Source organism: Rhizobium sp. BK619 (genome assembly GCF_014195245.1).
GTDB classification, from domain to species: domain Bacteria; phylum Pseudomonadota; class Alphaproteobacteria; order Rhizobiales; family Rhizobiaceae; genus Rhizobium; species Rhizobium acidisoli.
Window position 1 is genome coordinate 286,713 of sequence record NZ_JACIBH010000006.1, and the last position, 56,275, is coordinate 342,987.

Consider the following 56,275-nt stretch of genomic DNA (forward strand, 5'->3'; position numbering starts at 1 on the left):
TCGAGCTTCTGTTTTTCGCCGGCGGCAAGCTGGCTCACCGGCCTGTCCAGCGGGATCTTGAACGGCATGCGCTCCATGAACGCCGCCAGACCCTTGCGTTCCCCGGCCCAGTTGATCACCGCGGGTACGTCGGCACGGCTGATGACCAGGTTTTCCGCGCCGGTCAGAGAGGGAACCAGTGTGAAATGCTGGTAGACCATACCGAGCCCGTAGGTCGCGGCATCCTTGGGTGACCTGATCGCCACCTCGCGGCCGTCGACCGATAGCGAGCCCGACGTGGCGTGATAGAAGCCCATGATGCATTTGACAAGCGTCGACTTGCCGGCGCCGTTTTCGCCGAGCAGCGCGTGAAAAGAGCCGGCCGGAACGGCGATCGAGACGTCGTCGAGCGCGGTAAAGCTGCCGAAGCGCATGGTCATGCCGAGCGTATCGATACCGATCGCCTTACCGGCCTTGGGAAGGGGCGTGTCGCGAACCGTGCTCATGGCAGCTGGCTCACAAAGGTTTCGGAATTGGAGACCGAGCCAAAGACGCCACCCTGCATCTTCACCATCTTGATGGCGGCGAGGTGGTTTCCATAGTCGGTCGCCCCGCAGCAGTCCTCGAGCAGCAGGCATTCGTAGCCACGGTCGTTGGCCTCGCGCATTGTCGTCGATACGCAGACATCGGTGGTGATTCCCGTGAGGATGATGTTCTCGATGCGCTTCTGGTTGAGGATGAGCTCAAGATCGGTCGCGCAGAACGAACCCTTGCCTGGTTTGTCGATGATCGCCTCGCCTTCGATCGGGTAGAGTTCGGGGATGATGTCCCAACCGGGTTCGCCACGCGTCAGGATGCGGCCGCAGGGGCCGGGATCGCCGATGCCGGCGCCGATCCGCTGCGAGCGCCAGCGTTTGTTGGCCGGCAGATCGGCGAGGTCGGGGCGATGGCCCTCGCGCGTATGGATGATGTGGTAGCCCTCGGCCCGCATGGCGGCAAGCACGCGCTTAATCGGTTCGATCGGCGCCTGCACCAGCGACAGGTCGTAGCCCATATGGTCGACATAACCACCCTTGCCGCAGAAATCCGTCTGCATGTCGATGATGATGAGGGCGGTGTTATCAGGCCTGAGAGCGCCGTTATAGGGCCACGGATACGGATCGGCGCCGATAAAATGCCCTTTGGTTTCGACCATCGCGTCCATCATTCTCTTCTCCTATTCCGCGGCAGATTTGTTGAAACCGCCAAGTCCGTTCATCACAAGGCTCCGTTATTTCGTCAGCGACAGCGCCCCCGGCGCACCGGCGAGCGAGCGGGTGGGCGAGGAGGTGGCAATCAGGATGATCAGGGTGAGCACATAAGGGGCAGCGTAGAAGAGGTAATAGCCTTGTGTGACGCCGACTGATTGCAGCGCCGGCCCGAGCGCGCCGGCACCGCCGAACAGCAGGGCGGCGAGGAAGCAGCCAATCGGGTTCCAGCGTGCGAAGATCACGAGGGCCACGGCCATCAGGCCCTGGCCCGACGAGATGCCTTCGTTCCATGAGCCCGGATAATAGAGCGAGAGATAGGCGCCGCCGATCGCCGCCAGCGAGCCGCCCGCGGCCGTCGCCAGCAGGCGAACCCGATCCGGGTCGATGCCCATGGCCCGGGCCGCGTCGGTGCTGTCGCCGACGACACGCAGGATCAGGCCGATGCGGGTGTTCCTGAAGGCCCAGAACAGGAAGAGAGCAAGTGCTGCGCCGATGAAGAACAGCACGTTGATATTGAGGGCCGCCTGTACCTGCGGCCTGCTCGACCAGCCTCCTAGCGCGATCGAGGGCAGTTTCGGCGCCACCGGCTGGATGAAGGATTTGCCGAGGAAGAACGCCATGCCGAGACCGAACTGCATCATGGCGATGCCGATGGCGATGTCATTGACCTTGGGGAATTTACAGATCCAGCCGTGAATGACGCCGAAGATCGCGCCTGCCATCATGGCGGCCAGCACGCCGAGGGTCGGCGAGCCGGTTATGACGGCCACCGCATAGGCCGTCATGGCGCCGAAGACCAGCGTGCCTTCCAGGCCGAGATTGATGCGGCCGGAGCGTTCAGTGATCGTCTCGCCGAGGCTGACGAAGATGAACGGGGTGGAAACGCGGATGGCGCCTGCGAAGATCGCCAGCGGCACGCCCCAGATGCCGATACCTGTCTCTTCCATCAGAGGCTCCTTTTCCAGAGATCGGGATTGAAGATCTTGAAGCGGCCGTAAAAGGTTTCGCAGAAAAGAATGACGATGAAGAGCGTTCCCTGCAGCACCAGAACGGTCGCATCCGGCAGGCCCATGCGCCGCTGGATAAGGCCGCCCGAGGCATCGATGCCGCCGAGCAGGATCGCGACTGGGATGATCGCCAGCGGATTGTGCCTGGCGAGGAAGGCGACGAGGATGCCGGTATAACCATAGCCTGCTGCAAGCGAAGCATTGGCACTTCCCTGCACCGCCGCCACTTCGATCATGCCCGCCAGACCGGCAAAGCTGCCGGCAAGTGCGGTAAATCCCGCGATCAGCTTGCCAACCGGCAGCCCCTGGATCTGAGCGGCGCGCACGTTGCCGCCGGCGATGCGGGCGGCAAAACCGTAGCTCGTCGCCTCGATCACGATCCAGGAGACCATGCAGGCGAGGATGCCGATGACGAGACCCCAATGCACGTCCATGCCGGGAATATTGCCGAGCATGTATTCCGCCGGCAGCGGCCTGGTCGATGGCTTGTTGAGGCTTGCCGGATCGCGGAGCAGCCCTTCGACGAACTGGTTCATCAGGGCAATGGCGATATAGGAGAGCAGCAGCGACGATATGGTTTCGTTGACGCCGCGGTAGTGGCGCAGGAAACCGGCAAGGCCGATCCAGATGCCGCCGACCACCATGGCCGCCATCGCCATCAGAACGAGGGTGAGGAAGACCGGCACGGTGCCGGCGAGCGGCATAGCCATGGCTGCTGCGCCAACGCCGCCCAGCACGACCGCTCCTTCCCCGCCGATGATGACGAGGCCGAGACGGGCGGGCAGGGCGACGCAAAGTGCCGTCAGGAGAAGGGGTGCGGCACGGCTGAGGCTGTTTTGCACCGAAAACCAGCTGCCGAAGCCGCCGGTGTACATCAGTTGGAAGAGGGTGGCCGGCGACTTGCCGACAGCCAGGATGAAGAGGGAGAAGATCGCAAGACCGATCAGGATGGCCGTAAGCCCGATGACGATCGGCTCGGCCCGTCGCGCGGTCCATTCGAGGACCGGGCGCAGCGAAGCCGGTTTTCCGACGATCGATATCGCGGGATCATTGGCCTCGATGGTCATGGCGCTTCTCCCTTCGCGGTTTACGCTGTGGACCCGACAACGCCCTCGACCAGATAATTCATACTTTCGAGCTCGATCGCGTCTTCAGCGTAGCTCTTGTCGGCAGTCACGACGGTGTCACCCTTGTTGTCCTTCAACGGTCCCTTGAAAACCGAGAAGCCGCCCTTCATCATGCCCGCCTGCGTGGCTTCGAAGGCCTTGCGGCCCTCCGCCGACACGCCGGGGCCGAGCGCGCTCATCTTGACGAAGCCGTCCTTCAGGCCGCCGCGCACGAAATTGCCGAGCTTTTCGCCGGCCTGCGCCTTTTTGACGAAGTCGCTGTAGACGTTGCCCCAGGCCCATTCGGCGCCGGTGAGGTATTTTTCGGGAGCAAGCGGGCTCTGGTTGGCATGATAGCCGCAGACGAAGGCGCCGCGGCCCGCGGCCGTCTCGACGACCACTTTCGGGCTGTCGACGTGGCAGGTGATGACGTCGGCGCCTTGGTCGACCAAGGCGTTGGTGGCTTCGGCCTCCTTGACGGCGAGCGACCACTCGCCGGTGAAGATCACCTGGCAGGTGATCGTAGGATCGACTGTGCGCGCGCCGAGCAGGAAGGCGTTGATATTCTGCAGAACCTGCGGGATCGGCTTGGCGGCGACGAAGCCGATCTTCTTGCTCTTCGTCGCATGGCCGGCGGCGATGCCGTTCAGATACTGGCCCTGGAATATATAGCCGAAATAGGAGCCGGTATTGGCCGGATACTTGCCTTCCTGCCAAAGGCCGCCGCAATGGCGGAACTGAACGTCGGGATGCTTGGCGGCCATGGCCAGCATATGCGGGTCGAAATAGCCGAAGGAGGTCGGAAAGAGCAGGGTCGCACCGTCGAGATTGATCATCGACTCCATGGTCTTCTGGACATCGACGGTTTCCGGCACATTCTCTTCTTCGACCAGCGTCACGCCCGGCAGGGCCTTGACCACGGCCGCGCCTTCCGCATGTGCCTGGTTGTAGCCGTAGTCGTCCTTGGGGCCGACATAGATGAAGCCGATCGTCAGCGCGGTTTGGGCCGCTGCAGAGGAGCCGATCAGGCCCGGCATGACGCCGGCGAGCGCTCCGGCAGCGGAAGCCTGCAGGAAATTGCGGCGGTTCATGGAAAGGAGTTTGGTCATTGGAATGCTCCTTGCGGCGCTTGGCCGGTTGCGAAACAGGACAGTAAAGTGCATGCAATGTACATGCCAAAAGGCAAATTATTGTTTTCTATATATAATTCTTGAAACGAAAATCTATTGCGTTTAAAGCGCATGCAGATCCATCGCAGTAACGCATAAAAAGTAATCATGATGATTTTTATGCCTAATTTAACTGCAGAGTCAGCGTGTCGCCAGCTGCGGTAGACTGCGCCTTACATCAGAAAGTGAAAAGCCAACAATATCTTCCCCACGCAGTTTGACTTATCGAGTGCCGAGCGGCATCTGTATGCAGAGTGTTGACGTGAGCAGATTCGTATCGTGAAGCAGGCCCGACGCAGAGAAGTCATCCGCACCGGAACCACCGTTGAACAGATGGTGAGGGCGATTTCCGACATGATCGTTACAGGCGAAATCCTGCCGGGTGGAAAGCTGGACGAGGTGTCGCTTGCTGTTCGTTTCGACGTTTCGCGCACGCCGGTCAGAGAAGCCCTGCGCGAACTCAGCGCCATGGGATTGGTCGCGCGCGAACCAAACCGCAGCGCCGTCGTCACCAATGTCACCGAGGCCTATCTGCATTCGATGTTCGAGGCGATGGCGGAACTCGAAGCAATCTGTGCCAGGCTCTCAGCCGAGCGTATGACGGTCGATGAGCGGCGGGCACTGGAACTGGATCATCGGGGATCGGTGAAGCTCGTGCATGCCGGCGCGGAAGAGGAATATTCGGCTCACAACACCGAATTTCACACCCGGCTTTATCGCGGCGCGCATAACGATCATATCCTCGAGATGGTGACTCAGACGCGGGCGCGGCTCGCGGCTTTTCGGCGGGCGCAGTTCCGTCTGCCTGGGCGTCTGGCGAAATCCTACGAAGAGCACGGCCGGATCGTGACCGCAATCATGCGCGCGGACTCAGCCGCCGCGGGGCAGGCGGCATATTCCCACGTGGAAATTGTCAGCGATGCCAGCGCGGTATTTGCAACGGCCGAGGAATAAGCAGACCGCGACCGGTCAATCACCCCGGTTGTTTCCCGGTCTACTCCGCGGCTTCAATGAAGCGGTGGCGTTCGTAGAGGAACTTCAGCACGGCCTCCCGGCATTTGAGATATGTCCTGCTGGAGGCGAGTTCGATGCGATTGCGGGGACGGGACATGGTCACATCGAGCACTTCGCCGATGCCGGCCGCCGGGCCGTTGGTCATCATCACGATGCGGTCGGAGAGCAGCACCGCCTCATCGACGTCATGAGTGATCATCACCATCGTGTTGCCGAGCCGGGCGTGGATTTCCATCACGGCGTCCTGAAGATGGGCACGGGTCAGCGCATCCAGCGCGCCGAAAGGCTCGTCGAGCAGCAGGATTTTCGGCTCCATTGAAAGCGCGCGGGCAATGCCGACGCGCTGTTTCATGCCGCCGGAAATTTCCGAAGGCCGCTTATCCCTGGCATGCGCCATTTGCACAAGGTCGAGGTTGGCCATGACCCAGTCATGCCGCTCGGCCTTGGTCTTTGTTCGGTTGAAGAGTTTGGAAACGGCGAGATTGACGTTCTCGTAAACGGTCAGCCAAGGCAGCAGCGAGTGGTTTTGGAAAACGACGGCGCGTTCGGGACCGGGTCCGTTGACCTCACGGTTTTCGAGGAGCACGGCGCCTGCGGAAACCGGGGTCAGGCCGGCAATCAGGTTGAGCAGGGTGGATTTGCCACAGCCCGAATGGCCGATGATCGAGACGAATTCGCCCTCTGATATCGTCAGGTTGATGTCCTTCAGGACTTCGGCGCGCACGCCGCCGCGATCGAAATGTTTGTCGATATGATCGAGCTTCAAATAGGCATTCATCGGGACGTTCCTTCAGTTGGCGGTGGCGCCGCGAGTGATAAGTTTGCCGAGCGCAGCCACCAGCTTGTCGAGGACGAAGCCGACGATGCCAATATAGGCGAGCGCGACGATGATATCAGGCAGGCGCGACGAGTTCCATGCGTCCCAGATGAAGAAGCCGATGCCGACGCCGCCCGTCAGCATTTCGGCTGCGACGATGGCGAGCCAGGAGAGGCCGACGCCGATCCTGAGGCCGGTGAAGATGTAGGGGGCCGCCGAAGGCAGCATGATCTTCCAGAAAAACTCGAACTGGTTGAGGCGCAGCACCTCGGCGACGTTGCGGTAGTCCTGGGGAATGTTGCGGACGCCGACGGCGGTGTTGATAATCACCGGCCAGATCGAGGTAATGAAGATAACGAAGATCGCCGAAGGGTTGGAATCCTGGAAGGCTGCGAGCGACAGCGGCAGCCAGGCGAGCGGCGGAACCGTTCGCAGCACCTGGAAGATCGGATCGAGGCCGCGCATTGCCCAGACCGATTGGCCGATGATCGCCCCGATGATAACCCCGGTGACGGCGGCAAGGCCAAAGCCGTACAGCACGCGCTGCAGCGAAACGAGCACGCGCCAGCCAAGCCCGATATCCTGGGAGCCGTTGTTGAAGAACGGATAGGCGATCAGGTCGTAGCTCTCCTGCCAGACCCGATGCGGCGAGGGCAGAGAGGCATCAGGCGATGAACAGAGCACCTGCCAGACGAGCAGGATGAGTACCAGCACGACGGCTGGCGGAACGACGTTGCGAAACGCGGTGCTTGCCGCACGACCAAAATCGATCCGTGATCCGTGCTTGCCGGAAAATGGCAGAACCTTTGCCGCCGGCTTGGCAGCGGCGGCAGCGGAGGGATTTTCTTTACTTGCCAGGGCGGGCATCGACGCGCTCCTCACGGGAATGAAAGGCCGGCGCGCCCGCGGCGCGCCGGAGGCGGGATCAGGAGACGGCCTTGATCGAAAGGCTGTCGAGATAGGCGGAGGGATTTTCGGGATCGAAAACCTTTCCGTCGAAGAAGGTCTCCTTGCCGCGGGAGGACGAGGCGGGAATATCCGCCGCCGCAACGCCGAGATCCTTGGCGGCCTCGCGCCAGACGTCCTCGCGGTTCACCTGGTTGACCAGCGCCTTGATGTCGGTTGTACCAGGCAGATTTCCCCAGCGGATGTTTTCCGTCATGAACCAGGTGTCGTGGCTCTTAAACGGATAGGAGGCGCCGTCTTTCCAGAATTTCATATAGAGGTCGGTGGCTTTGGCCTCACGGCCGTTGCCATAATTGATGTCGCCCTTGAGGCGGCCGAGCACGTCCTTGGTCGGAACGTTGAACCATTGGCGCTTGCCGAGGATATCGGCCATCTCCGCCTTGTTATCCATGCTCTCGCACCATTGCTGAGCCTCCATGACAGCCATCAGCAGGGCCTTGGCAGCATTGGGATTCTTTTCGATCCACTCGGCGCGCAGCCCCAGCGCCTTTTCGGGATGACCCCTCCAGAGCTCGCCCGTGGTCGCCGCGGTGAAGCCGATGCCCTGGTTGACGAGCTGCTCGTTCCACGGCTCGCCCACACAGAAGACGTCCATGTTGCCCACCTTCATATTGGCAACCATCTGCGGCGGCGGCACGACGATGGTTGAAACGTCCTTGTTCGGGTCGATGCCGCCGGCGGCGAGCCAATAACGGATCCAGAGATCGTGGGTGCCGCCCGGGAAAGTCATGGCGGCCTTAACCTCCTTGCCTTCCGCCTTCTTTTTCTCGAAGGCGGCCTTGAGCTTGGAGGCATCGAGCTGCACGCCGGTTTCGGCATATTCCTTGGCGACGGAAATGCCCTGGCTGTCGAGGTTGAGCCTGGCGAGGATCGCCATCGGCACTGGCTTGTTGTTCTGCGTCACCTTGCCGGTATGCATGAGATAGGGCAGCGGCGAGAGGATATGGGCACCGTCGATGCCGTTTGCTGCGCCGCCCAGCACCAGATTGTCGCGGGTCGCGCCCCAGGAGGCCTGTTTGGCCACATCCGTTTCCGGAAGGCCGTGCTTATCGAAAAAGCCCTTTTCTTTAGCGATGATCAGCGGCGCGGAATCCGTGAGAGCGATAAAGCCGAGCTTGACGCCTTTCACTTCGGGGCCTGTCCCGGCGGCAAAAGCGCCGGACGGAAAGGCAGTCTTGACGGCGCCGATGAGGGCAGCCGTCGCGGTCGTCTTGAGCATGCTGCGGCGGGTGATGCCGCTTGTCGAAATCCCAGTCGTCGAAATCTTTTTCATCTGCAGGTTCCCCTCTGCTGGCTGAATTCGAACGCAAAAAAACGCCGCCGGAATTTACGTCCAGGGATGGGAGTATCCTGGAGTGCAAAGACCTTGCGACGTCGGTGTCTGTGAAGGCGCTTATGCCGCGCCTATCCGCGCCGGTCGCCGTTGACCGATGCGCCTTAGAACCTGCAATCAGCGTGCCAATCCTGAAAGCGGCCGATAACCGCCTGAATCAACAGGAGATATTTCGCAAATCCGCGCTTGATTATATTTTGGGCATTAATGCTATGTGATGATGATTTGGGCTTTTGCTGCTGTGCTCGCAGTCGTGAATGCGCCTATTTGTGCAGTGCACACGCACCGTTTCGGTCGCCTGGCTGGTATCATCCAGCCGAAATCATCGCTCCAATCATAGGTTTTGCAGAAAAAGGCCGAGAGACTTTGGCAAAAAATGCCGATGGCCACGCCGGCAGCCAGATGGTTCGTGAGGACGATCCGCGCCGGCGAGAGATCACGGCTTGTCTCGTCAAGCCGAAACGAGGTGGCCGCGTGAAATTTGCTCGATCGTCGTCACGCCGAGCAGGGCCATATTGCTATGGAGCTCAGATTTTAGGATGTCTGCCGCCCTCAATACGCCAGGCAGACCGGCAACGGCCGCCGCATAAAGGAACGGCCGCCCGACAAACACGAAACGTGCTCCCAGCGCCAAGGCCTTGATAATATCGGTTCCGCGGCGAAAGCCGCCGTCGATCATGATTGGGATCCTGTCGCCCAGACGTTCCACGATCTCGGGAAGCGCCGCCAGGGGTGAGATGGCGCCATCGAGCTGGCGGCCACCGTGATTGGAGACGATCACCCCGTCAGCCCCTGTCTCGGCGGCACGCGCCGCATCGTCCGGATGAAGAATGCCCTTGACGATCAGCTTGCCGTTCCAGCGGTTACGGATGCGTTCGAGATGGCTCCAGTTCAGATGGTCTCTTCGGCCAAAGTCCCGCGTAACGTTCGAGGCGATGATGGGTGCGCCTCGGGTTGCGTAGGAGTTTTCGAAATGCGGGATGCCGTGGCGGGCGACCGTGCGCAAAAATGTCCCGATGGTCCATTGCGGGTGCGAAACACCCTGCCAGGCCAAAGCGAGGCTGGGCCGCAGAGGCGTCGAGAAGCCCGCTCGGATATTGTTTTCCCGGTTCGGGAGCGTGGCCGTATCGACGGTCAGCAACAAGGTGCCAAAGCCTGCCGCAGCAACGCGGTCCACCAGCGCATCGATGCGTTCGGGCTCTCCGGGCAGGTAGGCTTGGAACCAGGTCGCGGGCGCGGCGGCAACAACCTCTTCGAGCCGAATGAGCGAGGATCCGCTCATGATCATCGGAATCCCGACCTGCGCTGCGCCGGCGGCAAGAACAATGTCGCCGCGATAGGCCATGAGCGCGCTGATTCCCATTGGGGCGATACCGAAGGGCGCGGCATAGGTCTGACCGAATAAGGTGGTTGCCGTGCTTCGCGTTGACACGTCCTGCAGAATACGCGGCCGCAACGCGTAAGTCTGAAAGGCTTCGAGATTATTTCGCAGTGATGCGTTGGTTTCAGTTCCACCGGAAATATAGGCGTAGAGCGGCTTTGGCAGATGCCGTTTTGCCTTTGGCTCGAAGTCATCGAGGCAGAGCATAGCCTTCGCCAGCCGGGTCGAACGGCGGGAGTCGAGGCTGCTTACTTTCATGGCTTGCTCCGTTGGATTACAGACGAATTTGTTTCCCTGGAGAGGGCGGTGGATGCCATTGCATCCACCGCGACCCGACTGTCAGCCTCCCCGCAGCTTCAATCTTCGCTTGCTTCGAATGCTTCCTTGCGACCCCTCCGAATGGACGGAAATATCAAGGTAATCAGCATGCCGGCGGTAATCAACAGACCGCACGATGTCTATCGCTCGAACGGTTCGCCGAGCGACGCAACACCGTTCAGTTTCAGCAGGCGACGGTCGGCGGAGATGATGCCGAGCACGATGATCGTGACGAGATAGGGCAGGCTCGACAGTAGCTGCGAGGGAACGTCCAGTCCGGTTGCCTGGGCCGCAAGACCCATCAGCGAGACTGCGCCGAAAAGACAGGCGCCGAGGAAGATGCGACCGGTAAGCCAAGTCCCGAAGACGACGAGGGCGATGGCGATCCAGCCGCGTCCGGCGATCATTCCGTCAGCCCAGAGCGGTGTGTAGACCACCGACGCATAGGCGCCGGCGAAGCCGGCCATCGCGCCGCCGAAGGCGATGGCGAGGATACGGACCGATATCACCGAATAGCCGATAGCGTGGGCCGCCTTCGGGTTCTCACCGACGGCCCGGACGATGAGACCAAGCTTGGTGTAGGCAAGTATGGCCCAAAGAGCGAGGGTCGCGGCGAGCGAAATCCACACGACGATGTCCTGGACGAAAAGACTGCCGACGACCGGCAGGTCCGACAGCCCTGGAAGAGCGAGCTTTGAAAGACCTTTGACCGTCAGGCTTTCATAGGTCTTGCCGAAAAGTGCCGAGAGGCCCTGGCCAAGAATGCCGATGGCAAGGCCAGCGGCCACCTGGTTTGCCCGGAACCCGAGCGTGACGAAGGCAAAAAGCAGGGAAAGGGCGGCGCTGCCGAGCCCTGCGGCGATGAAGCCGAGAAAATGTCCGCCGCCATGATAAACGACGATGAAGGCGAGCACGGCGCCAAAGGCCATCAATCCCTCGACCCCGAGGTTGAGGACACCGGCGCGCTCGGCCACCAATTCGCCGAGTGCCGCCAGAAGAAACGGTGTCGCGGCCGCAAGCATGCCGGCAAGAATGAACTCGATGGCGTTCATGGCAGGCTCCGCTGGGCGGTGCGGCGCCATTCAAGGCGGTAGCGCACGAAGGCGACGGCGATCAGGTAGGCGAGTAGCAGACTGCCCTGGAAGACACGGACGGCGGCGATCGGCAGGCCGGCCGAGACCATGGCATTGTCGCCGCCGATATAGATGACCGCCATGACCAGCGCCGAGACCACAATGCCGATCGGATGCAGGCCGCCGAGATAGGCAACGATGATGGCCGCATAACCATAGCCGCTCGCGACCGAACGCTGCAGCTGGCCGAGCGGACCGGCCACTTCGGCAGCACCTGCAAGACCGGCGGCAAAACCGCCGATCAGCAGCGAAAGCCAGATCGCCCAACCTTCCCTGAAGCCGGCGTAGCCGGCAGCCCGCGGCGCCAGGCCGCCGACCTGCAGCTTGTAGCCGATGAAGCTCTTCTGCATGAAGACCCAGGCGGCAACCGACAAAACGAGGGTGATGAGGAAAGAGACGTTGACACGAGTCCCGGCAATCAGGGTCGGCACCATCGCATCGTACTGAAACATCACCGACTGCGGGAAGTTAAAGCCGTTCGGATCCTTCCACGGGCCGAGCAGCAGATAATTCAACAATTGCGCGGCAACGAGGCTCAGCATCAGCGAAACGAGGATCTCGTTGGCGTTGAGACGCACGCGCCAGAAGGCGGTGAGAGAAGCCCAAATGGCGCCGCCGATGGCGCCGAGCAGGAGCATCGCCGGCCAGATCCACTGGCCCGTCGCCTGGGGAAACCACACCGGAATGGCGGAGGCGAAGATCGCCCCAAGGATAAACTGGCCTTCGGCGCCGATATTGAAAACCTTGGCGCGAAAGCCGATCGCCAGCCCCTGGGCAATAAGGAGGAGGGGCCCAACCTTTAACAGCACTTCCGAAAATGAAGCCCAGGAGAGGAAGGGCTCTAAAAGCATCGCATAGACGACCGCGACGGGGTCGCGGCCCATCAAGACATAGAGGCCGAGATTGAGTGCGATCGCACCCCCGAGCGCGATGACGGGTGCGCCCAAGGCCGCGGCCAGCGAGGCGCGCTCCCGGCGGACAAGGGTGGGAAGGCAAGCAGGGAACCAGACGCTCATTATTGAACTTTCTCGGGCGAGGCATGAGCCCCGATCATGTATCGTCCGATCTCCTCGGGTTTGGTGTCCCGCGTTGTAAGCGGCGGGCTGAGCCGGCCGTGATGCAGCACCTGGATGGAATCGCAGAGTTCGAACAATTCTTCCAGCTCCTCGGAAATGACGAGGATCGCCATGCCCTCATTGCGCAATGCCACCAGGCGGCTGCGGATGGCAGAGGCTGCACCGACATCAACGCCCCAGGTCGGCTGCGCCACGAAAAGCAATTTCGGAGACAGCATGATTTCGCGGCCGACGATGAACTTCTGCAGGTTGCCGCCGGACAGGGTGCCGGCTTCCGCATCCGGGCCGGATGTGCGGACATCATACTGATGGATACAATCCTTGGTGAACGTCATCGCCCGTGTCCTTTCGATGAGACCACGCTGTAAAAGCTTGAGTGGGTGGGCCGTCAGCAGGCTATTGAGGACGAGCGACATTTCCGGCACGGCACCGCGTCCGAGCCGGTCTTCCGGAACGAAGGCAAATCCAAGCTGCCGCCGCGCGGCGGCATCGAACCTGCCGACATCCATTCCCATCATGTAGATCCGGTCGCGTTGTTCGCGCCCCAGCATGGTCTCGCCCGAAATCAGCGCCGCAAGCTCACTTTGGCCGTTGCCCGAAACACCGGCGATCCCGAGAATTTCGCCGGCACGTACCTCAAGGCTGAGGCCGGAAAGCGGCACCGCAAAGGGATCGTCGGGCTGGTGGTCCAAACCGATGATCTCCAGCCGCTTTTCCCCGCCGGACAGCGGCAGCGCCGAGATGGGTGCGGGCATATCGCGGCCGATCATCATCCGGGCAAGGTCATGGGCATCATGCTCGCGCGGATCGACATCCCCGGTCACGCGCCCGCCGCGCAGGATCGTCGCGCGGTCACAGATCGCCCGAATTTCTTCGAGCTTGTGGGAAATCAGCAGGACAGAAACGCCGCCGTCGCGCAGCCGAAGCAGCGTGTCGAACAGCTTCTCCACCATTTGCGGCGGCAGGACGGAGGTGGGCTCGTCGAGGATCAGCAGCTTCGGATCGGTCATCAGGCTTCGGATGATCTCCACCCGTTGCCGCTCGCCGACCGACAGCGCATGCACATGGGCAAGCGGATCTACTTCGAGGCCGAACTCCCGTCCAAGCGTCCGGATACGTTCCTTGAGATCAGCTTTGCGACCCGGCACCACCAGCCGAATATTCTCGATGACCGTCAAGGTCTCGAACAGCGAAAAATGCTGGAAGACCATGCCGATGCCCTTGCGCCGCGCCTCCGCCGGGGAGGCGAGGCGCAAGGGAGTGCCTTCCCAGACGACGTCTCCGTCATCCGGCTGCTCGACACCGTAGATCAGCTTCATCAGCGTCGATTTTCCCGCGCCGTTTTCTCCGAGGATCGCATGGATCGATTGCGGAGCCACGTCCAGATCGATTGCCTGATTGGCGTGGATCTGGCCGTAGCTCTTCGAAATGCCGCGCAGCGACAGGAGCGGGGTGGTCATGAATTATTTCGGCAGCGGCGTCGAGACGCCCTTGACGTGCCAATTCATGGCGATGATCTCGGGGTCGGCCATGCTTGCGCCCGAGGCTACAGCTTCGCTGCCGTCGGCCTTGGCGATCGGCCCGGTGAAGGGCGAGAAGCTGCCGTCGGCGATCTTTGCCTCGACCTCTTTGATCTTGGTCATCACGTCGGCCGGAATATCCGGATTCCAGTCGACCACTTCGACGACCTTGTCGGCGACGCCGAGGAAGGCATTGGCCCCCTTGAACGTACCGGCGAGATGGGCATCGACCGAAGCCTTGAAGAAGGGCGACCAGTCCGTCGAGATGCAGCCGAGATAGGTTTTCGGCGCATACTTCTTCATCGAGGAGTTGAGATTGAAGGCGTAGACGCCGGCGTCTTCACAGGCCGAGATGACGGATGGTGTGTCCTGGGCATTGGAGAAGATCACGTCGCACTTCTGTGCGATCAGCGCCTTGGCTGCCTCCTGCTCCTTGGCCGGGTCGAACCAGGAATTGACCCAGACGACGGAGACTTCGATATCCGGCTTTACCGCCTGGGCGCCGAGCGTAAAGGCGTTGATCGAGGTAATGAGCTCGGGAATGGCAAAGGCCGAAACGGAGCCGAGCTTGCCGGTCTTGGAAAGTGCTGCCGCGGCCATGCCGAGCAGATAGGTGCCCTGGAAATATTTGGCGGCGAACGGCGAGAAATTGGGAGCAACCTGGAAGCCGGAGGCATGCAGGACCGTCACGCTCGGATCACGGCGGGCGATCTGCAGGGCGCCATTCTGATAGCCGAAGGAGCCGGCGATCAGAAACTTGTTTCCGTCGGCGACGGTCTTGGTCATGATGCGGTCGGCGTCCGGGCCTTCGGCAATATTCTCAAGCACGGTGACCTTCACCTTGTCGCCGTAAGCGGCCTTGATCGGCTCGAGGCCGGCGGCAAGGGCGTGCCCCCAGCCGACGTCGCCGATCGGCGAGGGGACGACGAGCGTTATGCCGAGCGGCTGGTCGGCGGCGAAAGCAAGGCGGCTGCCGAGCACGCCGGCAAGGCCGGTGGCGGCAGCGACCGTCATCAGGTTTCTGCGGGTCAGTTTGGTCATGTTCACGGGTTCCCTTTTTTGGTTTTAGAATTTCACGGCTGCGAGTGCAGCCTCGGCGTCGGCGGAGAGCTTGGCTTCGTCGAGACCGGGGAATTCTCCATTCTGCCAGACGATGCGGCCATTGATCATCGTCATATCGGTTGCCATGCCGATGCCAACGCGGGCAATCAGGCTCAACGGATCGTGCCGCGTACCGACATAATCCATGCGACGCGTGTCAATTGCAAACAGGTCGGCGGCCATGCCGGGCGCCAGCCGGCCGATGTCGCGCCGGCCGAGCAGGCTCGCACCGCCTGTCGTGCCGTAGCCGAGGAAATCGACGGGCGGCGGCACGGGATGGGCGCGGCTGGAGGATACCAGGCACTGCAGCATATAGGCCGAGTGCAGGCAGTGCATCAGGTTGGAATTGTCGTTGGAGGCAGCACCATCGCAGCCAAGGCCGATGCGCAGGCCGAAGGCAGCCATGGCGGGAATGTCGGTGACCTCGGCGCCGACGAGATAGACCGGTTCGGGGCAGTGCGCCACGCCGGTGCCGCTCGCCGCCATCCTCCTGAGTTCGTCGTGGGTCAACTCCCAGCAATGGGCATAGAATGTGTCGGGGCCGGCAAAACCGAGCTCTTCCAGATAATCGACGGTGCGCACGCCATGGCGAGCGTGAATGACCGGGCTTTCGCCCTCGCCGACATGGGTGTGCATCATGACGCCGCGATCACGCGCCAGCGCCACCGATTCCGCAAAGGTCTCGCGATAGCAATTCACCGGCTGGCAGGGCGCCACCACGACCTGGCGCATACTGAACGGGTTGGCATCGTGGTAGGAGTCGATCAGCCGGGCGCAGTCGGCGATGAATTCGTCGGTCGTTTCCAGCATCTCGTCAGGAATGGTCGAGCCCTGCGACTTCGGCAGAGTATTGCCGCCGCGGCCGGCGTGGAAGCGCATGCCGAAGAGCTCGGCGGCTTCGAACTGGCGGTCGATCAGCCGCTTCCCAGCGTGGCGGGGGAAATTATACTGATGGTCGAACGCCGTCGTACAGCCATGTTTGATCATCTCGGCCATCGCCGTGACGGAGGAGTGGTAAAAACACGCCTCATTGAGCTGCGAAAAGATCGGGTAGATGCGGTCGAGCCACTCGATGACCGAAAGCTTCGTCCAGTCGAGGTCGGCGCGGTTGCGCACGAAGCATTGGAAAAAATGATGATGGGTGTTGACGAGGCCGGGATAGACGAACCAGCCGGCGGCATCCTGAACGGTCGTGCCGGCGGGCAGCGCGTCCGCCGCCAGATTTTCACCGATCGCCACAATCGCCGAACCGTCGGTCAGGAGATCGACATTGCGCCGGACGACCGGCCCCTTGCCCTCGTCGACGATCACGGCCGTGCAGTTCTTCAGGAGATATCCAGCCATGTCACGCCTCGCCCGGTTCTTCGATATGAGGTTCAGGCTTCAATTCGTGCAGCCGGTGAATACCCGGCATTTCGATAAACCTATCGAGGGCGCGCAGTGCCCGCGACCAAAGCCGGATGGCGGGATAGGGATCCAGCGACACGCCCCCGTCGGGGGCCAGCGCCACATAGGGAAAGCAGGCGATGTCGGCAATTGTCGGCCGGTCTGCGGCGAGGAAGCGCCTGCCGTAAAGAGCCTGCTCGACAAGTACGGCCTCCAGCTCGCGAAGTGCTGAAATACCCTGGGCCTGTAGCGCGTCGATATCGCCCGGCCGCAGCAGCATTTCATGAAGCCTCGCGCCGCCCAGGCTTGCCGTCAGCCGGCCCGAGAACGACAGCCATTGCTGCACCTTTGCCACTTTCTCGGCCTTGCCGCTGCCAAGCCATTCGGGTGCTGCCTTAGCGGCCAGATAGACGAGGATCGCCGAGGATTCGGTCAGGATCAGATCACCATCCTCCAGGATGGGAATGGATCCCGCCGGATTGAGCGCCAGGAGTTCCGGGCCGCGATGCTCGGCGCCGGGATGGAAATCCACCGGGCGGAGTTCCAGTTTCACGCCGGTCAGCGCCGCCATCAGGCGCACCTTGTAGCAACTGGGGGAGAGAATGTAGTCGTAGAGCTTCATTGCGCCACCAGCTGCGCGCCATAGGTATAATTGTGACGCTTCAGCCAGCGTCGGTAAGCGATCGATGTGAGATCGGCCCGCGTCGGGATTTCCATGCCCGGGTCGAGCGGCAGAAGCGGCGGGATCTGGTTTTCCAGAATCGAACGGTCCTGCAGGAAGATCGTCTGCTGGAAGTGGATGAGATCGGTCATCGCGGTCTCGTCATCGAAAAGCGCCATCCACGGCCAGACGTCGCACAGGTCCTCGGCCAGCGGCTGCACGAAGAGCGTAATGACATCCCATTCGCTCGGGCGCGGCGGGCAGGTCTTGTAGAGCACGGAGCAGGTCGGTGCCGGCACGCGGTACATGTACTCCGTGGTGATCCCGCCGCTTGCCGATTTGGCGGCCTGCGGCTGGTAAAACTTCACCTGCGTTGCCCAGACTTCATCTTCCTCCTCGCGGATCTCAACCTTGTAGTTCTGAACCTCGGTGTGCGGCTCTGCGCCGAGAATGTCGGTGTGGACGAAGGGGAAATGGGCAATGTCGAGGAAATTCTCGACGGCGCGCAGGGGCGAGCAGCGCACGCGCACCACGCCGACGTCGACGAAACGGCGGCCGGGCTGGTCGGCCTCGGGAATCGGGAAAATTTCCTTCTGCGGTTCGCCGAGCGAGGACCAGACATGGCCGTAACGTACGCTCACCGGCAGAACACGGCCGTCGCCGCCCGTTACCCTCGCATTGCCATCGGCGTCGCGCGCCACGTCGATCCGCTCGCCCATCAGCCTCGTCTTACGACCGGCGCTGTCGAGCTGACTGAAAAGCCCAACCGGATACCATTCGTCGATCATCGCCTGCATGCTCACCGCGCGCTCTCCTTTTTCTGAAGATCTTCAGCCCGGCGGCGCAGACTTTCGGCAGCCCGCGAAGCGCCGATGGCCGCAGCAGGACCGAGGTCCTCCTTGAGGAGCACATGGATCAGCGTCTGCCCGTCTTCCTGGACAGATAACAGACAGACAGTGCCGGTGGAGGCGTCGATCTCGATAAGACCGTCAGGGTTCGCCTTCGCGCCGGCCGCCGTTTCAATTGCGGCAACGTCTGCAAACGCCGTCAGCGAGCGCAGGGGAATGAGGCCGTCAAGCCTCGGCGGCTTCGAAGCGGGCGTGCCCACGGCCACCCAGATCATATTGCCCGCTTCCTCGACTTCATGGGTGGCGACACGGATGGTTTCCGGCGGCGCCAGCCCCGGATGGGCGGGAATGCGCAGACAGTTTCCGGCCTGGCCATAGCTCCAGCCGTGGTAGATGCACGAAAGTGCCTCGCCGCGCACGAAGCCATGGGACAAACGCATGCCGCGGTGCGGACAACGATCCGTCGATGCCGATATACGCCCCGAAGCGCTGCGCCAGAGGGCAATCGATCCAGATGCCGTCCGGGCCGGCATGACGGTAGCGGCCGGCAGATCCCGGGAAAGGGCGACTGGCGTCCAATAGCCGGTCGGATCGGATGGCATGACTAAACTTCCTGAACCATACTACGTTTTGTGAAACGATACGCTCAAGGGCTCACGTTTGCATAGTTTTTTCGCATTGGCAACAATGGTTAAATAATATGCATATCGCAAAAACCGCATTTGGTATCAGGCCGTTTCGCCGATCATCACAGTGCGTTCTATGCTCTCGACCCATACGTCGATTGGCCCCAGTGAGCACCCCACCTCCATCATGTCGATCAACTCCTCCGGTCCTGAAAGCTCAAGTTCTATCCGCATTGAACTTGCATGGGATATGCTATGCGAGAGCCCGAGCTTGGCGGCATGACGCCGGATCCAGGGGATAAACGACGCAGCCCTGAGATCACCGATAATCGTCATCCGCTCCTGAAGGTGGCTTGTCACTTGTCCCATGCTCGCCCTTGTATTTCCAACACCATAGCGCCTGAATGAACTTGCGAAAGGGGTATCGTCGAAGCGAGGGTACGCTGTCGGCGTTTGCTCTGCAAAAGACCGGCGACCGTCCACGATGTTCATAGGCTTTGTCGGTCGATCGAGAGGCTGGGCTTGTGGTTGGTCGTTGCTGTGTTAACTAGCTGTCTTGCGATTTTCCGCCGGCTGCTCAAGGCCAGCGGAAGATCCCGCATTCAACAGCTGCGCGATCGGAACCCGCATGAAGAATGGACAGCAGGATAAACGTGACATGCCCTCGTCGCCGGCCAGCCGGTCGCCGCAGGAGCGCCAACGATCCCTGGCGATCGGGCTTTTGCGTGCGCGCGAAGCGGTGATGAGCCATTTCCGGCCGATCCTGGCGGCGCACGATGTCACCGAGCAGCAGTGGCGGGTGATCCGTGTACTATCCGAAGCGGGAACGCTCGATGCAAGCGAAGTGGCGGACAAGGCCTCGATCCTGGCGCCGAGCCTGACGCGCATGATCCGCTCGCTCGAGGAGCGCGGCTTCATCACCAAACATAAGGACAAGGCCGACGGCCGACGGGTGCTGCTGCGGATTACGCCCGCAGGGCGGGCAATGGTCGACGAAGTCATGCCGGAGAGCCTGAAGGTCTATGCCGATATAGGTGCGCGCTTCGGTGGGGAGCGGGTCGAGCAACTCTTGGACATGCTTGACGAACTGACGGCGCTGAGGCTCGAAGGCGCGACCGGCGGTGAAGAGTGACGCCTTGCGGTTCGTGCAAAGCCTCTTGATTAATGTGTTAAATATATGATTGACGACCCGTCCGGTCTGCGGCAGTCTTCAGCGGTATTGACACTGTTGGGAGGCAGAGTTGGACCTGTTGCAGAACCGCAGCCTCGTCGATCGCGCCTGGGCGCCGACACCCTACGATCAATGGTCGGACGATCTTCATAACATCTGCGGGAATTTCAATCCGCACACGATGGAGCGCGGCGACAAGGTGGTCGGCACCGCAAGCCGCATCGACGTCTGCGGCATGGAATTCGCCCATGTCTCCAACGATCTCGATTATGTCCATCGCGGCTGGGAGGATATTCGCCGCGACGCCCACGAGCATCTGTTCCTGATCCTACAGCTCGAGGGGGCTTGCGGGGTGGAGCATTCCGGCCAGCAGAATATCCTCGACGTCGGCGAATGCATTCTGGTCGATTCCACGCGCCCGACCACCCTCTATTTTCACGGACACTTCTCCAATCATCTCTCCCTGCATCTGCCGCGGCAATTGATGTATTCGGGCAGCAAGGTGGATTTCGACGTCGCCCGCAAACTTGTCGCCGGCGATCCGATGGCGGTGATGCTGCGCGCGCTGATCGCCAAGATGATGACGACGCCGGAAAGCGAAGCGGCCTCGCCACATCTGCGCCAGCTGATGTTCGATACGACGCGCCAGGCGTTTCTGTCGACAGACATCCAGACGGCAAGCCTGAATTCCCTGCATGACAGTGCGGGCAGGCGCATGCAGATGGTCGATATCCTGATCGACAAACACCTGACCGAGAGCGATCTCAGCGCCAAATGGCTGGCGACGAGGCTGGGTGTGTCGATCCGCACGCTGCAGCAGGATTTCCAGGGATTGGGCATGACCTGCACCACCGTCATCCGCGACAAGCGCCTGCGCTTCGCGCGGGAAAAGATCGAGCAGCTCAAGGAGCAGCGCAACGTCGGAACGATCGCCGAAGTCGCCTATTCGGCCGGTTTCAACGACATTTCCTATTTCAACCGCAGCTTCAAGGAACTGTTCGATTGTGCGCCGAGCGAGCTGCTTCGCGCCGGCGAAGCGGTGCCAAAGATGGTCTGACGCGCAATTTGCGCTTCCGTCCAAGACGCGGCGCGTTTCTCCCCAAGACGGTTTTTCCGGCGAAAGTCATAATCCTCCCTAATGTCACGGGAGGAGAATATCGTGAAGCAGTCTACCCTGCTCATTGGTGGTGAAACTGTTGCCACCACCCAACATGCGCCGGTCACAAATCCGTCGAACGGCGAAATCGTCGGTTATATGCCGCTTGCCGGGCAAGCCGATCTCGACCAGGCCGTTGCCGCCGCAGCCGCGGCTTTCAAAAACTGGTCGCAGACCTCGAACGAAGAACGCGCCGCCGCTTGCCGGGCCATCGCTGAAAAAATCAACGAACACGCCGAGGAATTGGCGCAGCTCCTGACCCGGGAGCAGGGTAAACCGCTCAACGGCCTCGGGTCGCGTTTTGAAATCGGCGGCGCGTTCGCCTGGACTCGCCATACGGCGGAACTCGATCTGCCGGTCGAGATCCTGCAGGATGACAATGAAGGCCGCGTCGAGTTGCATCGAAAGCCGATCGGCGTCGTCGGTTCGATCACACCCTGGAACTGGCCTGTTATGATCGCTTGCTGGCACATCGTGCCGGCGGTGCGGGCCGGCAATACCGTGGTCATCAAGCCATCGCCCCTGACCCCGCTCTCGACCATCCGCCTGGTCGAGATCATCAATGATGTGCTGCCCCCCGGCGTCGTCAATGTGATCACCGGGGAAAACAGCATCGGTGCTGCGCTTTCCGCCCATCCCGGTATCGCCAAGATGACCTTCACCGGCTCGACCGAGACGGGCAAGAAAATCATGGCCTCGGCCGTCGCCACCTTGAAGCGGCTGACGCTGGAGCTCGGCGGCAATGATGCGGGCATCGTGCTGCCCGACGTCGATCCGAAAGGCGTCGCCGAGGGTCTGTTCTGGGGCGCCTTCATCAATAACGGCCAGACCTGCGCGGCGCTGAAACGCCTCTATGTGCATGACAGCATCTATGAGGAGGTCTGCGCGGCACTTGCCGATTACGCCGGAAAGATCACCGTCGGCGACGGCCTGGATGAGGCCAGCATCCTCGGGCCGATACAGAACGAAATACAGTTCAACAAAGTGCGCGATCTCGTCGACGATGCGCGCGCTCAGGGCGGCCGCATTCTGACCGGCGGCGCGCCGCTGGACCGGCCCGGCTATTTCTATCCGATCACCCTCGTTGCCGATGTCGATCATGGTGTGCGCCTGGTCGATGAGGAGCAGTTCGGCCCGGCCCTGCCGATCATTCGCTACAGCGATCTCGACGAGGTGATCGCCCGCGCCAACCAGAATCCGGCCGGTCTCGGCGGCTCGGTCTGGTCTGCCGACGTCGAGAAGGCCAAGCGTTATGCGAGGCAGCTCGAATGCGGCTCGGTCTGGATCAACAAACACGGCGCGATCCAGCCCAACGCGCCCTTCGGCGGCGTCAAACAATCCGGCATCGGCGTCGAATTCGGCGCCGAAGGCCTGAAGGAATTCACCACGATCCAGACGGTGTTGAGCTGAACCATGACGACTTACGATTACATCATCGTCGGAGGCGGATCCTCGGGTTGCGTGCTGGCGAACCGGCTGTCGGAAAATGCGGCGCACAAGGTGCTGCTGATCGAGTCCGGCCGCCGCGACGCCGATCCGTGGATCCATATACCCGCGACCTTCTTCAAGGTGCTGGGCAAGGGGATCGATATCCATCCCTATGCATCGAACCCCGACAAAGGGCTGAACGGGCGGCCGAGCATCGTGCCGCAGGGCAATGTGCTTGGCGGCGGCAGCTCGGTGAATGCGATGATCTATATTCGCGGCCATCGCAACGACTACGACACCTGGTCGCAGATGGGCTGCCAGGGCTGGTCCTATGATGACGTGCTTCCGGTCTTCCGCTCGCTGGAGCACAACGAGCGGCTGAACGGCCAATTCCACGGTAGGAAGGGCGGCCTGCACGTCTCCGACCCCCGCCATCGGCATCCGCTGAGCGAGGCCTTCGTCAAGGCAGCGACCGAAATCGGCATTCCCCACAATGACGATTTCAACGGCACGGATCAGGCAGGCGTCGGCTTCTACCAGAGCACCACTTATGGCGGCCGGCGCTGGAGCTCGGCCCAGGCCTTCCTACGCGAAGCGGAGAAGCGGCCGAACCTCACCGTGCTGACCGAGCGCAAGGTGGCGCGCGTCCTGTTCGAGGGTCAGAGGGCAGCCGGCGTCGAACTGGTCGACGGCACGACCTTCAAGGCGTCGCGCGAAATCGCGCTCACATCGGGGGCTATTGCCACGCCGAAGATCCTGCAATTGTCGGGCATCGGCGACGGTGCGCATCTTGCCTCGCTCGGCATCCAGGTTGTCGCCGACCTGCCGGGCGTTGGCGCCAATTATCAGGATCACCTCGAAGTGCCGGTGCAGGGCGAAACACGCGAGCCGATCTCGATCCTTGGTCATGACCGCGGGCTGCGTGCCGCCGGCCATATGCTGCGTTATCTGACATCGCGTCGCGGGCTGCTCTCGTCCAACGTCGTCGAATGCGGCGGCTTCGTCGATACCGCAGGCACCGGCCAGCCGGATGTGCAGTTCCATGTGCTGCCGGTGCTGATCGGATTCGTCGACCGCGAACCGGAGCCCGGCCACGGCCTCAGCATCGGGCCGTGTTATCTCCGGCCGCGGTCGCGCGGCTGGATCAGGCTGAAGAGCGCCGATCCGAGGGAGCAGACCGATTTCAACGCCAACCTGCTCTCCGATCCCGCCGATATCGAAACTCTGGTGCGCGGTGTCGAGACAGCGATCCGCATCCTCGATGCGCCAGCCCTTGCCAAACTGGTCAAGCGCCGCGTGCTGCCGAAACCTGGGATCGAAAAGGATCCGGAGGCCCTGCGCGATTACATCCGCCAGTCGGCCAAAACAGTGTTCCATCCGGCGGGAACGGCCCGCATGGGCCGCGCTGATGATCGCATGGCCGTCGTCGGACCGGACCTCAAGGTGCGCGGCGTCGAGGGGCTGCGCGTCTGCGACGCTTCGGTGATGCCGACGCTGGTGTCGGGCAATACCAACGCGCCGACGATGATGATTGCGGCAAAGGCCGCTGCGTTCATGACAGGGAAGGCGATTTCCGGCTGAGCCTGGATATCGCCGATCGCAATATCCCGTGGGGAGCGGGACAACACACTGGAGGAGACAATGCCTATCAATCCAAAAGGGCTGGTAATCGGCCTTTTGCTGACGCTCGTTTCGGCGTTCAGCGCACATGCTGCCGCATCCTGCGGCGACAATAGCGGTAAGCCGGCAACCGGCGAACCAATTGTGATCGGCGCGATCACGGGCAAAACGGGGCCGGACGATTTTTCCAATTCCACCAAGGCGGCCAAGGCCTATTTCGACTGCCTGAACGCCAATGGCGGCATCAAAGGCCGGCCGGTCAAATATCTGGTCGAGGACGACCAGTGGAATCCTGAGATCGCAGCACAGCTCGCCGCCAAGCTCGTCAACGACGAGGAGGCCGTGCTGATGGTCGGCAATTCGAGCTTCGTCGAATGCGGCGCCAATGCCGATTTCTACAAGAAATCCGGCATTCTCGTCGTCGCCGGCGTCGGCGTCCCGCGCGAATGTTTCTTCGCGGCGAACTATGCGCCAACCAATGCCGGTCCGCGCGTCTCGATGCTCGGCGCCATGGGCTATGCGCTCGATCAGCTGAAGGCAAAATCCGTCGTCTGCATCGGGCCGAACATTCCGAATGTCGGCACCTGGTCCTGCGACGGGATCATCCAACTCGCCAAGGAGAAAGGCCTGACGGCCGAGACGATCTTGATGGATCCCGGCACGGCCGATTCCACATCGACCATCCTGCAGGCGGCAGCTTCCAAGCCGGATGTGATCATCCTCGGCCTGCCCAAGGGCGTGACCGTGCCGCTGCTGACCGCTGCGGAAGAACAGGGGCTGAACCAGAGCATCAAGTTCCTGAGCGCCGCCTCGGCCTATGATCTCTCGGTGCCCGGCACGATCGGGGCCGGCTGGGACGGCAATTTCATCGTCAACATGGAGTTCAACGATCTCGAAGCGACGACGCCTGATAATCAGAACTGGCTCGCCGTCATGGATCAATACGGCCAGAAATCCGATCCGCGCGATACCTTCGCCCAGGCCGGCTATCTCTCGGCACGGATCGCCGAGACGGCACTGATGACGCTCGATCCCGCCAATATCAATCGCGAGACGGCATCGGCTGCGGTGCAGGGGATAAAGGGCTTCAAGAGCGATATCTTCTGCGCGCCCTGGTATTTCGGCGACGGCCAGGCCCGCCACAATGCCAATTCGACGACGCGTATGGCCGTCAGTGAAGGCGGCAAGTGGAAAGTTGTCTCCGACTGCGCGCCGTCGCCGGATCCTGAGCTGAAGGACATCCGCGCCTTCGAAAAGTCCGCTGGCATCAATTGAGCCTGCGACTGCCATCGTGCTCCGCGGTATCACCCCGCGGAGCCGGGCAAGGTCTAGAGGATCGGCTTATGAATATTCTTCCCTTCGTCATTTCCGGGCTTGGGATCGGCGCCGTCTATGCCCTGTCGGGCGTCGGCCTCGTCGTGCTGTTTCGGGCGACCGGCGTTCTCAATTTCGCTTTCGGTGCTTTTGGCGCGATGGGCGCGCATTGCGCCTGGCAGCTGCTCGAGTGGAAGGTCCCGCTGATCGTCGCCATCCTTGCGGCGGTCGTGGTCTCGACGGCGATCAGCTTTCTCTACGGGCGGATCTTCGCTCCCATGCTGTCGCATCGCGATACCGTCGTGCGCGCCGTCGGCACACTAGCGCCGGCTCTGGTTCTGATCGCCGTCATGGGTGTCGTCTGGGGCGAGCTGCCGCGCCGCCTGCAGTTTCCGACCGACCAGATGTTCGTCTCGCTCTTTGCCGTGCGCTTGACCTACACGCGCATCATCGCCCTTCTTCTCGCCGTCGCCATGGTCGTCGCGATCACCTTGCTGCTTTCCCGCACGCGGCTCGGCCTCGATATGCGCGCACTGGCCAATGACCGCGATCTCAGCGCAGTGCTCGGCGTGCGCGTCCTCCATACCGAGACCGCCGCCTGGATCATAACCGGCATCTTCTCAGGCCTTGCCGGCCTGCTGCTGGCCGATCTCGTGCGCCTGCAGGGCACCTTCCTGACGCTGCTGGTCATTCCCGCCATTGCCGCGGCGATCCTCGGCCAGTTGCGCTCGCTTTGGGAGACGGCGGCTGCCGGCATTCTGATCGGCATTGCCGAGGCGGCGCTGACGCCGATTGCCTGGATATCGCCCTATCGCGCGGCGGCACCCTTTATCATCGCGCTCGCCGCCGTCACGATCCTCGGAGGCACGGCGAAGGCCGCGTTGAAAGACCGATGAGCGTTCAGCCGCAAACAATCGCCTCCAACGCCGAAGGCCTGTCGATAATGCGCCTGCCGAAACAGCTTCTGCATGTCCCCGTGACGATGGCGCTCTTCGCGGCCGCGGTCGCCTTTCTCGCCAATTCCTTCTGGCTTTCGGCGGCAACCTCGGCCGTCGCCCTCTCGCTGTCCGTGGCCGGCCTTGCCATTCTTTATGGTCAGCTCGGCCTGGTTTCGCTCTGCCAGTTCGCCCTCGTCGGTGTCGGCGGCTGGGTAACGCTGCGCATCGGCCATGCCCTTCATCCGCCCTTCGAGGTGAGCCTGCTTGCCGGCGGCATCGTCGCCTCCGCGGTCGGGCTCGCCTTTGGCGTACCGGCCTTGCGGCTGCGTGGTCTCTACCTCGCGCTCGTCACCCTGATGCTCGCCGGCGGCTTCCAGATCATCATCAGCGCTTGGGGTTTCCCTGATGGCGGTCCTGGTTTTCTCGGTCGGGCGGACGGCTCCGGACGCGAAATGCTGGCGAGGCCTGCCATGGCCGACGGCGAGGTTGCCTATTTCCTCTATGTCTGCACGGCAGCTGCGATCGGTCTTTTGATCGCGCAATGGCATAAGCTTGCGCGTCCCGGCAGGGCCTGGGCGCTGATCCGCAAGGGCGAGACTGTCGCCGTCGCCAGCGGCGTCAACGTTCTCATCTACAAGGCCTGGGCCTTTGCGCTCAGCGGCCTGCTCGCCGGCCTTGCCGGCGGGCTGCTCGCCGGCAATGTCGGCCAGCTCGACGGGCGCGCCTTCGGCGCCTTCGAGAGCCTCAATCTCTTTGCGCTCGCCATCGTCGGCGGTGTCTTCAACTGGTACGGCGCGCTGATCGCCGGCCTTCTACTGCGCGCGGTGCCGGCGCTGCTCACCGATCTCGGCATCGACGGTTATGTCACGATCGGCATTTTCGGCGTCGCCCTGTTCCATGCGCTGGCAACGGCGCCGACCGGCATAGCCGGCCAGATCGCGGCTCTGCTCGCCCGTCTGAACCGCGGCCTATCAAGGGGGAGGGCACGATGATCACCATCGACAATCTCGTCGTCCAGTTCGGTGGTGTGAAGCCGATCAACGAGCTCAGCGCAGTGCTCACCGCACCGGTCGCGGGCCTCATCGGCCCGAATGGCGCCGGCAAGACGACACTGCTCAACGTGCTCTCCGGTTTCATCAGGCCGGTTCAGGGGACTGTGTCGCTCGGCGCCCAGGCGCTGTTGCCGATGACGCCGCTGCAGCGCGTGCGCGCCGGCCTGCGCCGCTCGTTCCAGACCGAACAGGTGGTCGAGGACCTGACCGTCGCCGGCAATATCGCAGCGATCGCCGATCATGTGGTTGGCGCGCCGCATCGCTCCGAAGCCGTGGACGAGGCGCTTTCCTTCGTCGGTCTCAGCACGGCTGCCGACCGGCTGGGGCAATCGCTCAATCTCTTCCAGCGCCGCCTGGTCGAACTGGCGAAATGCGTCGTCGGCAAGCCGAAGCTCATCCTGCTCGACGAACCGGCCGCCGGCCTGACCGAGGAGGAGGGAAAGGCGTTCCGCGAGCTGGTGCTGCGCATCCCCGCGGAATTCCGGGCGCAGGTTCTGGTCATCGATCATGACGTCGACCTTATCCGCTCCATGTGCAGCGAAACCATGGTGCTCGACTACGGAAAGCTGCTGGCCCTCGGCCCGACGCAGACCGTGCTTGCCGATCCGAACGTGCGGCGCGCCTATCTGGGGGAGTTCTGAAATGAGCGGGATTTCCGAGGTCAGCGTCGAAAACCTCGTCGTCGAACGCGGTGGTAAACGCGTCATTCATGACATTTCCTTTTCGGTCGCAGCCGGCAAGGTGACGACCCTGCTCGGCGCCAATGGGGCGGGAAAATCGAGCACAGTCATGGCCATGGCAGGTGTTCTGCCGCGCGGCGGCGCGGTGCGGCTGGGAGACATCGCACTCGAAGGATTTGTGCCCGACCGCATTCGCCGGGCAGGCCTTGCGCTCGTTCCGGAAGGGCACCGCGTGCTGGGGCAATTGTCGGTGGAGGACAATATCCTCGTCGCCGCGCTCGATCCTTCGGCGGCGGCGCGCCGGCAGGGGCTGGAGCGCGCCTATGAGATATTTCCTGAGCTTGCCGAGCGCCGGCATCAGTCGGCTTCCGATCTCTCCGGCGGTCAGAAGCAGATGGTGGCGATGGCGCAGGCTTTCGTCGCAAAGCCGCGTTTCATGATCGTCGACGAGCTTTCGCTCGGCTTGGCGCCTGCCGTGGTCAAGCGCCTGGCCGAAGCGCTGAAGATCGCCGCTGCCGGCGGCATCGGCGTGCTGCTGATCGAGCAATTCGCCAATCTCGCGCTGGATCTCGCCGACAGGGCGCTCGTGCTGGAGCGCGGCCGCCTTGTCTTCGACGGTCCCGCCGCGACGCTGAAAGCCCAGCCGGACATCCTCCATGGCGCCTATCTGGCGAGCTGAGGCAAGGAGGCCGTCATGCGTTTTTCCGCTGATCACCGCCCTATCGAGACGGCTCGGGGCCAAGAATTTGCCGGGCTTGCCCGCGCGCTGTTCGGCAATGTCAGGCTCGACTTCACGGCGGCCGACGAGGAGAAGAGTTCGATGCTCTCGGCCATGCTGGGAGCCTGCCGGCTGACCCGGCTGGAAGCCGACCGGCACGTGGTTTTCGGCGAGCGGGTGACGGCGGAGCCTGACGATCCCGACGCGATCAAGCTGATCCTGCAGACCCAAGGCAGCGCCTCGATCACCCAGGGCGGTTTGCACGCGCCGGTTTCCACCAATGCACTTGTGATCTATGACCCGCGCCGTCCCTATGTGCTGACCAACGGCACGCCGGTCCGCCAATTGCTGCTGCAACTGCCGCGGCAGGCATTGCCGCAGGCCGCGGTGGAGCGGTTGGCAGTACCCTTCACCGCGCATGCCGAGCATGACGGCATGTGCGGCATTCTGCTGTCGCTGATGGAAACGACCATGCACGAGATCAGCCATCTCGACGAAGCGCGGCGTTCGAGCGTCGGCCAGACGATGATCGATCTCGTCCGCACCATGATCGGCGACGGTGCCACGGCGGGACTGGTCGCCAATCCCCTCGATCTGCTGCTGGCGCGCATCAAGCATTTCATCGCCGGGAATATCGCACGGCCGGATCTTACCGTCGCCATGATCGCGCGGCGCATGGGCTGCTCGGTGCGTTACGTCTATCGCGCATTCGAGGCCGAACGGCTGACGCCGTCCGACTATATCTGGGACCTGCGCCTGCAGCAGGCTGCGGCCAAGCTGCGCGAGGCCGGCGGCCATAGCGGCGAAATATCCGAGATCGCCTTTGCGCTCGGCTTTTCCTCCAGCGCGCATTTTTCGCGGGCTTTCCGCGCCCGCTACGCCGTTTCGCCGTCGCAATGGCGCAAGGCTGCGCTTTCCTAGAACAGGATGATTTTAGGCCCGGCTGGCCTAAGTCTAAATCCTGTTCTAAATTAAAGAGTTAGAGCATGATGCCATGAGAAAACCGCTCACACTTTTCGGCATCATGCTCTATGCGGCCCGGTCTGCGCCGAGCCGCCCAGATTCTTATCGCATCGATTCCGCGACGCGCAGCGTATCGGTAAACTGCTCGAAGCGCCGGATCTTGCCGTCCGCCACGCTCCAGGCGTGCACGACGCGGGCCTTGAAGGATTTACCGGTCTTCCTGTGCGTGCCGCTATAGTCGCCGATGGCGATCACATCGTCGCCGGCGTCGAGAAGACGTTCTAGCTTGAAGGTGTAGCCATCGAATGCCTCACCGAGCGCCTGGAAGACGTGTCTGAAAACCTCCTGCGGGCCGACGTAGGTGCCGGCGCAGGGAAAGCCGTCCATCTCGGTCCAGCGGCAGTCGGGCGCAATGTCGGCCAGCATGCCATCTATATCGCGGCGGTCGTTGGCGTCGTAATGCGCCTTCACGATGTCGAAAGCTGTTTTCATGGTTTTGTCCCTCACACCGGTTCCTGGCCCGGCAGGTAATAGGTCTTCGAGGCCTTGCGGATGAAAGCGCCGGCCGGGCTGTTCTGGATGCGTCCGTCGCCGGTGATGCCGAGGAATTTGCCGGTCGAGCGCATGTCGTCGAAATTGTAGAAGAAGGTGGAGGCGACCGCGATTTTGAACTCCCGGAAGGTGAAGACGTACTGGTTCTCGTCGAATTTGTAGGTGGTTGTCAGATCGACGTCGCCATGGCCGCGCTGGACACCGACCAGGCACTGCCAGGCGTAGCGCTGAGAGGAAAGGTAGGTGTGTTCGTAGACATGGTTGGGGCTGTAGGTGAAATGCGCCCTGAGCCCGATGAGATCGCGGCTTTCGGCCGGCGCCGGCCCGCGGGCGGTGCCGCCCTCGATAATACCGGGCCGGAAGATCTGCGCCACCTGCGGTTCGCCGACGGCATCGCTCGCATCGCGGACGATCGAATAGATCGAAAGTGCTCGGCGGGTCTCGACATTGAGGATCAGCGTTTCGGCCTCTCTCGGGCGGCCGGCAAAGACGACCTCGATGAAATAGGTATTCGGCGCGACCTCGATCACCTCAGCCTTGTCGGTTGCGCTTTCCTTGCCGTCGGACCATTTGGCCTCGCCTTTGCCGAAGGCGAGGTCGAGCTGGCGACCGTCGTCGAAGCCGATCTTATACGACGAGCCGGCAAGCGCTTCGCTCGCCGGCAGGCGGTTCGTGTCGATACCATAGGCGAATTCGTCGTAGGTTTTCCAATCCTTCGGATTTTCGTTCATCGTCGTCTCCTCTTATCATTCTGCAAAGGCGAGGGTCGGCAGATCGACTGTGCCGGCTCCGCCGTCGACGGTCAGGATCGCGCCGTTGATCATCGAGGCGTCCGACGAGGCCAGGAAGCAGACGGCGTTGGCGACATCCTCGGCGCTCGCGGGGCGACCGAGCGGCACGTCCTTGGTGACGAGCGCATAGGCCTCTTCGATGCTCTTCAGCTGGAACTTCTCGACGATCATCTGCATCTGCTCGTCGGCCATGTCAGTCGTCACCCATCCCGGGCAGACCGTGTTGGTGCGCACGCCCTTACGGCCGTAGTCGCGCGCCAGCGATTTCGCGAGCCCGATGCAGGCATGCTTCGTGGTGACGTAGCCCGCCGCGTCCGGCCCGGCAAAGAGCCCGGCAATGGAGGCGAGAACAATGATATTGCCCTTGTTCTTGATCAGATGGGGGAGAGATTCGCGGGCGCTGACGAAAGCAGTATTCAAATTGAGCCGAACCGCGAGATCCCAGGTCTCATCGGACATGCTGATCGTCGGCCCGACACCGTGGCCGCCGGCATTGGCAATCAGGATATCGAGCCCGCCGAAAGTCTCGACGACCGTTTCGATTGCTTTCCGCATCGCAATGCCATCGGCCGCGTCGGCGGCGATGACTGTGGCGCCGATCTCATCGGCAACGGCGCGAAGCGGTTCGGGGCGCCGTCCGACGAGCGCGACATTGCCGCCTTCCCTACGGATGCGCCGGGCGACTGCGGCGCCGATGCCCGTGCCGCCGCCGGTGATCAGCGCCGTCTTCTTGCTGAAACGCATATCTCTTCCTCCTGAGCCTTTCGATCATCATGGTCGAAAGGCCGGGAGGCGTCCTGTCCAGCTGTGCAGTCCGTTTTGACTGAGCGTGCAAAACGACGCAGGAAATCAGTAGACCTTCACGTCGCCCACTGGCCTGGCGGGTTCGGTCTTGTGGAAATCCGCAAGCAGCTTGGCCGTGGCATTGGCGAGCAGCATGACGTCGTTGCCGATCGCGACGAAGGTGGCGCCGAGTTCGAGATAGCGCTTGGAGAGGGCGAGATCGCCGATCAGGATGCCGGCGGCCTTGCCGTGCGACTGGATCCTGGCAAGCGCCTTTTCGACTTCGGCCTGCACTTCAGGCGCGCCCGGTCTGCCGAGATAGCCCATGTCGGCGGCAAGATCGGACGGGCCGATGAAAACGCCGTCGACGCCCTCGGTCGTCGCGATCGCGTCGAGCGCTGCGAGTCCCGCCCGGCTTTCGACCTGCAGCAGCAAGCAGATCTCGTCATTGGCGGTCTGGAGATAGTCGGGGATGCGGTTGAAATCGGAAGCGCGGGCAAGGGCGGCACCGACGCCGCGCACACCCTGCGGGGGATAACGCACAGCGCGGACCATGGCTTCCGCCATCTCCTTGCTGTCGACCATCGGAATGAGCAGCGTCTGCGCGCCGATATCGAGCATCTGCTTGATGATCCAGGTCTCGCCGACCGGCGGGCGGATCACCGCATGGCTTGCCGATCCCTTCATCGCCTGCAGCTGCGAGGCGAGAAGCGGCACGTCGTTGGGTGCATGTTCGGCATCGAGCAGCAGCCAGTCATAACCGACGCCGGCGCAGATTTCGACCGTATAAGGACTGGCGAGCGCCTGCCAGAGGCCGATCTGCGCCCGCCCCTCTTTCAGGGCTTGCTTGAAGAGGTTCTTGGGCGCCGGCATGGTTTCACTCCTTCATGCAAAATAGAGGCTGACCGAGCCGTAAGGGCCGAAATCGGCGCTGATGGTATCGCCGTGCCGCGCCTCGATCGGACGGATGAATGAACCAGCCAGCACGATCTGTCCAGCCTCGATGCCATCGCCATATTGCGCCAACCGGTTGGCGAGCCAGGCAACGCCGCGAGCAGGCTGGTTGAGGACGCCGGCCCCAAGCCCCGTTTCCTCGACCTCGGCATTGCGGCTGACGATCGCTCCCATCCAGCGCATGTCGATCTCCCCGGGCCGCACGGCGCGGCCGCCGGTGACGATGCCGGCATTGGCGGCATTGTCGGAAATGGTATCGACGATGGTGCGCGCCTTCTTCGTCTCCGGATCGATGCGCAGGATGCGGGTGTCGAGGATTTCGAGCGCCGGCGTCACATAGTCGGTGGCGTTCAGCACGTCGAAGATCGAGATGCCGGGCCCGCGCAAAGGCGCTTTCATGACGAAGGCGATTTCCGCCTCGATGCGTGGCTGGATGAAGCGGTCGGCCGGCACGGTCGCGCCGTCTTCGAAGACCATGTCGTCGAAGAGCACGCCGGAATCAGGGATGTCGATGTTGAGCGCATATTGCATCGCCTTCGAGGTCAGCCCGATCTTCCAGCCGATAGGCTTGCGGCCGGCCGCGATCTTCTTTTTCACCCAGGCGCTCTGGACGGCATAGGCGTCATCCATGTTCATCTGGGGATGTCTCAGCGACAGGAGCCCGGTCTGGATGCGGGTGCGCTCGGCCTGGTCGAGGCTTTCGGCCGCCGCCTGGATTTCGTCCTCAGACAGCATCAGAACACCTCGTCGGCGATGGTGTTTTTCAGGATTCCGAGGCCGTCGGCCTCGACTTCGACGACATCGCCTGGCTTCAGCCAGATCGGCGGATCGAAGCGGGCGCCGGCGCCTGTCGGCGTGCCGGTAACGATGACGTCGCCGGGAACGAGCGTGGTGAAGGTCGAGATATAATTGATGATCTTGCGGAACGAGAAGATCATCCGGCTGGTGCGGTCGCTCTGGCGGACCTCGCCGTTGACGCGGGTTTCGAGCTTGATGTCTTCGAGCTGGGCGGCATCGGTGAAGGGGATCAGCCAGGGGCCGATTGCGCCGGTGCGATCGAAGTTCTTGCCCTGGGTGACGTTGAACTTGGCATGGCGCACCCAGTCGCGGATCGTGCCTTCATTACAGAGCGACAGGGCGGCGATGTGGGAGAAGGCATCCGCCTCGGCGATCCGCCGGCCGCCCTTGCCGATGACGATGACGATCTCGCCTTCATAATCGAGCTGCGGGCTTTCCGGCGGCCGGATCAGCGGTTCGCCGTGACCGGTGAAGGAACGGGCAAAACGGATGAACAGCGAGGGATTGGAGGGTGCTGCCTGACCGTCCTTGTATTCCTCGTTGCGGTCGGGGAAGTTGACCCCGACGCAGATGATCTTTTCCGGCGACGGAATGGGAATTTCGAAGCGGATTTCGTCGAGTGCGAAATCCGGCTTCAATGCTTTGCCTTCCTCGGCGAGGTGAACGAGGCGGCCCGCCTCGATCACGTCGCTGAGGCTCGCCCAGCTTGCGCCGTGGCGAGCCGACAGGTCGATGACGCCGCCCTCGACGGCAAGCCCATAGCCATGATGGCCGTTTCTGGAAAAAGACAGGAATCGTGGATGGGTCATGCTTGTCTCGGGCCTTCTCTTGGCCTCAGGCGATGCCGCCGAGGCAGACATATTTGATTTCGGTGAATTCCTCGATGCCGTATTTCGAGCCTTCGCGGCCGAGGCCGGAGAGTTTGACACCGCCGAAGGGGGCTTCGGCCGTCGAGATCAGCCCGGTATTGACGCCAACCATGCCGTATTCCAGCGCCTCGGCGACCCGGAAGACCCGGGCGAGATCCTTGGCGTAGAAATAGGAGGCAAGACCGAACTCGGTGTCGTTGGCCTGGGCGATTACATCGGCTTCGTCCTTGAAGCGGAAGAGCGGCGCCACCGGCCCGAAGGTCTCTTCCTTGGCGACAGCCATGGCAGGGGTAACGTCGGCCAGGACGGTCGCTTCGTAGAAGCGTCCGCCGAGTGGGTGGCGGTGGCCGCCGGCAACGACACGACCGCCCTTGGACAGCGCATCGGCGACATGCTCCTCGACCTTGGCAAGGGCGGACTCGTCGATCAGCGGGCCGAGATTGATGCCCTCGTCAAAACCGTTGCCGGTCTTCAACGCGCCGACGGCCTTCGACAGCTTCTCGGCAAAAGCGTCATAGACGCCCTCCTGCACATAGAGGCGGTTGGCGCAGACGCAGGTCTGGCCATTGTTGCGGAATTTGGCGATCAGCGCGCCTTCCACGGCCGCATCGAGATCGGCGTCGTCGAAGACGATGAAGGGTGCATTGCCGCCGAGTTCCAGCCCGAGCTTCTTGATGGTCGGGGCACTCTGCCGGTAGAGCTCGGCGCCGACTTCGGTCGAGCCGGTAAAGGTCAGCTTGCGCACGACGGAGCTTGCGGTCATCTCGCCGCCGATTGCGCGGGCCGAACCGGTGAGAACGCTGAACAGGCCCTTGGGGAAACCGGCCCGCTCGGCGAGGATGGCGATCGCGATCGCCGAAAACGGCGTCTGCGAGGCCGGCTTCAGCACCATGGCGCAGCCGGCGGCAAAGGCGGGTCCAGCCTTGCGGGTGATCATCGCATTGGGGAAATTCCACGGGGTGATGGCGGCAACGACGCCGATCGGCTGCTTCATCACCAGGATGCGCTTATCCTTCTGATGGCCGGGAACGATGTCGCCATAGACGCGCCGCGCCTCCTCGGCAAACCATTCGATGAAGCTTGCGCCATAGGCGATCTCGCCTTTGGCCTCGGCAAGCGGCTTGCCCTGCTCTGCCGTCAGGATGCGGCCGAGATCGTCCTGATTGTCCATCATCAGCTGGAACCAGCGGCGCAGGATGACCGACCGTTCCTTGGCGGTGCGGGCGGCCCATTCCTTCTGCGCAATCTCGGCTGCGGCAATCGCCGCCTTGGTCTCGGCTGCGCCGAGATTGGGAACGCGGCCGATGATCTCGCCGGTCGCGGGATTATCAACCGCGATCCCATTGTCCCCCGCCTCGATCCAATCGCCGCCGACCAATGCGGCCTGCCGGAACAATGTTGCGTCTTTCAATTCCATGACTCTATCCTCGCCAACGTTGAAAAGCGGGCGATTTCGCCCGCTTTCGGGGTAAACGTTCAAGGCGCGATGATCGGCTGTGCCTTCAGATCAGGCTCGACCACATCGGCGCCGGCAAACAGGCTACCATGTTCGAACCAGGATTTGGGAGCCGGTGCGCCCCAAAGTGTCTGGCGCTGCGGATCCTTGAGGTCCCACCTGATCGGCTCCAGATCGGGATCGACCGTCTGGTAGTCCGAGCAGTAGATCTCGATGCGGTGGCCGTCGGGATCGAGGATGTAGAGGAAGAAGGCGTTGGAGATGCCGTGGCGGCCGGGGCCGCGCTCGATGTTGGAGACCCAGCCGGTGGTCGCCATCAGATCCAGCAGGTCGATGATGTTGAGCGGCGTCGGCACCCAGAAGGCGGTGTGGTGCAGGCGCGGACCGCGGCCGTTGGTGAAGGCGATGTCGTGCACGCCGCCCTTGCGGTGCGTCCAAGCGGCCCAGAGACGGCCGGTCTCGGCATCCTCGGTATATTCGGTGACGCGGAAGCCGAGCTCGTTATAGAAGGCGACACTTTCGTCGACATTCGGCGAGAAGCAGTTGAAGTGGTCGATGCGCAGCGGCTTGACGCCCTTGTAGAGCGCATATTTCTGGTGGATCGGCGGCAGGCGGTCCATCTTCGAATAGAATTCGAGCGGAATGCCGTGGGGATCGCGGGTGCGGAAGGTGCGCGCCTGATAGGGGCGCTCGACCCATTCCACAGGCAGGCCCTTGTCCTTGAAGAAGTGGGCGGCCTTGTCGAGATCCTCGTCGCCGAAGACCTTGAAACCAAGGTCGCGGGCTTCGGCCTTGCCGGATTTCTTCAGCACGATGCAATGATGGCCGCGTTCTTCGAGCGCCCTGAGATAGATGGTATCGGCGGTCTCATCCGTCACCTGCAGGCCGAGCGTATCGACATAGAAGGCGCGGGACTTGGCGAGATCGGTGACGCCGAGTTCGACATGGCTGAGACGCACGATGTTGAAGGGCGGATAGAGATTGGGTGTCGGCAGGGGCATGGGTTCCTCCTCTTTATCAGTATGGCTCAGCCGCCGAGTTTCTGGATGGCGTGTGGCTTGGTGGCGAAGGCGACGTTCTTGGTTTCCATGTAGAAATCGAAGGACCAGTCGCCGCCGTCGCGGCCGATGCCGGAGTTCTTGACGCCGCCGAAAGGCGTCGGCAGGTGGCGGACGTTTTCCGAGTTCACCCAGATCATCCCGGCATCGAGATGGTCGGTGAAACGGAAGGCGCGGGTGACGTCGGAGGTCCAGAGATAACCGGTGAGCCCGTACTGGACGTCGTTGGCCAGCGCCAGCGCATCGGCTTCGTCCTTGAAGGGGATGGCCGTCAGCACCGGCCCGAAGATCTCTTCCTGGGCGATGCGCATCTTATTGTCGGCGCCGGTAAAGAGGGTGGGGGAGACATAGCAGCCGCCGCCCGGGCCATCGAACTTCTCGCCGCCGGCAGCAAGCGTCGCGCCCTCGGAGCGGCCGATCGCGATATATTCCAGCACCTTCTTTTCGTGCACGGGATGGATGAGCGGGCCGATGACCGTCTCGGGATCGAGGGGGTGGCCGACCTTGATGCGTCTGGCCTTTTCGGCGACGAGTGCGGTGAACCTGTCATAGACGCTGTCTTCGACCAGCAGGCGCGAGGACGAGGTGCAGCGCTCGCCGTTCAGCGAATAGATCATGAAGACGGCGGCGTCGGCGGCACGCTCAAGATCGGCATCGGCAAAGACGATGACCGGGTTCTTGCCGCCGAGCTCAAAATGCACCCGCTTCAGCGTGTCGGCGCCCTGTTTCATGATCATCGAGCCGGTGCGGCTCTCGCCGACGAAGCCGATCGCCTTGATCAGCGGATGTTCGGTCAGCGCCTTGCCGGCATCCTCGCCGAAGCCGTTGACGAGGTTCCATACACCCTTGGGCAGACCGGCCTCTTCGGCGATCTCGACCAGCAGTCGCGCCGTCAGCGGCGAGAACTCGGCCGGCTTGTGGACGATGGTGCAGCCGGCGGCAAGGGCGGGCGCGATCTTCCAGGTCGACAGCATGAAGGGTGTGTTCCACGGCGTGATGATGCCGACCGGGCCGATCGGCACACGCGTCGTCAGGTTCACCTGGCCGTCGGCGCGCAGCGCCTTGCCGTCCCGGGCCTCCGGCGCGCGATCGGCGAAGAAGCGGAAGTTTTCCGCACCGCGCAGCGCCGCCTTCGCCATGAACTTCAGCGACTGTCCGGTGTCCATGCATTCGACAAAGGCGATCTCTTCGGCGCGCGCGACGATCGCGTCGGCTATTCTGTGCAGCAGCTTCTTGCGTGCATCGCCCGGCATGGCGGCCCATTCGCCAAAGGCTGATTTGGCAACCTTGGCCGCACGGTCGATATCGGCGGCATTGCCGCGGGCGACGGTGGCGAGCGGCTTCAGATCGACCGGCGAGAGGGTCTCGAAGGTCGCGCCATCACCCCCTCCGACATCCTCGCCGCCGATGCGGTTGAGGACGCCGCGCTCCTTGAAGCCGGCAAGGTAGGTTTCCGCCTTCGCGATGTTTTCCTGCAGTTTGGACATCGTCTATTTCCTTTGGTGTTCTGTCGTCCCGCGAGGGGAGGTGTCACTTGCCGCGAAGCCGCGGATGGATGGCGTTCTTCTTCCAGCTCAGCTCGGCATCGATCTCGCGGATCTCCAGCGACAGGGCGAAATGCGGCGTCCCGAAGAGCGGGCCGAGGACATCCGCCGCCGCCGCAAAGAGCGCTTCACCCGCGCGCTTCTTCTCCTCAGCCGTGCGGCCCTTGCCGATGCGGAGGTTCAGATCGACGAAGGCGTTTTCCGGGAGCTGGTCGGCAATCGCATAATGATCGGCGCGAAGAGCGCGCACGCGCACCGCGCCGAGTTCGAAAAGGCCCGTCTCCAGCACGGTCTTCAGCAGCGTCTCGCAGAGACCGCCGATATCGGCGCGGCCATCGAGATTGGCCGAATATTCGATGGTGAGATGTGGCATCGATCCTCCCGATCCATATTTACTTAACACGTTAATAAGTTTCCTGTGGATGTCAAGCGCCGGTATCGAGCTTTCTTGCGAGTTCCAGACTTTCGGCGACATAACGCGACAGGCGCTCGGCGGCGTTCGGGATTTCGGGCCGCTCGGCAAGCCAGCCGATATAGGTGAGACTCCTCAACACCATGAACAACGGCAGGCTTTGCACCGCCGCATCGGAAAGCCCGCGCCGGCTGCGGTAGCCAGCGATCAAGGCGCTCTCGATGTCGGCATAGGCAGGCTCCTGGCGGTTCTTGAGCAGGGCTGTGGCGAGATCGAAAAGGCGGAAGCCATATCCGGCGTCGTCGAAATCGATGAAGGCGACCTGGTTTTCGTCTGCCGTCAGGAAGATATTTTCGCGGACGAGATCGGCATGGATCAGGCCATAATCGAGGCCGTGTCGCTGCACATCGGCGAGGCGATGCAGCAAGTCGTCGCGCAGCGCCGAGAGCGCCGAGGTCTCATCGCCTGAAAGCTCCGGGCAATCCCAGAAGCGGCCCCAGAGGGGTTTTTCTCCGAGCAGGCCTTCGGCGTTCCATGCCGGGCGACGGAAATCTGCCGGCAGAGACCAGACGTCGGCAAGATCATGCATGGTCGCCATGGCGTGGCCGATGCGGAAGAAGAGATCGGCCTGCGTTTCGGACGATTGCGACAGCGGCGTTCCGCTCTGCCCGAGGGCCGCGCCGTCGACCCAGCTGACGACGTCGGCATATTGCTCGGGAAATCGGCCGCTCTCGGGAAGACAAATGAGGTTTTTCCCGTTTCCGGTCGGCACGGGGCTCGGCACACTGAGGCCGCCACGCCGCAGTGCTGCCATGAGATCCAGTTCCGAGCGCAGGCTCGTCGCGTCATGATAGCCCGGCCGATGCAGCCTCAGGGCGGCGGATTGTCCGCCGGCAAGGGTGATACGGAAAACGGCGTTTTCCCGGTATTTCAGCAGAACGGGTTCGTCCGCAAGAGCCGCCCAGTGGCCGAGCGCTTCCAGCGCCCGTTCCTGCAGGCCATCCCGGATGGTTTGCGGCAGTTGATCGCCCATCTCTGCCTCACAGGCCCGACAGCACGTCGTCGAAGACCGACAACATCAGATCGGCATTTTCCCGCGAGAAAGGCATCGGCGGCCGGATCTTGGTGGCACATTGGTGGAGGCCGATCTTGCCCATCAGCACGCCGCGTTCGCGCATTTCGTTGACGATCCGGCTCGCCTCGGCGGCGGCCGGTTCCTTCGTCGCCCGGTCCAGCACGAATTCCATGCCCATGAAAAGGCCGCTGCCGCGCACGTCGCCGATGATCGCATGTTTTTGCGCAAGCCGCTTGAAGGCGTCGCGCGTATATTCACCGACGTCGCGGGCATTCCCGACGAGCTTCTCATCCTCGATCACGTCGAGGACCGCCATGGCGGCGGCGCAGGAGACCGGATTGCCGCCGAACGTATTGAAATAGCGGAAGGCCTTGCGGAAGGCGTTCACCACATCGGCATTGGCAACGACGCCGCCGACGGGATGGCCGTTCGCCATCGGCTTTCCGAGCGTCACGATATCGGGGGTGATGCCGGCGCGCTGATGGCCCCACATATGCGAGCCGGTGCGGCCGAATCCGGGCTGCACCTCGTCGGTGATGATGAGGCCGCCGGCCTTGCGCACAGCCGCAACCACCTTCTCCAGGAAGCCCTGCGGCAGATCCGGAAAGCCTTCATTGGCAAAGAACGGATCGATGATCAGTGCCGAAAACCCATGCGGGCTTTCCTGCAGCGAGGCGATCGCCGCCTCGACTTCGGCCGCGAAGGCTGAGGCAAAGGCGTCACCGCCTTCGCCACCGAGCGGGCGGTAGCTGTCGGGCGCCGGCACATGCCTGACATGGCCGCCGAAGCCGCCGACCGGCGGCATGCGGGTCGAGAGCTGCGACACGGCAGCCGTGTTGCCGTGATAGGTATGGTTGGTGGCGATCACGCCGGTCTTGCCGGTGACGGCCTGGGCCATGCGCAATGCCACGTCGTTCGCCTCGCTGCCGGTGCAAGTGAGGATCGCCGCGTTAAGGCTCCTGTCGAAGGTTGCGGTCAGGCGTTCGACATAATCGAGAATGCCCTCGTGCAGATAACGCGTGTGCGTGTTCAGCGTCGACGCCTGCCGGGTGATCGCCTCGACCACGCGCGGATGACAATGGCCGACATGCGGCACATTGTTGTAGCAATCGAGATATCGCCGGCCTTCGGCGTCCCAGAGCCAGACGCCTTCGCCGCGCACCAGATGGACCGGCTCGTCATAGAAGAGCGACATATTGTGGCCGAGAAGCCGCTCGCGGCGCGCGATAAGGGCTGCGTTGTCGGACATGATCAGGCTCCCGCCGCGGTTAGGCCGGCGTCGAGCGCCGTCAGGATCGTCTGCACATCCTCCGCCGTGATGACCAGCGGCGGCGACATGATGACGTTGCCGCCGGAGGTGCGCACGAGCGCGCCGGCATCAAAGGCGACATCCTGCACTTTCTGCAGGATGTCCTTCGACGCGGCGCTCTTCTTTTTCCGGTCGCTGACGAGTTCGAGCGCGCACATCAGACCCTTGCCGCGCACGTCGCCGATCAGCTCGTGCTTGTCCTGCAGCTTCTTCAGGCCGGCAATCAGTTCTTCGCCGCGAGCCGCAGCATTGTCGGCGACGTTCAGCCGCTTTGTTTCCTTCAGCGTCGCGAGGGCGGCAGCCGCACCGGCCGGATGGCCGGAATAGGTGTAGCCGTGGCCGATGCTGCCGAATGCGCCCTTGCTGCCTTCGAAGACCTCCGCCACCTTGTCGGCGATCATGACGGCGCCGAAGGGGAAATAGCCGTTGGTGATCGCCTTGGCGGTCGACATCAGATCCGGTTTGACGCCCCAGAGGCGCGATCCCGTCCAGGCGCCGGTGCGGCCGAAAGCGGTGATCACCTCGTCGGCGATCAGCAGGATGCCGTGACGGTCGCAGATCTCGCGCATCAGCGGCAGGAAGGTCTCATGGGGAACGATGACGCCGCCGGCGCCGAGCACCGGTTCGACGATCAGGGCGGCGATGGTATCAGCACCCTGGAAAGCGATCTCATCCTCGAAGAGCCGGCCGATGGCGGCGGCGATTTCCGCCCCGTCGTCGGTGCCGAACGGATTGCGATAGGGAAACGGCGCCGGCAGATGGATGACGCCGGGAAGCAGCGGCTCGTAATTGCGGCGGAAATTTTGATTGCCGTTGACGGAGGCGCCGCCGAAATGCGTGCCGTGATAGCCTTTCTTCAGCGCGACGAATTTGGTGCGCTCCGGCTGCCCGGCGATCTTGTGGTATTGCCGGGCAAGCCGCAGGCACGTCTCGACCGAATCCGAGCCGCCCGAGGTGAAAAAGGAGCGGCTCAATCCATCCGGCCTGAACCATTCGGCAAGTTCGTAAGAGAGTTCGATCAGCGGCGAATTCGTCGTGCCGCGGAAGGTCGAGTAGTACGGCAGCTCGTCAAGCTGGTCGTGGATCGCCTTCTTCACCGGCTCGCAGGAATAGCCGAGATTGACGTTCCACAGGCCGCCCACCGCATCCAACACCTTCTTGCCCTGAATGTCGACGATTTCGACGCCTTCGCCCGCAGTGATGATGCGCGGCGGCTGAGCCTGCATTTCGGCCGGATGGGCCATCGGGTGCCACATGTGGCGGGCGTTGTTTTCGATTATGAAGTTGGTTTCACGCATCTCAATTCCTCTCGGGTTCAGAGGCCCAGCATCGCAAGTGCGCGGGCATAACTTTCGGCAGGGCGGGTGACGTCGAAATGCACATGCGGCAATCCGACGGCTTCGGCGCCTTCGATGTTCTTCTTCTGGTCGTCGACGAAAACGCAGGCTTCGCGCGGCAGGCCGAGCTCGGCAAGCACCTGCTCATAGGCGCGCGGATCGGGTTTGAGGATCTTGGTGTAGGTGGCGTCGACGATGACGTCGAAGAGGTCGATCAGCGGGAAGCGCTTGCGGAATTCGGCGCCGTAGAAAAGGTCGAGTTCGTTCGACAGGATCGCGAGCTTCAAGCCTGCTTCCTTGGCCCGCAGGATGGCGTCGCGGGCCTCCGGCCGCAGCACCAGTTCCGGCTCGGCGCCGCGGGCGCGGCGTACGAAGGTCTGCATGTCGCCCCAGCTCTCGCCGACCATTCGGCCGACCTCGCCGGCCCGCGTCAGCCAGTAATCGCGCTCGGTGATCTCGCGATTCTGCATCGCCACCCAGAGCGGGTCGGTCGCGGTGTCGAACGGCCCAAGCCAGGTGAGCGAGCCTTGGGGAAGGCCGAGCGTCCGCTCGGTGATCTCATGCGTCTCGAACAGCGTGCGGGTGACGACACCGCCGAAATCGAGGATGAGCGCGCGTTCGCTTGTCATGGCCGTCCTTCCGGGATGATGCCCTCGGCCACCCAGCCGTCGAAAACGGCAAGGGCTGCGGCGGAAAAGGACGGAGAATTGATGTGGGCGTCGACCTCCTGAAAAGTGACGGAGGACGGGACAGTGCGGCGCATCTCCTCGAGGAAAGCGGCAAGGCCTTCCGGATCGTGCAGCGGCTCGTCCGGCTTGTCCCATTCCTGCAGCCCTTCGGTCGGCAGCAGAAAGGCGGTCTTGGCGTCGGCCCGTTCCAGCTTTTGTCCGATCAGCCGAGCGACTTCCCGCCGGCCTTCCGGCGAGGTCGTCACCGATCCGATCAGCCGGTTATGGGCATGGTAGGGACGGTCGGCGAAAATGTCGGGCAGGGCCTGCCAGGCCTGAAGATCGACCATGTCGACGGCGCCGGGGGCGACGATCTGCGGAATACCGGCGCGGCCGGCATTTTCGAGCCTGTCCGGACCCGAGGTTACCACCGTGCCGTAGTGGTGATTGCTGACCTCCTGGATGCAGAAGTCGAAGACTGCGGCAAAGCCAGACTGCGCGGCGATGGCTTCGAAGGCGCGGCCGCCCATGCCGGTGGAATGGAAGACGGCGACGTCATAGCCGCGCTTTTCCAGTTCGGGCCGCAGATACTTCATATATTTCAGGCAGGAGGAGCCGAGCGAGGTCATGCCGATCAGCGGGCGGGCACGATCGGGTTTGGTTCCATGCCGGGCGGCGCCGACGACCGCGCCGCAGGCCTGCGACAGAACCGAACGGCAGATGCTGTTGAGGCCGTAAAGGCCGCCGGCCCACAGGATCATCATCAGGTCGGGTGCGATGCGCTCGGGCGGGATCAGGTGGGAATAGGCGATGGTCGAGACCACGAATTTCGGCAAGCCGAGCGGCAGGACGGCGGCGACGTCGAGGGCGAGATCCGTCCCCATCGAGCCGCCGAGCACGATGATCCCGTCGACCAGCCCGTCCTTGTAAAGCCGGCTGGTCAGCGCTGCCGCACCGCTGGCCATGGCGGCCATGGCACTGTTTTCATCGCCGCTTTCAGTAATCGCCGCAATCGAGGTCGCAGCCGCCTTGGCGATATCGTGCTTGGAATAGTCGGGAACATAGGGCGGATCGCCGAGAATGCTGACATCGACCATAACAGGCCGGCCGCCGGCTTCCTCGATGACGGACGCCATGAATTGCAGTTCGTCGCATTTGGTGTCACCGGTTCCGATGACAAGTATCTTTGGCGAGGGAGCCGCGGGGCTCATCACTCTCTCCTCCTGGTTTTTGCAATGGTTCCCGTGAGCCTTTCCGACCCGTAGTATTTTTCTGAAATTCCATCGGCGGCAGCGATCGCCTGCGCGCCGAAGTCGTGAATGGCGGTCTTGGTGGTGCGCGAAAGCGGGGCGGCGATCGCCACGCAGCCGATCGGCCGGCCGTCGGGCGAGCGCACGGGTGCCGCAGCACTGATGACGCCGGCTTCGAGACCCTGATGGCTGATCGAGAAGCCGCGCGCGGCCGTCTCGTCGAGCAGTCCGCGGATCAGTTTGGGATCGACGACGGTATGGTCGGTGAATTTTTCGAGCGGCTTCTGCAGCGCTGCGTCGATCTCCTTGGGCGGGCAGAAGGCGAGGAAGGCAAGGCCGGATGCAGTGGCGTGAAAGGGCAGGATGCTGCCGACATCGACGATGATGCGGTGCGCCCGCGGCGGATCTTCCACATGAATCGTCGACAGCCGGCCGCCGGAGAATTCCGAGAGATGCACCGTCTCCGCCGAGGATTCGGCAAGCATCTTGATGAAGGGCACGGCGACCCGCAGGAACGGATAGCGGGCCTCGCGAATGCGGGCGAGCCGAATCGGCGCCGAACCGATCCGGTAGCGGCGGCTATCGAGATCCTGCTCGACGAAACCGTGTTTTTCCAGTTCCACCAGAAAGCGTCGTGCCGTCGCCTTGTCGAGCGAACACAGGCGGGCGATGTCGGTCAGCCCCACCTCCTTGTCCAGCCGTGACAGGGTGTCCAGCAATGAAAGCGCCTTTCCGATCGTGCTCATCATTCTTCCTCTTGGGGTGGGTTCATGTCCCGGCTTGTCGCATCCGGCTCTACGCCAGCCGCCAAATCAGCCCGCAAACCCTGTATCGCGGCACGATAGCAGCGACCCAAGATACTTAACATGCGAATTAACTTGACAGAGGCCGGGATTGTTTGCAAGTCTATATTCGAAGCTCAGGTTCAAATAATGAACCATAAGCGCTGACGGCGGCAAAATCAACAAAAGCCATAAACGCCCCTCGTCAGTCCGGTTCTGGTGGAGGTCGCCTGCGTGCAATCGCAGCGATGATCGGATGTTCTTAAACAAGGGGAACGAAGGCAGATGAATACGCAAAATTCGCAAAGCACCGCTGAGAACCAGCTGCGCAAAAACAGTCTCGGCGTCGGCGCCGTGACCTTCCTGGTGGTTTCGGCCGCCGCACCGCTGACGGCGGTTGCCGGCGGCGTGCCGCTGTCGATGATGCTCGGCAACGGAGCGGGCATTCCGCTGACCTTCCTGCTGGTCACCGGCATCCTGCTGCTGTTTGCGGTCGGCTATGTCGCCATGGCGCGCCATATCCGCAATGCCGGCGCCTTCTATGCCTATACCGCCCAGGGCCTCGGCGGCCTGATGGGCGGGGCGGCGGCGCTGATCGCGATCCTCGCCTACAACGCCATGCAGGTCGGCGTTCTCGGCCTCTTCGGCGCAGCGACTAGGGGCTTTTTCGCCGAGCAGCTCGGCCTCGACCTTCCCTGGTGGGTTTGGAGTTATGTCGGCATCGCCTTTGTCGCCGTTTTCGGCTACCGGCGGGTCGATCTTTCGGCCAAGGTGCTGATGGTTCTCGTCATTCTCGAATATCTCGTCGTCCTCGTCATCGACGCCGCGATCTTGGCCAAGGGCGGTGACAGCGGCCTGTCCGCCACCCCCTTCACGCCCACCGCCTTCTGGAGCGGAACGCCGGCGATCGGCATCCTGTTCTGCTTCGCCGCCTTCATCGGTTTCGAGGCGACCACCATCTACAGCGAGGAAGCCCGCGAACCGCACAAGACGGTGCCGCGCGCGACCTATATTTCCGTGCTGATCATCGGCCTCTTCTACATGCTGACCTCATGGCTAATGGTAAATGGCGCCGGCGCCGATAAGCTGGTGCCCGAACTGCAGGGCCTCGCCGATCCCACGACCTTCCTCTTCGGCCTTGCCGAGCGCTATGTCGGCCACTGGATCACCGTCGTGATGAGCGTTCTCTTCATCACCAGTCTGTTTGCCGGCGTCCTTGCCTTCCACAACGGTGTTGCGCGCTACATGTATGTCGCCGGCCGCGAGGGTCTGCTGCCGAAGTCGGTCGGTGTTACGCATCCGGTCTTCCAGAGCCCGCATGTCGGCTCGATCATCCAGACCGTCATTGCCGTGCTCGTGATTGCGCTCTTTGCAGCGACGGGTCAGGATCCGGTGCTGGCGCTCTTCTCCTGGCTCACCAATGTCGCCACGCTCGCCATCATTCTGCTGATGGCGTTCACGGCCTTCTCGATTGTCGTCTTCTTCAGCCGCAATCCGGGGCTCGAGCGTAATATCCTGGTCGTCAAGGTGCTGCCTGTCGTCACCGGGCTGATCCTGCTTGCGCTGGTCTATTACATCTCGGCGAATTTCGGCGCCATCGCCGGCGCCAATGGCGCGCTCGGCGTATTCCTGCCAGGTCTCGTGCTGATCGCCGGGATCATCGGATTGCTCGCCGCAGCGCGTCTGAAGTCGGCGGATGCCGTCGGTTTTGCCCGGCTCGGCGCCGGGCAGGAAGCCTGACCGAACCCTATCAACGGTGGCGGATCATCTCCGCCACCCTTTTTCACGAGGGCATGAAATGCAGGACAAGATCGATCAGTTGCGGACGCAGCCCGTTCCTCCCCAATCGCTGTTCATCGATGGCGCCTGGCGCTTGGCCGTTAGCGGAGCGACGATCGACGTCATCTCGCCGATTGACGGAACGAGGCTGACGACCATTGCCGATGCCGGCTCCGCAGACGTAGATCAGGCGGTCAAGGCGGCGCGGCTCGCCTTCCAAAAAGGCAGCTGGTCGCGGGTCGCCCCTGCCGAGCGCAAGAAGGTGCTGCTGAAGATCGCCGAGCTGATCGAGAAGAACGCGCTTGAACTCGCCGTTCTCGGCGTGCGCGACAACGGCACCGAAATTTCGATGGCGCTGAAAGCTGAGCCGGGCAGTGCCGCCGGCACCTTCCGCTATTATGCCGAGGCGATCGACAAGGTCTATGGCGAGATCGCTCCGACGGCCGACAATATTCTCGGTCTCGTTCATCGCGAGCCGGTGGGCGTCGTCGCCGCCATCGTGCCGTGGAATTTCCCGATGATGATCGGCGCCTGGAAGATTGCGCCAGCTCTTGCGGCCGGCAATTCCGTGGTGCTGAAACCCGCCGAGGGCGCATCGCTGACCCTGCTGCGGCTCGCCGAACTTTGCACCGAAGCGGGACTGCCGGATGGGGTGCTCAACGTTGTCACCGGGCGCGGCGCCGTCAGCGGCGAAGCCCTCGGACTGCACATGGATATCGATGTGCTCGCCTTTACCGGCTCCGGTCCAGTCGGCCGCCGGCTGCTGGAATATTCCGCCCGCTCCAACCTGAAGCGCGTCTATCTGGAACTCGGCGGCAAATCGCCGAACATCGTCTTTGCCGATGCGCCGGATCTCGATCAGGCGGCCAAGGTGTCGGCTTACGGGATCTTCCGCAATTCCGGCCAGGTCTGCGTCGCCGGCTCCCGCTTGCTGGTGGAAAAATCGATCTATGAGGAATTCTCGGAAAAGGTCGCCGGCATCGCCGCGGCCATGAAGGTCGGAGACCCCCTGCAGCTCTCCACCGAGGCCGGCGCGATCTCAAGCGAGATCCAGCTGCAGAAAGACCTTGGCCATGTCGCCGACGCCCTGTCGGAAGGCGCTTTGCTGCGCACCGGCGGCGCCCGCATCCTGCAGGAGACGGGCGGTTATTATATGCAGCCGGCGGTCTTCGACGTGACGCCATCCATGGCGCTCGCCCGCGAGGAGGTCTTCGGGCCGATCCTGTCGATCATCCCGTTCGAGACGGAGGCCGAAGCCCTGCAGATCGCCAACGCTACGGAATACGGCCTGGCGTCTGCCGTCTGGACATCGAACCTGTCGCGCGCCCACCGGATGGTGCGCGGCATCCGCGCCGGCGTCGTGCACGTCAACACCTATGGCGGCGCCGACAACAGCGTGCCGCTCGGCGGCGTCAAACAATCGGGCAACGGCCACGACAAATCGCTGCATGCGCTGGATAAATATGTCGATCTGAAAACCGCGTGGGTCCAGCTCTGAAAAAGTTCGCTGACGGCAAGACGCTTCCCCATCGGCGGCAACGGGGAAGCCGACCGCCTATCCCCCGAAACTGCCCACTTGCGTCGGCACGTTGATATAGTTGCGGTCGAAATAGAGCAGTGCATTGCCATCCGCCCGCGAGCGAATGCCAATGACCTGACCGATGAAGATATGATGCGTGCCGACCAGGCGCGCCTCGGTGAGCCGGCAGTCGAAGGAGACCATGGCGTCGGCCAGCGCCTGGCTTCCCGACGGCATGTCGATCCATTTTGCCGCGGCATAGCGTGCCGCCATATCCGCCTGGCGGCCGGCGAAATAGCCGGCGAGTTCCTGGTGGTCATCGGCGAGCACATTGACGCAAAAGCGGTGGTTTTCGAGAAAGACGCCGCATTGGGCCGAGCGACCGTTCATGCAAACGAGCAGTGTCGGCGGTTCGTCGGTGACGCTGCACATGGCGGTGGCGGTGAACCCGCCGCGCCCGGCGGGTCCGTTGGTGGTAATGACGTTGACCGGGGCACAGACCCTGGCCATCGCATCGCGGAATTCGGTTTTCGAGACTTGCTCCTCCATGGCCATCTCCTCATTCGGCCGCGTTGCGCATGGAGGATGCCTGGTCGAGCGGCGGCAGCCAGGTGTCGCCGGTCCAGCCGGTTTCGTCGTAGTCGCTCATGCATTGGTCGACGAGCGCTTCCATCTCCTTCAGCCGCCCGCCGCGCTCGGCGCCCTTCAGCACCTGCAGCCGGACCTCCTCAGGCGCGCCGGCATAGTTGAGTTCGTAGAGCGCGTGACGGCCGCCGAATTCGGTGCCGGTCGCATCCCAAAGCAGCTTCATGATCTTGATGCGCTCGATATGGCCCATGTCGTTGGAGCCGCGCACATATTGGGCGAGATAGCGGTCGATTTCGGGATTGCCGAAATCCTTGGCGGAGGAGGGGAGATAGATCAGCCCCGAGGCCACGACCTTGCGCACCGTTTCGATGACGCGCGGATAGGCCTCCGACATGAAGGTGCGGTAGGAAAGGGCTGCTTCCATGTTAGGCAGCACGGCCCCGTTCGCCCATGGCTGCGGATTGTGGGCCATGGCGTTGGAAAAGGACCAGAACATGTGGCGCAGCGCGATGACCTCGCCGAGCGCGGCCTGGTTGCCGCGGAAGGCATCGCCGCCGGTGGCCCGCAGCGCCTTGGCGAGCAGCCCTGCCATAAAGTCCAGCTTGACGGCAAAGCGCGTGCAGCCCTGGAAGCAATAGCCGTGCATGAAGCCGGAGGCCGGGTGGAAGGACAGGATCTTGGCGGCATCGCGCAGGACCAGCACGTCCTCCCAGGGAACGAAGACGTTGTCGAGCACCAGGATCGCATCGTTCTCGTCGAAGCGCGACGACAGCGGATAGTCGAAGGGCTGGCCGACGGTATTGGCAGTCTGCTCGTAGGAGACGCGGCAGAACATCTTGATCCCCGGCGCATTCATCGGCACGATGAACATGACCGAGAGCGAGGGATCTTCCGTCACCGTCGCCGAACTCTGGGCGAGGAAGTTGTAATGCGTCAGCGCCGAGGAAGTCGCCACCACCTTGGCGCCCGAGACGTAGATGCCGGCATCGGTTTCCTTGGTGATGTGGACGAAGACGTCCTTGACGGCATCGGCCGGCTTGTGCCGGTCGATCGGCGGATTGACGATCGCATGGTTCATGAACAGTGCGGCTTCCTGCGCGCGCTTGTGCCAGGCGAGTGCATTGTCCTTGAAAGGTCCATACCAGTCGGCATTGGCGCCGAGCGTGTTCATCAGCGCCGCCTTGTAGTCGGCGGTGCGGCCCATCCAGCCATAGGACATGCGGGCCCAATCGGCGATGGCGCCTTGCTGGGCGACGAGTTCGGCCGAGGATTTCGCCACCCGGAAATATTTATGCGTATAGCCGCCATTGCCGGTATCGGTCGGCGATGTCAGGTGGTCTTTGGTCTTCTCGGCGTGCAGCGCATCATACATCCGCGCGATCGAGCGGGCGGAATTGCGCATCGACGGATGGCTGGTGACGTCGGCGATGCGCTCTCCGTTGATGTAGACCTCGCGCCCGTCGCGCAGGCTGGCGAGATATTCGGCGCCGGTAAACGGACGGATCTTGTCGCCGCGGTGGTCTTCAGCTCGCATGTCAGGTTCCTCCCTTGGAATATTGACAGAAGCTAAAACGGGAGCGGCGGACAAACCATGGACAAAGAGGGGAATTCGCTGGTACTTTTTCCGGTATGGCGACACGAAGCGACGTTCCGAACTTTTTCGTCTATGGCGAGCCGAGCCGCTCGCTCGATGTGGGATTCCTGCATGTCGAAACGGTGATGGAGCGAAAAAACCTGCATCTCGGTCATGTTTCGCCGCATAAACATCCGCTGATGGGACAGATCACCTACTGGTTTCAGGGAAGCGGAACCTATCGGATCGAAGAGGAGACTTGGAATTTTTCCGCTCCCGCCGTGAGCTTCGTGCCGAGCAGCGTGGTGCATGGTTTCGATGTCGACGAGCAGTCCGACGCGATCGTCGTGTCGGTCTCGGACGACATGCTGAAGGCGATCGTGCCGCAGGTCGCGCTCAATCTCGATCTCCCGATCTTCCTGACCGGTCAGCCTGCGGATCCGGTATGGGCCAAGCTCGGCACACTCCTCGACATGGTCGCCGAGGACTATCGCGATCGGGGTGCGGACGGCGAACAGGTGCTTTGCGGCCTGATTTCGGTCGTGCTGTCGCTGATGGGCCGCATCGGCGGCCGCGTGGCCTTGCCGTCGACCTCGGCGACTGTCTCGCTCGGACTGGCGCTGCGCCGTCTCATCGATCTTCACTACAGGAAGGATTGGCCGGTCGGGGCCTATGTCGATCTGCTTGCCACCACGCCGCATCTCCTCGACAAGGCCGCCCGAGAAGTCTTCGGATTGTCGGTCAAGGAATTGCTGCTGGAGCGGCGGACGCTGGAAGCCAAACGTCTGCTGATGTTCACCGTTCGCTCGGTCGAAGATATTGCCGGCGAGATCGGCTTCGAGGACCCCGCCTATTTCTCCCGCTTCTTCCGCAAACGCACCGGCGAGGCGCCGGCCGCCTGGCGCCGGCGGCATTCGCAGGCGATAGCGTGACGCGCGAGAGGACGTCGTCGGCCATCGGTCACCGAAGAAAGATCAAAGCCATCCCGACGACCACGAGAGCGGCGCCGGCCCAGGCGCCGCCGGCCGGGCGTTCGCCGGTTTTGAGCCACAGCAGCGGCAGAATAATCGCGGGCGAGGTTGCCGACAGCGTCGAGACGATACCGACCTTACCGCCCGCGAGCGCAAAGAGCAGAAGTGTCATGCCCATGCCGAGGGCTATGATCCCGGTCAGGGCGGTCTGTGCCGCGACCCTGAAAGTGAGCGGCCCCTTCGGTTTGACCGACTGGACAGGCAACTGGATCAGGATGCTCAGGCAAAGAGCCGCCATGCCGACACGAAGCAGCGAAGCGACGAAAGGATCGATACCGCTGACCATGACCGGCCGCGCGATGATGGAGCCGACCGCCTGGCCCGTCGCGGCGCCAAGCCCCAGCAGGACGCCGATCCACAGCGGCCCCTTGATCGTCTCCCATTGATGGATCTGTGATCGGCTCTTGCCGAAAACGATGGCGAGAAAAACGCCCGCGGCCGTCAACGCGATCCCCGCCACCGCGGAAAACGACAGCGCCTCCCCCAGCACCAGCCAGCCGAGCAGCGAGGCAATCGGAGCATTGAGCGCAAACAGGATGCCGGCGCGACGCGGGCCAAGCCGGTTCAGCGTGGCAAAGAGTAGCGTATCGCCGATGAAGATGCCGATCAGTCCTGATAATAGCAGCGGACCGACGCTTGCCGCGTCGAGTTGACGCCAGGATCCGCTGACGATCACGTAAAGGGCCAGAAGACCGGTGACGAAAACCTGGCGGACCCTGTTGAAGGCGGGCGCGCCGAGATGGCCGGATGGGCCTGCCGAGATCAGACCCGTAAAGGCCCAGCACGTTGCCGCTCCGAGCGCGGCAAGTTCATGAATTGGCATCTGACTTCGATCCTTAATGCATGTGGCCCGGCGTGTGCAGCGGTTCCGGGGGTAACGACATGCATAAAACAAAGGACCAAAGCGCGGGCGCATGGATCAGGTTTGATGCAACGCGCTTTGGAATCCGGGCGCGGAGCGTTTAAACGTGATCGAAGAGCGACTGTCTAGCTCACAGCATGGCCGGCCAAGCCATAAACCGCCGGTTCCCCATTCTTCCTGTTCAGGAAGCGTTGCCCCTTGGACATGGTCGTCACGGTTTCCGAGACGGCCAGCCGGCTTTGTTGAAGGAACTCGGCGAACAGGCCTTTTTCCCGCGTATCGACGCGCGCGAACCGACCAGCCAGATCCTTGAGATGCACGGCGGCAAGATGGATCGCGTCCTCATCATTGCTTGCCACGATCGGACCGACGACATGGCCGCGTCCGAACTCGCGGCACATGGAATAGCCGACGATTTCGTCGCCCCGCCGGAGGGTGCAGATGGAAGCACCCTCGGCAAGCAAAGCCAGCAGCTTGCCGCGATCGGTGCCGAAAGCGCGCGTATCGAGAGCGCTGATCTCCTCGACATTGTCATTTGACAATTCGCTCAACTGCCCGCTCAGCTCCGGCAGGGGAGGGAGCTTGGGCGTGACATCTCCCTGGTATTGATAGACAATCGCTTCCTTGGTGAAGCCGAGCGAAACATAAAGCCTATAAGCGGCATGGGTCGAATTCAGGCTCAGATTGCGGTCGCCGCACTGCTCGAACGCCTGCTCCATGAGCCATCGGCCGGTCCCTTGCGCCTGCGTGCGGGGCGAGGTGATCACCAGCCCGATCGTGGCGAAATCATCGCCATGCGGAAACCACATCGCGCTTCCGAACACGCGTCCGATCCCATCGACGGCAACGATGCCCCGGCCCGCGCGCCGCAGCAGATCCCAGTCCTTGGGCCGGTGCGGCCAGCCGACGCCGATCGACAGGGCGTGAAGCAGGCTGACATCGACACTGTTGATATCCTGCGCAATCAATTCGAACGATTTCAGCCGCACTGATTTTTGCATTTTCGGGTATCCGCTCCGTTCGCCAGATCACCAGACTCCCCTGGAGGTAGACAGCGTCCTTGATCCTGCGCCGATTGCAACCAAGTCACAATATCGCACATCAAGGCCGGCAGGATCGGCTTGTTCGCCGCAACAATTCGAAATCTTCAGCTGAACCGGGACCCCACTCAGCAGGCAAAACTCCTGCCTTTGCTTAGGCTGGTTAGCATCTGGACCACTCCAAAGGCAACTTGGTCACCCATGAACGTCATAGATATTCTCGCAAGGCTGATCGCGTTCCCTTCCGTTGTCGGAACGCCGAACGGCGCGATCGCCGACTGGATCGGCGACTATTGCCGAAAGGCGGGAGCCGAGGTGACGGTCCATCCTGGCCCGGAAGGTGACCGGTACAACCTGTTCGCGACTATCGGACCGCGCGAAGGCCGAGGCTACATTCTTTCCGGACACATGGATGTCGTGCCGGCCGGGGAACCGGAATGGAGTTCCGACCCATTCGTGCTGCGCGCTGCGGGAGACAGGCTTTATGGCCGCGGCACGAGCGATATGAAAGGATTTCTCGCCTGCGCCCTGGCCGCACTGCCGAAACTTGCCGCCATGAAGCTGCGGCGGCCGATCCACCTTGCCTTCTCCTATGACGAGGAGGCAGGCAGCCGCGGCGTGCCGCATCTGATCGCGGCGCTGCCGAAGCTGTGCGATGCCCCGCTGGGGGCGATCATCGGTGAGCCGAGCCGGATGCAGGCGGTGCGGGGGCATAAGGGCAAGGCAGCCGTCCGGCTCGAGGTGATCGGGCGGTCGGGTCATTCCTCCCGTCCTGATCTCGGGCTGAACGCCATTCATGCCATGGCCAGTCTGATCACAGAGGTCGCCGCATACGGCAAGTCCCTGACGAGCGGCCCCTTCCACCATAATTTCGCGCCTCCCTACTCGTCATTGCAGGTTGGCGTCATTGCCGGCGGCCAGTCGGTCAACATCATTCCGGATCGCTGCACCGCCGATGTCGAGGTCCGCGCCGTGCCGGGCATCTCGCCATCTGTTCTACTCGAGCCGGTACGAGCCAGGCTCACCGCTCTCAAAGATCAGGGCTTCGAGGTCGGCTGGCACGAGCTGAGCGCTTACCCCGGACTTGCGCTCCCCCAAGGCAGCGAACTCGCAAGCCTGCTGACGGAATTGACCGGACAGGAGCCGCTTGCCGCCGTGAGCTACGGCACGGAGGCCGGGCTCTATCAGCAGGCCGGCATCGATTCCATCATTTGTGGCCCGGGGGATATCGGCCGTGCACACCGTCCTGACGAATACATCGAGATCGGCGAGCTCGCCGCATGCCAGACGATGATCGAGGAACTCGGCACCCATCTTGCCGAAGGCTGAAAGAAGGTGATCTCCATGGCGTTTCTCTTCAACTCCGATGCCACCCGCGGGGCGATTTTCCAGCAGATTTTTGCCCGCGAGCTTCCGGATCTGGAGTTCGTCGGGCAGGGCCAACCGGTGGATCCGGACAAGATACGCTATCTCCTGACCTGGACGGTCCCCGGCGACATCTCGCGTTACCGCAATCTGGAAATTTTGTTTTGTATCGGCGCCGGCGTCGATCAACTCAAACAAGACAGCCTACCGGACCATGTAGCGCTCGTCCGCATGGTCGAGGACGGCATTATCCGGATGATGCAGGAATACGTCACGCTTGGCGTCCTGATGCTCCACCGGGAGATGCTCGCTTATCGGGAGCTGCAGAAACAGTCTGTCTGGAAGAGCCTCGCTGCACCGCAGGCGGCCGGCCGCAGAATAGGCTTCCTCGGCCTCGGCATCCTGGCGCAGGCGGCGATCGAGCGCTTGAAGCCGTTCCAATTTCCGCTCGCCGGATGGAGCCGCAGCAAAAAGCAAATCGACGGCGTCACCTGCCATCATGGGCCGGACGGACTTGCCGATTTTCTGGCGCAGACGGACATTCTGGTCTGCCTGCTGCCGCTGACCGACGAGACGCGCGGCATTCTCAATGCCGGGCTCTTCTCCCAGCTGCCGGCCGGCGCCAGGCTGCTGCATGTGGGCCGCGGGCCGCATCTCGACCAGGCGGCGCTGATCGAGGCGCTCGATAGCGGCCGCCTTGCCGCGGCAATGCTCGACGTCACCGATCCCGAGCCGCTGCCGGCGGACCATCCGCTCTGGCAACACCCGAGAGTGGCGATCACGCCGCACATCGCCTCGGTCACCCAGCCGGAAACGGCAGCGCACGCGGTCATTGAAAATATTCGGCGCCACCGCGCTGGAAAAGACCTGATCGGCTTGGTCGATCGGACACGCGGTTATTAAACGAGGAAAATCACATGTCGCTTCTGCTGACCATCGATACCGATCCGAATTTTACGCCAAAGCAATCCGTGCCGGACGCAGACCGGCTGATTTCGGGCAGCCCGGCCTACAAGACCTGGGCTCAGGATGCCTCCAGAGGCGAGAAGGTAGTCACCGGCATCTGGGAAGCGACACCAGGCGAGCACCATTCGATCAAGGGCACGGTCTACGAATTCTGCCACATCATTTCCGGTGTCGTGGAAATCG

55 protein-coding genes (2 of these 55 only partly in view) are annotated in these 56,275 nt (G+C 62.5%); 17 read left to right on the top strand and 38 right to left on the bottom strand.

Translation table 11 applies throughout. The features are described 5' to 3' along the window. The 5 genes from FHX14_RS13685 to FHX14_RS13705 form a co-directional block, all read right to left on the bottom strand. A protein-coding gene (locus FHX14_RS13685; protein WP_184377480.1) for an ABC transporter ATP-binding protein crosses the window boundary here: on the bottom strand, positions 1 to 485 show its start. The gene continues 1,066 nt to the left of window position 1, outside the view; the window shows 485 of its 1,551 coding nt (coding positions 1-485); the start codon lies at positions 483 to 485; its stop codon lies beyond the left edge, outside the window. Continuing rightward, the gene (locus FHX14_RS13690) at positions 482 to 1,183 is read right to left on the bottom strand and encodes an isochorismatase family cysteine hydrolase (protein ID WP_184377586.1); all 702 of its coding nucleotides are present in this window, start codon (positions 1,181 to 1,183) and stop codon (positions 482 to 484) included. The genes FHX14_RS13685 and FHX14_RS13690 overlap by 4 nt, the downstream gene beginning before the upstream one ends. 66 nt (positions 1,184 to 1,249) lie before the next feature. Continuing rightward, on the bottom strand, positions 1,250 to 2,176 hold the full coding sequence (locus FHX14_RS13695; RefSeq protein WP_003591770.1) for an ABC transporter permease: 927 nt from the start codon (positions 2,174 to 2,176) through the stop codon (positions 1,250 to 1,252). Beyond that, entirely contained in the window at positions 2,176 to 3,303 is a 1,128-nt protein-coding gene (locus FHX14_RS13700) for an ABC transporter permease (RefSeq protein ID WP_184377481.1), read from the bottom strand. The genes FHX14_RS13695 and FHX14_RS13700 overlap by 1 nt, the downstream gene beginning before the upstream one ends. A gap of 20 nt (positions 3,304 to 3,323) precedes the next feature. Continuing rightward, complete coding sequence (locus tag FHX14_RS13705; RefSeq protein WP_184377482.1) at positions 3,324 to 4,451, bottom strand: BMP family ABC transporter substrate-binding protein; 1,128 nt, start codon at positions 4,449 to 4,451, stop codon at positions 3,324 to 3,326. A 339-nt stretch (positions 4,452 to 4,790) separates the two neighbouring features. On the opposite strand from FHX14_RS13705, the gene FHX14_RS13710 reads away from it, so the two are divergent. After that, positions 4,791 to 5,465 (top strand): GntR family transcriptional regulator, encoded by a 675-nt coding sequence (locus tag FHX14_RS13710; protein WP_012555548.1) that lies wholly within the window; start codon positions 4,791 to 4,793, stop codon positions 5,463 to 5,465. Positions 5,466 to 5,505: 40 nt separating this feature from the next. Here FHX14_RS13710 and FHX14_RS13715 read toward each other — a convergent pair whose 3' ends face one another. From FHX14_RS13715 to FHX14_RS13775, 13 genes are all read right to left on the bottom strand, one after another. Continuing rightward, complete coding sequence (locus FHX14_RS13715; protein ID WP_184377483.1) at positions 5,506 to 6,303, bottom strand: ABC transporter ATP-binding protein; 798 nt, start codon at positions 6,301 to 6,303, stop codon at positions 5,506 to 5,508. A gap of 12 nt (positions 6,304 to 6,315) precedes the next feature. Next, positions 6,316 to 7,209, bottom strand: a complete 894-nt coding sequence (ntrB, locus tag FHX14_RS13720; protein WP_184377484.1) for a nitrate ABC transporter permease — start codon at positions 7,207 to 7,209, stop codon at positions 6,316 to 6,318. A 58-nt stretch (positions 7,210 to 7,267) separates the two neighbouring features. Continuing rightward, positions 7,268 to 8,581 carry a CmpA/NrtA family ABC transporter substrate-binding protein gene (locus tag FHX14_RS13725; RefSeq protein ID WP_184377485.1) on the bottom strand — a complete coding sequence of 438 codons (1,314 nt, stop codon included), beginning with the start codon at positions 8,579 to 8,581 and terminating at the stop codon, positions 7,268 to 7,270. Between the two features lie 511 nt (positions 8,582 to 9,092). Further along, the gene (locus FHX14_RS13730) at positions 9,093 to 10,280 is read right to left on the bottom strand and encodes an alpha-hydroxy acid oxidase (protein ID WP_184377486.1); all 1,188 of its coding nucleotides are present in this window, start codon (positions 10,278 to 10,280) and stop codon (positions 9,093 to 9,095) included. Positions 10,281 to 10,480: 200 nt separating this feature from the next. Then, positions 10,481 to 11,392, bottom strand: coding sequence for an ABC transporter permease (locus FHX14_RS13735; RefSeq protein WP_184377487.1), 912 nt, complete (start codon positions 11,390 to 11,392; stop codon positions 10,481 to 10,483). Further along, on the bottom strand, positions 11,389 to 12,489 hold the full coding sequence (locus FHX14_RS13740; RefSeq protein WP_184377488.1) for an ABC transporter permease: 1,101 nt from the start codon (positions 12,487 to 12,489) through the stop codon (positions 11,389 to 11,391). Before FHX14_RS13740 ends, FHX14_RS13735 begins: the two co-directional genes overlap by 4 nt. Continuing rightward, entirely contained in the window at positions 12,489 to 14,009 is a 1,521-nt protein-coding gene (locus FHX14_RS13745; RefSeq protein WP_184377489.1) for an ABC transporter ATP-binding protein, read from the bottom strand. The genes FHX14_RS13740 and FHX14_RS13745 overlap by 1 nt, the downstream gene beginning before the upstream one ends. A gap of 3 nt (positions 14,010 to 14,012) precedes the next feature. Next, positions 14,013 to 15,110: a BMP family ABC transporter substrate-binding protein gene (locus tag FHX14_RS13750; RefSeq protein WP_184377490.1), complete on the bottom strand. Its 1,098-nt coding sequence runs from the start codon at positions 15,108 to 15,110 to the stop codon at positions 14,013 to 14,015. Positions 15,111 to 15,134: 24 nt separating this feature from the next. After that, positions 15,135 to 16,514, bottom strand: coding sequence for an amidohydrolase (locus FHX14_RS13755; protein ID WP_184377491.1), 1,380 nt, complete (start codon positions 16,512 to 16,514; stop codon positions 15,135 to 15,137). A 1-nt stretch (position 16,515) separates the two neighbouring features. Then, on the bottom strand, positions 16,516 to 17,178 hold the full coding sequence (locus FHX14_RS13760) for a glutathione S-transferase family protein (RefSeq protein ID WP_184377492.1): 663 nt from the start codon (positions 17,176 to 17,178) through the stop codon (positions 16,516 to 16,518). Continuing rightward, the gene (locus FHX14_RS13765) at positions 17,175 to 18,020 is read right to left on the bottom strand and encodes an aromatic ring-hydroxylating dioxygenase subunit alpha (protein ID WP_184377493.1); all 846 of its coding nucleotides are present in this window, start codon (positions 18,018 to 18,020) and stop codon (positions 17,175 to 17,177) included. Before FHX14_RS13765 ends, FHX14_RS13760 begins: the two co-directional genes overlap by 4 nt. Next, positions 18,017 to 18,667, bottom strand: coding sequence for a Rieske (2Fe-2S) protein (locus FHX14_RS13770; RefSeq protein WP_003591746.1), 651 nt, complete (start codon positions 18,665 to 18,667; stop codon positions 18,017 to 18,019). Before FHX14_RS13770 ends, FHX14_RS13765 begins: the two co-directional genes overlap by 4 nt. Positions 18,668 to 18,793: 126 nt before the next feature. Next, a complete protein-coding gene (locus tag FHX14_RS13775; protein ID WP_184377587.1) occupies positions 18,794 to 19,060 on the bottom strand; it encodes an acylphosphatase in 267 nt (88 codons plus the stop codon). A 259-nt stretch (positions 19,061 to 19,319) separates the two neighbouring features. Here FHX14_RS13775 and hpaR point away from each other — a divergent pair, with 259 nt between their 5' ends. The 10 genes from hpaR to FHX14_RS13825 all read left to right on the top strand — a co-directional run bounded on the left by hpaR (position 19,320) and on the right by FHX14_RS13825 (position 29,689). Next, positions 19,320 to 19,823, top strand: coding sequence for a homoprotocatechuate degradation operon regulator HpaR (hpaR, locus tag FHX14_RS13780; protein WP_184377494.1), 504 nt, complete (start codon positions 19,320 to 19,322; stop codon positions 19,821 to 19,823). 109 nt (positions 19,824 to 19,932) lie between these two features. Next, a complete protein-coding gene (locus FHX14_RS13785) occupies positions 19,933 to 20,919 on the top strand; it encodes a helix-turn-helix domain-containing protein (RefSeq protein WP_184377495.1) in 987 nt (328 codons plus the stop codon). 102 nt (positions 20,920 to 21,021) lie between these two features. Continuing rightward, complete coding sequence (locus FHX14_RS13790; RefSeq protein WP_184377496.1) at positions 21,022 to 22,428, top strand: aldehyde dehydrogenase family protein; 1,407 nt, start codon at positions 21,022 to 21,024, stop codon at positions 22,426 to 22,428. A 3-nt stretch (positions 22,429 to 22,431) separates the two neighbouring features. Beyond that, complete coding sequence (locus tag FHX14_RS13795; RefSeq protein ID WP_184377497.1) at positions 22,432 to 24,027, top strand: GMC family oxidoreductase N-terminal domain-containing protein; 1,596 nt, start codon at positions 22,432 to 22,434, stop codon at positions 24,025 to 24,027. A 60-nt stretch (positions 24,028 to 24,087) separates the two neighbouring features. After that, positions 24,088 to 25,341, top strand: a complete 1,254-nt coding sequence (locus tag FHX14_RS13800) for an ABC transporter substrate-binding protein (RefSeq protein ID WP_184377498.1) — start codon at positions 24,088 to 24,090, stop codon at positions 25,339 to 25,341. 68 nt (positions 25,342 to 25,409) lie between these two features. Beyond that, positions 25,410 to 26,276, top strand: a complete 867-nt coding sequence (locus tag FHX14_RS13805; RefSeq protein ID WP_097626222.1) for a branched-chain amino acid ABC transporter permease — start codon at positions 25,410 to 25,412, stop codon at positions 26,274 to 26,276. After that, entirely contained in the window at positions 26,273 to 27,310 is a 1,038-nt protein-coding gene (locus FHX14_RS13810) for a branched-chain amino acid ABC transporter permease (protein WP_184377499.1), read from the top strand. Before FHX14_RS13805 ends, FHX14_RS13810 begins: the two co-directional genes overlap by 4 nt. After that, on the top strand, positions 27,307 to 28,011 hold the full coding sequence (locus FHX14_RS13815; RefSeq protein ID WP_184377500.1) for an ATP-binding cassette domain-containing protein: 705 nt from the start codon (positions 27,307 to 27,309) through the stop codon (positions 28,009 to 28,011). Before FHX14_RS13810 ends, FHX14_RS13815 begins: the two co-directional genes overlap by 4 nt. 1 nt (position 28,012) lies before the next feature. Beyond that, positions 28,013 to 28,729: an ABC transporter ATP-binding protein gene (locus FHX14_RS13820; protein WP_184377501.1), complete on the top strand. Its 717-nt coding sequence runs from the start codon at positions 28,013 to 28,015 to the stop codon at positions 28,727 to 28,729. A gap of 15 nt (positions 28,730 to 28,744) precedes the next feature. Continuing rightward, positions 28,745 to 29,689 (top strand): helix-turn-helix domain-containing protein, encoded by a 945-nt coding sequence (locus tag FHX14_RS13825; protein WP_184377502.1) that lies wholly within the window; start codon positions 28,745 to 28,747, stop codon positions 29,687 to 29,689. A 144-nt stretch (positions 29,690 to 29,833) separates the two neighbouring features. On the opposite strand, the gene FHX14_RS13830 is transcribed toward FHX14_RS13825, so the two are convergent. The 16 genes from FHX14_RS13830 to FHX14_RS13905 form a co-directional block, all read right to left on the bottom strand. Beyond that, entirely contained in the window at positions 29,834 to 30,223 is a 390-nt protein-coding gene (locus tag FHX14_RS13830; protein WP_184377503.1) for a nuclear transport factor 2 family protein, read from the bottom strand. An 11-nt stretch (positions 30,224 to 30,234) separates the two neighbouring features. Further along, positions 30,235 to 31,014, bottom strand: coding sequence for a MoaF C-terminal domain-containing protein (locus FHX14_RS13835; RefSeq protein ID WP_184377504.1), 780 nt, complete (start codon positions 31,012 to 31,014; stop codon positions 30,235 to 30,237). Between the two features lie 15 nt (positions 31,015 to 31,029). Beyond that, positions 31,030 to 31,818 carry an SDR family NAD(P)-dependent oxidoreductase gene (locus FHX14_RS13840; RefSeq protein WP_184377505.1) on the bottom strand — a complete coding sequence of 263 codons (789 nt, stop codon included), beginning with the start codon at positions 31,816 to 31,818 and terminating at the stop codon, positions 31,030 to 31,032. A gap of 105 nt (positions 31,819 to 31,923) precedes the next feature. Next, positions 31,924 to 32,730, bottom strand: a complete 807-nt coding sequence (gene hpaI / locus FHX14_RS13845) for a 4-hydroxy-2-oxoheptanedioate aldolase (protein WP_012555521.1) — start codon at positions 32,728 to 32,730, stop codon at positions 31,924 to 31,926. Between the two features lie 12 nt (positions 32,731 to 32,742). Further along, positions 32,743 to 33,546 carry a 2-oxo-hept-4-ene-1,7-dioate hydratase gene (hpaH, locus tag FHX14_RS13850; RefSeq protein ID WP_012555520.1) on the bottom strand — a complete coding sequence of 268 codons (804 nt, stop codon included), beginning with the start codon at positions 33,544 to 33,546 and terminating at the stop codon, positions 32,743 to 32,745. Further along, entirely contained in the window at positions 33,546 to 34,418 is an 873-nt protein-coding gene (locus FHX14_RS13855) for a fumarylacetoacetate hydrolase family protein (RefSeq protein ID WP_184377506.1), read from the bottom strand. Before FHX14_RS13855 ends, hpaH begins: the two co-directional genes overlap by 1 nt. A 25-nt stretch (positions 34,419 to 34,443) precedes the next feature. Further along, positions 34,444 to 35,895, bottom strand: a complete 1,452-nt coding sequence (gene gabD / locus FHX14_RS13860; RefSeq protein WP_012555518.1) for an NADP-dependent succinate-semialdehyde dehydrogenase — start codon at positions 35,893 to 35,895, stop codon at positions 34,444 to 34,446. Between the two features lie 59 nt (positions 35,896 to 35,954). Continuing rightward, complete coding sequence (gene hpaD / locus FHX14_RS13865) at positions 35,955 to 36,935, bottom strand: 3,4-dihydroxyphenylacetate 2,3-dioxygenase (RefSeq protein WP_012555517.1); 981 nt, start codon at positions 36,933 to 36,935, stop codon at positions 35,955 to 35,957. Positions 36,936 to 36,961: 26 nt separating this feature from the next. Further along, complete coding sequence (gene hpaE / locus FHX14_RS13870) at positions 36,962 to 38,479, bottom strand: 5-carboxymethyl-2-hydroxymuconate semialdehyde dehydrogenase (RefSeq protein ID WP_012555516.1); 1,518 nt, start codon at positions 38,477 to 38,479, stop codon at positions 36,962 to 36,964. A gap of 43 nt (positions 38,480 to 38,522) precedes the next feature. Next, the gene (locus tag FHX14_RS13875) at positions 38,523 to 38,909 is read right to left on the bottom strand and encodes a 5-carboxymethyl-2-hydroxymuconate Delta-isomerase (RefSeq protein WP_012555515.1); all 387 of its coding nucleotides are present in this window, start codon (positions 38,907 to 38,909) and stop codon (positions 38,523 to 38,525) included. 52 nt (positions 38,910 to 38,961) lie between these two features. Next, on the bottom strand, positions 38,962 to 39,981 hold the full coding sequence (locus tag FHX14_RS13880) for a homoserine kinase (protein WP_012555514.1): 1,020 nt from the start codon (positions 39,979 to 39,981) through the stop codon (positions 38,962 to 38,964). A 7-nt stretch (positions 39,982 to 39,988) separates the two neighbouring features. Continuing rightward, entirely contained in the window at positions 39,989 to 41,272 is a 1,284-nt protein-coding gene (locus FHX14_RS13885) for an aspartate aminotransferase family protein (protein WP_012555513.1), read from the bottom strand. Between the two features lie 2 nt (positions 41,273 to 41,274). Beyond that, positions 41,275 to 42,630, bottom strand: coding sequence for an aspartate aminotransferase family protein (locus FHX14_RS13890; RefSeq protein WP_012555512.1), 1,356 nt, complete (start codon positions 42,628 to 42,630; stop codon positions 41,275 to 41,277). A 17-nt stretch (positions 42,631 to 42,647) separates the two neighbouring features. Then, entirely contained in the window at positions 42,648 to 43,298 is a 651-nt protein-coding gene (locus FHX14_RS13895; protein ID WP_184377507.1) for an HAD-IA family hydrolase, read from the bottom strand. Beyond that, complete coding sequence (locus FHX14_RS13900; protein ID WP_184377508.1) at positions 43,295 to 44,548, bottom strand: Tm-1-like ATP-binding domain-containing protein; 1,254 nt, start codon at positions 44,546 to 44,548, stop codon at positions 43,295 to 43,297. Before FHX14_RS13900 ends, FHX14_RS13895 begins: the two co-directional genes overlap by 4 nt. Beyond that, the gene (locus tag FHX14_RS13905) at positions 44,548 to 45,333 is read right to left on the bottom strand and encodes an IclR family transcriptional regulator (protein ID WP_184377509.1); all 786 of its coding nucleotides are present in this window, start codon (positions 45,331 to 45,333) and stop codon (positions 44,548 to 44,550) included. Before FHX14_RS13905 ends, FHX14_RS13900 begins: the two co-directional genes overlap by 1 nt. A gap of 321 nt (positions 45,334 to 45,654) precedes the next feature. On the opposite strand from FHX14_RS13905, the gene FHX14_RS13910 reads away from it, so the two are divergent. Both FHX14_RS13910 and FHX14_RS13915 read left to right on the top strand, forming a co-directional pair. Then, positions 45,655 to 47,109, top strand: a complete 1,455-nt coding sequence (locus tag FHX14_RS13910; RefSeq protein WP_184377510.1) for an APC family permease — start codon at positions 45,655 to 45,657, stop codon at positions 47,107 to 47,109. A 58-nt stretch (positions 47,110 to 47,167) separates the two neighbouring features. Beyond that, a complete protein-coding gene (locus FHX14_RS13915) occupies positions 47,168 to 48,646 on the top strand; it encodes an aldehyde dehydrogenase (protein ID WP_184377511.1) in 1,479 nt (492 codons plus the stop codon). A gap of 57 nt (positions 48,647 to 48,703) precedes the next feature. Here FHX14_RS13915 and FHX14_RS13920 read toward each other — a convergent pair whose 3' ends face one another. After that, complete coding sequence (locus tag FHX14_RS13920) at positions 48,704 to 49,216, bottom strand: flavin reductase (RefSeq protein ID WP_184377512.1); 513 nt, start codon at positions 49,214 to 49,216, stop codon at positions 48,704 to 48,706. Positions 49,217 to 49,226: 10 nt separating this feature from the next. Next, complete coding sequence (locus tag FHX14_RS13925; protein ID WP_184377513.1) at positions 49,227 to 50,789, bottom strand: 4-hydroxyphenylacetate 3-hydroxylase N-terminal domain-containing protein; 1,563 nt, start codon at positions 50,787 to 50,789, stop codon at positions 49,227 to 49,229. Between the two features lie 95 nt (positions 50,790 to 50,884). Here FHX14_RS13925 and FHX14_RS13930 point away from each other — a divergent pair, with 95 nt between their 5' ends. After that, complete coding sequence (locus tag FHX14_RS13930; protein WP_184377514.1) at positions 50,885 to 51,760, top strand: helix-turn-helix domain-containing protein; 876 nt, start codon at positions 50,885 to 50,887, stop codon at positions 51,758 to 51,760. A gap of 28 nt (positions 51,761 to 51,788) precedes the next feature. Here FHX14_RS13930 and FHX14_RS13935 read toward each other — a convergent pair whose 3' ends face one another. Both FHX14_RS13935 and FHX14_RS13940 read right to left on the bottom strand, forming a co-directional pair. Continuing rightward, a complete protein-coding gene (locus tag FHX14_RS13935) occupies positions 51,789 to 52,682 on the bottom strand; it encodes a DMT family transporter (protein ID WP_184377515.1) in 894 nt (297 codons plus the stop codon). A gap of 164 nt (positions 52,683 to 52,846) precedes the next feature. Beyond that, the gene (locus FHX14_RS13940; protein ID WP_184377516.1) at positions 52,847 to 53,722 is read right to left on the bottom strand and encodes a GNAT family N-acetyltransferase; all 876 of its coding nucleotides are present in this window, start codon (positions 53,720 to 53,722) and stop codon (positions 52,847 to 52,849) included. A gap of 240 nt (positions 53,723 to 53,962) precedes the next feature. Between FHX14_RS13940 and argE the strand changes: the two genes are divergently transcribed. The 3 genes in view from argE to FHX14_RS13955 are tightly spaced (at most 15 nt apart) and all read left to right on the top strand, a layout consistent with a single transcriptional unit that may run on beyond the window. Continuing rightward, on the top strand, positions 53,963 to 55,090 hold the full coding sequence (gene argE, locus FHX14_RS13945) for an acetylornithine deacetylase (RefSeq protein ID WP_184377517.1): 1,128 nt from the start codon (positions 53,963 to 53,965) through the stop codon (positions 55,088 to 55,090). A 15-nt stretch (positions 55,091 to 55,105) separates the two neighbouring features. After that, the gene (locus tag FHX14_RS13950; RefSeq protein ID WP_184377518.1) at positions 55,106 to 56,029 is read left to right on the top strand and encodes a glyoxylate/hydroxypyruvate reductase A; all 924 of its coding nucleotides are present in this window, start codon (positions 55,106 to 55,108) and stop codon (positions 56,027 to 56,029) included. A gap of 14 nt (positions 56,030 to 56,043) precedes the next feature. After that, positions 56,044 to 56,275, top strand: partial view of a cupin domain-containing protein gene (locus FHX14_RS13955; RefSeq protein WP_184377519.1) — the 5' portion only. The gene runs 125 nt beyond the window's last position; only the first 232 of its 357 coding nucleotides appear in the window; its start codon is at positions 56,044 to 56,046; its stop codon lies off the right edge, out of view.

Bases quoted from the DNA above. Each gene is read 5' to 3' on its own strand.
- FHX14_RS13690 (WP_184377586.1), bottom strand. From the start codon at position 1,183: ATGGACGCGATGGTCGAAACCAAAGGGCATTTTATCGGCGCCGATCCG.
- FHX14_RS13695 (WP_003591770.1), bottom strand. From the start codon at position 2,176: ATGGAAGAGACAGGTATCGGCATCTGGGGCGTGCCGCTGGCGATCTTC.
- FHX14_RS13700 (WP_184377481.1), bottom strand. From the start codon at position 3,303: ATGACCATCGAGGCCAATGATCCCGCGATATCGATCGTCGGAAAACCG.
- FHX14_RS13705 (WP_184377482.1), bottom strand. From the start codon at position 4,451: ATGACCAAACTCCTTTCCATGAACCGCCGCAATTTCCTGCAGGCTTCC.
- FHX14_RS13715 (WP_184377483.1), bottom strand. From the start codon at position 6,303: ATGAATGCCTATTTGAAGCTCGATCATATCGACAAACATTTCGATCGC.
- ntrB (WP_184377484.1), bottom strand. From the start codon at position 7,209: ATGCCCGCCCTGGCAAGTAAAGAAAATCCCTCCGCTGCCGCCGCTGCC.
- FHX14_RS13725 (WP_184377485.1), bottom strand. From the start codon at position 8,581: ATGAAAAAGATTTCGACGACTGGGATTTCGACAAGCGGCATCACCCGC.
- FHX14_RS13730 (WP_184377486.1), bottom strand. From the start codon at position 10,280: ATGAAAGTAAGCAGCCTCGACTCCCGCCGTTCGACCCGGCTGGCGAAG.
- FHX14_RS13735 (WP_184377487.1), bottom strand. From the start codon at position 11,392: ATGAACGCCATCGAGTTCATTCTTGCCGGCATGCTTGCGGCCGCGACA.
- FHX14_RS13740 (WP_184377488.1), bottom strand. From the start codon at position 12,489: ATGAGCGTCTGGTTCCCTGCTTGCCTTCCCACCCTTGTCCGCCGGGAG.
- FHX14_RS13745 (WP_184377489.1), bottom strand. From the start codon at position 14,009: ATGACCACCCCGCTCCTGTCGCTGCGCGGCATTTCGAAGAGCTACGGC.
- FHX14_RS13750 (WP_184377490.1), bottom strand. From the start codon at position 15,110: ATGACCAAACTGACCCGCAGAAACCTGATGACGGTCGCTGCCGCCACC.
- FHX14_RS13755 (WP_184377491.1), bottom strand. From the start codon at position 16,514: ATGGCTGGATATCTCCTGAAGAACTGCACGGCCGTGATCGTCGACGAG.
- FHX14_RS13760 (WP_184377492.1), bottom strand. From the start codon at position 17,178: ATGAAGCTCTACGACTACATTCTCTCCCCCAGTTGCTACAAGGTGCGC.
- FHX14_RS13770 (WP_003591746.1), bottom strand. From the start codon at position 18,667: ATGCCATCCGATCCGACCGGCTATTGGACGCCAGTCGCCCTTTCCCGG.
- FHX14_RS13775 (WP_184377587.1), bottom strand. From the start codon at position 19,060: ATGGGACAAGTGACAAGCCACCTTCAGGAGCGGATGACGATTATCGGT.
- hpaR (WP_184377494.1), top strand. From the start codon at position 19,320: ATGAAGAATGGACAGCAGGATAAACGTGACATGCCCTCGTCGCCGGCC.
- FHX14_RS13795 (WP_184377497.1), top strand. From the start codon at position 22,432: ATGACGACTTACGATTACATCATCGTCGGAGGCGGATCCTCGGGTTGC.
- FHX14_RS13800 (WP_184377498.1), top strand. From the start codon at position 24,088: ATGCCTATCAATCCAAAAGGGCTGGTAATCGGCCTTTTGCTGACGCTC.
- FHX14_RS13805 (WP_097626222.1), top strand. From the start codon at position 25,410: ATGAATATTCTTCCCTTCGTCATTTCCGGGCTTGGGATCGGCGCCGTC.
- FHX14_RS13810 (WP_184377499.1), top strand. From the start codon at position 26,273: ATGAGCGTTCAGCCGCAAACAATCGCCTCCAACGCCGAAGGCCTGTCG.
- FHX14_RS13815 (WP_184377500.1), top strand. From the start codon at position 27,307: ATGATCACCATCGACAATCTCGTCGTCCAGTTCGGTGGTGTGAAGCCG.
- FHX14_RS13820 (WP_184377501.1), top strand. From the start codon at position 28,013: ATGAGCGGGATTTCCGAGGTCAGCGTCGAAAACCTCGTCGTCGAACGC.
- FHX14_RS13825 (WP_184377502.1), top strand. From the start codon at position 28,745: ATGCGTTTTTCCGCTGATCACCGCCCTATCGAGACGGCTCGGGGCCAA.
- FHX14_RS13830 (WP_184377503.1), bottom strand. From the start codon at position 30,223: ATGAAAACAGCTTTCGACATCGTGAAGGCGCATTACGACGCCAACGAC.
- FHX14_RS13835 (WP_184377504.1), bottom strand. From the start codon at position 31,014: ATGAACGAAAATCCGAAGGATTGGAAAACCTACGACGAATTCGCCTAT.
- FHX14_RS13840 (WP_184377505.1), bottom strand. From the start codon at position 31,818: ATGCGTTTCAGCAAGAAGACGGCGCTGATCACCGGCGGCGGCACGGGC.
- hpaI (WP_012555521.1), bottom strand. From the start codon at position 32,730: ATGCCGGCGCCCAAGAACCTCTTCAAGCAAGCCCTGAAAGAGGGGCGG.
- hpaH (WP_012555520.1), bottom strand. From the start codon at position 33,546: ATGCTGTCTGAGGACGAAATCCAGGCGGCGGCCGAAAGCCTCGACCAG.
- FHX14_RS13855 (WP_184377506.1), bottom strand. From the start codon at position 34,418: ATGACCCATCCACGATTCCTGTCTTTTTCCAGAAACGGCCATCATGGC.
- gabD (WP_012555518.1), bottom strand. From the start codon at position 35,895: ATGGAATTGAAAGACGCAACATTGTTCCGGCAGGCCGCATTGGTCGGC.
- hpaD (WP_012555517.1), bottom strand. From the start codon at position 36,935: ATGCCCCTGCCGACACCCAATCTCTATCCGCCCTTCAACATCGTGCGT.
- hpaE (WP_012555516.1), bottom strand. From the start codon at position 38,479: ATGTCCAAACTGCAGGAAAACATCGCGAAGGCGGAAACCTACCTTGCC.
- FHX14_RS13875 (WP_012555515.1), bottom strand. From the start codon at position 38,909: ATGCCACATCTCACCATCGAATATTCGGCCAATCTCGATGGCCGCGCC.
- FHX14_RS13880 (WP_012555514.1), bottom strand. From the start codon at position 39,981: ATGGGCGATCAACTGCCGCAAACCATCCGGGATGGCCTGCAGGAACGG.
- FHX14_RS13885 (WP_012555513.1), bottom strand. From the start codon at position 41,272: ATGTCCGACAACGCAGCCCTTATCGCGCGCCGCGAGCGGCTTCTCGGC.
- FHX14_RS13890 (WP_012555512.1), bottom strand. From the start codon at position 42,630: ATGCGTGAAACCAACTTCATAATCGAAAACAACGCCCGCCACATGTGG.
- FHX14_RS13895 (WP_184377507.1), bottom strand. From the start codon at position 43,298: ATGACAAGCGAACGCGCGCTCATCCTCGATTTCGGCGGTGTCGTCACC.
- FHX14_RS13900 (WP_184377508.1), bottom strand. From the start codon at position 44,548: ATGAGCCCCGCGGCTCCCTCGCCAAAGATACTTGTCATCGGAACCGGT.
- FHX14_RS13905 (WP_184377509.1), bottom strand. From the start codon at position 45,333: ATGAGCACGATCGGAAAGGCGCTTTCATTGCTGGACACCCTGTCACGG.
- FHX14_RS13910 (WP_184377510.1), top strand. From the start codon at position 45,655: ATGAATACGCAAAATTCGCAAAGCACCGCTGAGAACCAGCTGCGCAAA.
- FHX14_RS13915 (WP_184377511.1), top strand. From the start codon at position 47,168: ATGCAGGACAAGATCGATCAGTTGCGGACGCAGCCCGTTCCTCCCCAA.
- FHX14_RS13920 (WP_184377512.1), bottom strand. From the start codon at position 49,216: ATGGAGGAGCAAGTCTCGAAAACCGAATTCCGCGATGCGATGGCCAGG.
- FHX14_RS13925 (WP_184377513.1), bottom strand. From the start codon at position 50,789: ATGCGAGCTGAAGACCACCGCGGCGACAAGATCCGTCCGTTTACCGGC.
- FHX14_RS13930 (WP_184377514.1), top strand. From the start codon at position 50,885: ATGGCGACACGAAGCGACGTTCCGAACTTTTTCGTCTATGGCGAGCCG.
- FHX14_RS13935 (WP_184377515.1), bottom strand. From the start codon at position 52,682: ATGCCAATTCATGAACTTGCCGCGCTCGGAGCGGCAACGTGCTGGGCC.
- FHX14_RS13940 (WP_184377516.1), bottom strand. From the start codon at position 53,722: ATGCAAAAATCAGTGCGGCTGAAATCGTTCGAATTGATTGCGCAGGAT.
- argE (WP_184377517.1), top strand. From the start codon at position 53,963: ATGAACGTCATAGATATTCTCGCAAGGCTGATCGCGTTCCCTTCCGTT.
- FHX14_RS13950 (WP_184377518.1), top strand. From the start codon at position 55,106: ATGGCGTTTCTCTTCAACTCCGATGCCACCCGCGGGGCGATTTTCCAG.